This is a genomic window from Pararhizobium arenae (genome assembly GCF_001931685.1).
In the GTDB taxonomy this organism is placed as follows: domain Bacteria; phylum Pseudomonadota; class Alphaproteobacteria; order Rhizobiales; family Rhizobiaceae; genus Pararhizobium; species Pararhizobium arenae.
The window spans coordinates 620272-677277 of sequence record NZ_MOOY01000001.1 but is presented as its reverse complement, the minus strand read 5'-3'; the positions used below and the strand labels follow the sequence as shown (position 1 = coordinate 677277).

The 57006-nt window shown below is 59.1% G+C and carries 52 protein-coding genes, 1 tRNA gene and 1 pseudogene (2 of these 54 cut by a window edge); 19 read left to right on the top strand and 35 right to left on the bottom strand.

The window, feature by feature from the left end; all coding sequences use genetic code 11:
* From dbpB to BLX89_RS03290, 7 genes are all read right to left on the bottom strand, one after another.
* Positions 1–596, bottom strand: the 5' portion of a protein-coding gene (dbpB, locus tag BLX89_RS03320) for a DGQHR domain-containing protein DpdB (RefSeq protein ID WP_075289177.1). 526 nt of this gene lie to the left of the window's left edge; the window shows 596 of its 1122 coding nt (coding positions 1–596); it begins with the start codon at positions 594–596; the stop codon falls past the left edge of the window.
* Positions 593–1507 (bottom strand): DUF6884 domain-containing protein, encoded by a 915-nt coding sequence (locus BLX89_RS03315; protein ID WP_143523451.1) that lies wholly within the window; start codon positions 1505–1507, stop codon positions 593–595. Before BLX89_RS03315 ends, dbpB begins: the two co-directional genes overlap by 4 nt.
* Before the next feature lie 466 nt (positions 1508–1973).
* Complete coding sequence (locus BLX89_RS03310; RefSeq protein ID WP_075289175.1) at positions 1974–3350, bottom strand: hypothetical protein; 1377 nt, start codon at positions 3348–3350, stop codon at positions 1974–1976.
* Between the two features lie 75 nt (positions 3351–3425).
* Positions 3426–3818 (bottom strand): hypothetical protein, encoded by a 393-nt coding sequence (locus BLX89_RS03305; protein ID WP_143523449.1) that lies wholly within the window; start codon positions 3816–3818, stop codon positions 3426–3428.
* A 153-nt stretch (positions 3819–3971) separates the two neighbouring features.
* Positions 3972–4163 (bottom strand): hypothetical protein, encoded by a 192-nt coding sequence (locus BLX89_RS03300; protein ID WP_075289173.1) that lies wholly within the window; start codon positions 4161–4163, stop codon positions 3972–3974.
* Between the two features lie 374 nt (positions 4164–4537).
* The gene (locus BLX89_RS03295; RefSeq protein WP_075289172.1) at positions 4538–5764 is read right to left on the bottom strand and encodes a Shedu immune nuclease family protein; all 1227 of its coding nucleotides are present in this window, start codon (positions 5762–5764) and stop codon (positions 4538–4540) included.
* A gap of 96 nt (positions 5765–5860) precedes the next feature.
* Complete coding sequence (locus BLX89_RS03290) at positions 5861–6610, bottom strand: DUF4145 domain-containing protein (protein ID WP_075289171.1); 750 nt, start codon at positions 6608–6610, stop codon at positions 5861–5863.
* 200 nt (positions 6611–6810) lie between these two features.
* Here BLX89_RS03290 and BLX89_RS03285 point away from each other — a divergent pair, with 200 nt between their 5' ends.
* The 4 genes from BLX89_RS03285 (at position 6811) to BLX89_RS03270 (ending at position 9124) form a co-directional block, all read left to right on the top strand.
* The gene (locus BLX89_RS03285) at positions 6811–7749 is read left to right on the top strand and encodes a hypothetical protein (protein ID WP_075289170.1); all 939 of its coding nucleotides are present in this window, start codon (positions 6811–6813) and stop codon (positions 7747–7749) included.
* 381 nt (positions 7750–8130) lie between these two features.
* Entirely contained in the window at positions 8131–8403 is a 273-nt protein-coding gene (locus tag BLX89_RS03280) for a hypothetical protein (RefSeq protein WP_143523447.1), read from the top strand.
* A 99-nt stretch (positions 8404–8502) separates the two neighbouring features.
* Entirely contained in the window at positions 8503–8835 is a 333-nt protein-coding gene (locus BLX89_RS03275; RefSeq protein WP_083637307.1) for a hypothetical protein, read from the top strand.
* Between the two features lie 13 nt (positions 8836–8848).
* Positions 8849–9124: a hypothetical protein gene (locus BLX89_RS03270; RefSeq protein WP_075289168.1), complete on the top strand. Its 276-nt coding sequence runs from the start codon at positions 8849–8851 to the stop codon at positions 9122–9124.
* 81 nt (positions 9125–9205) lie between these two features.
* Here BLX89_RS03270 and BLX89_RS03265 read toward each other — a convergent pair whose 3' ends face one another.
* From BLX89_RS03265 to BLX89_RS03250, 4 genes are all read right to left on the bottom strand, one after another.
* On the bottom strand, positions 9206–10252 hold the full coding sequence (locus tag BLX89_RS03265) for a calcium-binding protein (protein WP_075289167.1): 1047 nt from the start codon (positions 10250–10252) through the stop codon (positions 9206–9208).
* A gap of 125 nt (positions 10253–10377) precedes the next feature.
* Positions 10378–10908 (bottom strand): hypothetical protein, encoded by a 531-nt coding sequence (locus BLX89_RS03260; RefSeq protein WP_143523446.1) that lies wholly within the window; start codon positions 10906–10908, stop codon positions 10378–10380.
* A 900-nt stretch (positions 10909–11808) separates the two neighbouring features.
* Positions 11809–12525, bottom strand: coding sequence for a hypothetical protein (locus BLX89_RS03255; RefSeq protein WP_075289165.1), 717 nt, complete (start codon positions 12523–12525; stop codon positions 11809–11811).
* A 48-nt stretch (positions 12526–12573) separates the two neighbouring features.
* Complete coding sequence (locus BLX89_RS03250; protein WP_075289164.1) at positions 12574–13845, bottom strand: hypothetical protein; 1272 nt, start codon at positions 13843–13845, stop codon at positions 12574–12576.
* 146 nt (positions 13846–13991) lie between these two features.
* Between BLX89_RS03250 and BLX89_RS03245 the strand changes: the two genes are divergently transcribed.
* Genes BLX89_RS03245 through BLX89_RS03230 form a run of 4 tightly spaced genes read left to right on the top strand, consistent with a single transcriptional unit; the run spans position 13992 to position 16262 of the window.
* A complete protein-coding gene (locus BLX89_RS03245; protein WP_075289163.1) occupies positions 13992–15371 on the top strand; it encodes a cell wall hydrolase in 1380 nt (459 codons plus the stop codon).
* A gap of 3 nt (positions 15372–15374) precedes the next feature.
* Positions 15375–15818 carry a hypothetical protein gene (locus BLX89_RS03240; protein ID WP_198935113.1) on the top strand — a complete coding sequence of 148 codons (444 nt, stop codon included), beginning with the start codon at positions 15375–15377 and terminating at the stop codon, positions 15816–15818.
* A gap of 4 nt (positions 15819–15822) precedes the next feature.
* Positions 15823–16014 carry a hypothetical protein gene (locus tag BLX89_RS03235; RefSeq protein ID WP_075289162.1) on the top strand — a complete coding sequence of 64 codons (192 nt, stop codon included), beginning with the start codon at positions 15823–15825 and terminating at the stop codon, positions 16012–16014.
* Positions 16011–16262: a hypothetical protein gene (locus BLX89_RS03230; RefSeq protein WP_075289161.1), complete on the top strand. Its 252-nt coding sequence runs from the start codon at positions 16011–16013 to the stop codon at positions 16260–16262. The genes BLX89_RS03235 and BLX89_RS03230 overlap by 4 nt, the downstream gene beginning before the upstream one ends.
* A 788-nt stretch (positions 16263–17050) precedes the next feature.
* On the opposite strand, the gene BLX89_RS03220 is transcribed toward BLX89_RS03230, so the two are convergent.
* From BLX89_RS03220 to BLX89_RS03210, 3 genes are all read right to left on the bottom strand, one after another.
* Positions 17051–17124 (bottom strand) — tRNA-Cys (locus tag BLX89_RS03220).
* 355 nt (positions 17125–17479) lie between these two features.
* On the bottom strand, positions 17480–18190 hold the full coding sequence (gene lexA / locus BLX89_RS03215) for a transcriptional repressor LexA (protein ID WP_075289159.1): 711 nt from the start codon (positions 18188–18190) through the stop codon (positions 17480–17482).
* A gap of 171 nt (positions 18191–18361) precedes the next feature.
* Positions 18362–18580, bottom strand: coding sequence for a hypothetical protein (locus BLX89_RS03210; protein ID WP_075289158.1), 219 nt, complete (start codon positions 18578–18580; stop codon positions 18362–18364).
* 198 nt (positions 18581–18778) lie between these two features.
* Between BLX89_RS03210 and BLX89_RS25305 the strand changes: the two genes are divergently transcribed.
* A complete protein-coding gene (locus BLX89_RS25305) occupies positions 18779–18913 on the top strand; it encodes a hypothetical protein (protein WP_280950553.1) in 135 nt (44 codons plus the stop codon).
* A gap of 83 nt (positions 18914–18996) precedes the next feature.
* Here the strand turns inward: BLX89_RS25305 and BLX89_RS03205 are convergent, their stop codons facing one another.
* From BLX89_RS03205 to BLX89_RS03190, 4 genes are all read right to left on the bottom strand, one after another.
* Positions 18997–20508 carry a DEAD/DEAH box helicase gene (locus BLX89_RS03205; RefSeq protein WP_075289157.1) on the bottom strand — a complete coding sequence of 504 codons (1512 nt, stop codon included), beginning with the start codon at positions 20506–20508 and terminating at the stop codon, positions 18997–18999.
* A 234-nt stretch (positions 20509–20742) separates the two neighbouring features.
* Complete coding sequence (locus tag BLX89_RS03200) at positions 20743–22083, bottom strand: M23 family metallopeptidase (RefSeq protein WP_075289156.1); 1341 nt, start codon at positions 22081–22083, stop codon at positions 20743–20745.
* A 118-nt stretch (positions 22084–22201) separates the two neighbouring features.
* Complete coding sequence (locus BLX89_RS03195; protein ID WP_075289155.1) at positions 22202–23029, bottom strand: ferritin-like domain-containing protein; 828 nt, start codon at positions 23027–23029, stop codon at positions 22202–22204.
* Positions 23026–23511 (bottom strand): peroxiredoxin, encoded by a 486-nt coding sequence (locus tag BLX89_RS03190; RefSeq protein WP_075289154.1) that lies wholly within the window; start codon positions 23509–23511, stop codon positions 23026–23028. Before BLX89_RS03190 ends, BLX89_RS03195 begins: the two co-directional genes overlap by 4 nt.
* A 323-nt stretch (positions 23512–23834) precedes the next feature.
* Between BLX89_RS03190 and BLX89_RS03185 the strand changes: the two genes are divergently transcribed.
* Complete coding sequence (locus BLX89_RS03185) at positions 23835–27227, top strand: YhdP family protein (RefSeq protein WP_075289153.1); 3393 nt, start codon at positions 23835–23837, stop codon at positions 27225–27227.
* Positions 27228–27281: 54 nt separating this feature from the next.
* Here the strand turns inward: BLX89_RS03185 and tyrS are convergent, their stop codons facing one another.
* Entirely contained in the window at positions 27282–28535 is a 1254-nt protein-coding gene (gene tyrS, locus BLX89_RS03180) for a tyrosine--tRNA ligase (protein WP_075289152.1), read from the bottom strand.
* 152 nt (positions 28536–28687) lie between these two features.
* On the opposite strand from tyrS, the gene BLX89_RS03175 reads away from it, so the two are divergent.
* Together BLX89_RS03175 and BLX89_RS03170 are read left to right on the top strand one after the other, a co-directional pair.
* Positions 28688–29827, top strand: coding sequence for an anhydro-N-acetylmuramic acid kinase (locus BLX89_RS03175; RefSeq protein ID WP_075289151.1), 1140 nt, complete (start codon positions 28688–28690; stop codon positions 29825–29827).
* 129 nt (positions 29828–29956) lie between these two features.
* On the top strand, positions 29957–31147 hold the full coding sequence (locus BLX89_RS03170; RefSeq protein ID WP_075289150.1) for a GGDEF domain-containing protein: 1191 nt from the start codon (positions 29957–29959) through the stop codon (positions 31145–31147).
* Positions 31148–31365: 218 nt separating this feature from the next.
* Here the strand turns inward: BLX89_RS03170 and BLX89_RS24580 are convergent, their stop codons facing one another.
* Entirely contained in the window at positions 31366–31521 is a 156-nt protein-coding gene (locus BLX89_RS24580) for a hypothetical protein (RefSeq protein ID WP_158025932.1), read from the bottom strand.
* A 169-nt stretch (positions 31522–31690) separates the two neighbouring features.
* Here BLX89_RS24580 and dnaE point away from each other — a divergent pair, with 169 nt between their 5' ends.
* Entirely contained in the window at positions 31691–35194 is a 3504-nt protein-coding gene (gene dnaE, locus BLX89_RS03165) for a DNA polymerase III subunit alpha (RefSeq protein WP_075289149.1), read from the top strand.
* A gap of 17 nt (positions 35195–35211) precedes the next feature.
* On the opposite strand, the gene BLX89_RS03160 is transcribed toward dnaE, so the two are convergent.
* The 4 genes from BLX89_RS03160 to BLX89_RS03145 all read right to left on the bottom strand — a co-directional run bounded on the left by BLX89_RS03160 (position 35212) and on the right by BLX89_RS03145 (position 38908).
* Positions 35212–36477, bottom strand: coding sequence for a L,D-transpeptidase family protein (locus BLX89_RS03160; protein ID WP_143523444.1), 1266 nt, complete (start codon positions 36475–36477; stop codon positions 35212–35214).
* A 122-nt stretch (positions 36478–36599) separates the two neighbouring features.
* Positions 36600–37892 (bottom strand): DNA polymerase IV, encoded by a 1293-nt coding sequence (locus BLX89_RS03155; RefSeq protein WP_075289148.1) that lies wholly within the window; start codon positions 37890–37892, stop codon positions 36600–36602.
* An 88-nt stretch (positions 37893–37980) separates the two neighbouring features.
* Complete coding sequence (locus BLX89_RS03150; RefSeq protein WP_075289147.1) at positions 37981–38640, bottom strand: hypothetical protein; 660 nt, start codon at positions 38638–38640, stop codon at positions 37981–37983.
* A 4-nt stretch (positions 38641–38644) separates the two neighbouring features.
* Positions 38645–38908, bottom strand: a complete 264-nt coding sequence (locus tag BLX89_RS03145) for a DUF3572 domain-containing protein (protein WP_075289265.1) — start codon at positions 38906–38908, stop codon at positions 38645–38647.
* Between the two features lie 161 nt (positions 38909–39069).
* Between BLX89_RS03145 and BLX89_RS03140 the strand changes: the two genes are divergently transcribed.
* Both BLX89_RS03140 and BLX89_RS03135 read left to right on the top strand, forming a co-directional pair.
* The gene (locus BLX89_RS03140; RefSeq protein ID WP_056326449.1) at positions 39070–39441 is read left to right on the top strand and encodes a response regulator; all 372 of its coding nucleotides are present in this window, start codon (positions 39070–39072) and stop codon (positions 39439–39441) included.
* A gap of 75 nt (positions 39442–39516) precedes the next feature.
* On the top strand, positions 39517–40884 hold the full coding sequence (locus tag BLX89_RS03135) for a PleD family two-component system response regulator (protein WP_075289146.1): 1368 nt from the start codon (positions 39517–39519) through the stop codon (positions 40882–40884).
* A gap of 728 nt (positions 40885–41612) precedes the next feature.
* On the opposite strand, the gene rpmG is transcribed toward BLX89_RS03135, so the two are convergent.
* From rpmG to topA, 6 genes are all read right to left on the bottom strand, one after another.
* Positions 41613–41780, bottom strand: a complete 168-nt coding sequence (gene rpmG / locus BLX89_RS03130) for a 50S ribosomal protein L33 (protein ID WP_075289145.1) — start codon at positions 41778–41780, stop codon at positions 41613–41615.
* 93 nt (positions 41781–41873) lie between these two features.
* On the bottom strand, positions 41874–43058 hold the full coding sequence (locus BLX89_RS03125) for an MFS transporter (protein WP_075289144.1): 1185 nt from the start codon (positions 43056–43058) through the stop codon (positions 41874–41876).
* Positions 43059–43071: 13 nt separating this feature from the next.
* The gene (locus BLX89_RS03120) at positions 43072–43770 is read right to left on the bottom strand and encodes an NUDIX hydrolase (RefSeq protein WP_075289264.1); all 699 of its coding nucleotides are present in this window, start codon (positions 43768–43770) and stop codon (positions 43072–43074) included.
* Between the two features lie 5 nt (positions 43771–43775).
* On the bottom strand, positions 43776–44240 hold the full coding sequence (locus BLX89_RS03115) for a DUF983 domain-containing protein (RefSeq protein ID WP_075289143.1): 465 nt from the start codon (positions 44238–44240) through the stop codon (positions 43776–43778).
* Between the two features lie 38 nt (positions 44241–44278).
* Positions 44279–46654: a ribonuclease R gene (rnr, locus tag BLX89_RS03110; protein WP_075289142.1), complete on the bottom strand. Its 2376-nt coding sequence runs from the start codon at positions 46652–46654 to the stop codon at positions 44279–44281.
* Positions 46655–46656: 2 nt separating this feature from the next.
* Complete coding sequence (gene topA, locus BLX89_RS03105; RefSeq protein WP_075289141.1) at positions 46657–49341, bottom strand: type I DNA topoisomerase; 2685 nt, start codon at positions 49339–49341, stop codon at positions 46657–46659.
* A 299-nt stretch (positions 49342–49640) separates the two neighbouring features.
* Here topA and BLX89_RS03100 point away from each other — a divergent pair, with 299 nt between their 5' ends.
* The gene (locus tag BLX89_RS03100) at positions 49641–49898 is read left to right on the top strand and encodes a hypothetical protein (protein ID WP_075289140.1); all 258 of its coding nucleotides are present in this window, start codon (positions 49641–49643) and stop codon (positions 49896–49898) included.
* Here BLX89_RS03100 and dprA read toward each other — a convergent pair.
* From dprA to BLX89_RS03080, 4 genes and pseudogenes are all read right to left on the bottom strand, one after another.
* Positions 49833–50984: pseudogene (gene dprA, locus BLX89_RS03095) on the bottom strand (DNA-processing protein DprA). The gene BLX89_RS03100 and the pseudogene dprA overlap by 66 nt on opposite strands.
* 7 nt (positions 50985–50991) lie before the next feature.
* Positions 50992–51609 carry a glycerol-3-phosphate 1-O-acyltransferase PlsY gene (gene plsY / locus BLX89_RS03090; RefSeq protein ID WP_425348590.1) on the bottom strand — a complete coding sequence of 206 codons (618 nt, stop codon included), beginning with the start codon at positions 51607–51609 and terminating at the stop codon, positions 50992–50994.
* A 19-nt stretch (positions 51610–51628) separates the two neighbouring features.
* Entirely contained in the window at positions 51629–52918 is a 1290-nt protein-coding gene (locus tag BLX89_RS03085; RefSeq protein WP_075289138.1) for a dihydroorotase, read from the bottom strand.
* On the bottom strand, positions 52915–53874 hold the full coding sequence (locus tag BLX89_RS03080) for an aspartate carbamoyltransferase catalytic subunit (protein ID WP_075289137.1): 960 nt from the start codon (positions 53872–53874) through the stop codon (positions 52915–52917). The genes BLX89_RS03085 and BLX89_RS03080 overlap by 4 nt, the downstream gene beginning before the upstream one ends.
* Positions 53875–54074: 200 nt before the next feature.
* Here BLX89_RS03080 and BLX89_RS03075 point away from each other — a divergent pair, with 200 nt between their 5' ends.
* Complete coding sequence (locus tag BLX89_RS03075) at positions 54075–55724, top strand: acyl-CoA dehydrogenase family protein (RefSeq protein ID WP_075289136.1); 1650 nt, start codon at positions 54075–54077, stop codon at positions 55722–55724.
* Here the strand turns inward: BLX89_RS03075 and BLX89_RS03070 are convergent.
* Positions 55706–56641, bottom strand: a complete 936-nt coding sequence (locus BLX89_RS03070; RefSeq protein ID WP_075289263.1) for an AEC family transporter — start codon at positions 56639–56641, stop codon at positions 55706–55708. The genes BLX89_RS03075 and BLX89_RS03070 overlap by 19 nt on opposite strands.
* Positions 56642–56814: 173 nt before the next feature.
* Between BLX89_RS03070 and BLX89_RS24085 the strand changes: the two genes are divergently transcribed.
* Positions 56815–56997 (top strand): hypothetical protein, encoded by a 183-nt coding sequence (locus BLX89_RS24085; RefSeq protein ID WP_143523442.1) that lies wholly within the window; start codon positions 56815–56817, stop codon positions 56995–56997.
* On the top strand, positions 56994–57006 hold the start of the coding sequence (locus tag BLX89_RS03065) for a DUF6105 family protein (protein WP_075289135.1). It continues 335 nt past the right edge of the window; 13 of the gene's 348 nt are visible here — the first part of the coding sequence; the start codon lies at positions 56994–56996; its stop codon lies off the right edge, out of view. The genes BLX89_RS24085 and BLX89_RS03065 overlap by 4 nt, the downstream gene beginning before the upstream one ends.

Below are 57006 nucleotides of genomic sequence, written 5' to 3'. Positions count from 1 at the left end.
CACAACTCGCTCGGGAGACGATTGGCCGCCAGATCCTTTGGCAGCAGCGAACCCACCTCCGGGAGGAGTTCGTTGATCAGCCTGACGTCGAGGGCTTTGACCTTGTTGACCAGAATAAATTGTTCGCGATGCACCCGCACGTCCTGAGAGACGAAGCCGATGACCGGAACCGGGAAGCGGCTATCCTTGGCTTTCGCGAGCGCCAATGAGCGCTGCTGACCATCGACGATCCAAGCGGCACGCTCACCGGCCTTCCTGATCGGGATGTTCAGCGTTCCCGATTGGCCGACCTCGGTCAGTCCTTTCGGCTTCGGTCCTCGAGACACGTCAAACGTGACGTCGGAAGAAAGGGCGAGCGTGATGGCATTGGGAAAAAGAACTGGGCCGCTGTCGAGAAACTCCGCGATAGCGTTAACATGGCTGCGGATCTCCTTGCGCTGAAAACCCTTTAGGTCCTTCTCGTCACGATGAATCCGACTGATATCGGCAATCCGCGTGAGGTCCGAGCCGTGGAGAAAGAAGGCGTAAACGTCGACGCCGTCGCCTTGCTGGGTTTTGACCGCACGTATTATGAGATTGTTCTCGTCAATGCTCATAGGGCTTGTTCTTTCCGGATCTCGGCCGCCAGCTTTGCGAAGCGCTTTTGCTCGCAAGCGACGTTCAATTCGTCCCGCAATATCCGTAGGAGTTTGGTGGAACGACCGCCGGCACGCGACCAATGATCACGAACGATCGATTTAAGATCCGCGTCGGACATTCGAGCGCCAGACTTGGTGGTCGGACGTGTCCATGTCGACATCGAGGCCTCAGTCAGGGTGCGATGAATGTCGATTGATGCGACCGGAGCCTTGACCAGTATTTCTTCCGCGAAATGGCGGGCGGCACGGGAAGCAAAATCTGATCTTGTCCCCGGCAAGGAGCTGTCGGGGCCATCTAAGCGATCGTCATAGGGGAGCCGAAAGTCTTCAAGGCGCGGATCCAGGTCCGGCACATCACGACCTCCGACAATCCTCAACTTGCTGCAGAGTCCATCCGATAGAAGCGCCAGTGTCGGTGCGATCATGCGCAAATAAGGGGAGGGGAGTCCGACAACAACCACCGGGTCAGCCTGCTCGATCACGTGAAGCAGCGCTTCGGCGCCGCCTAGCGCCGCCCACCAGTCGGCTTCAGAGTATTCGCCATCGAGCTTGTTCATGACGCAGTCGGCGGTCCCCTTCGAGACCGTGAGGTTATAGGAAGGCACGTTGACATCGCCCGGAACGAGGCCAAGACCCGCCGACACGATATAAAGATCAGCCTGGATATTTTGGGCCGCTTTGACCGCCTCAGAGAAGGATCGGCCGCAATAAAGATCCTTTGCTGGGCGGGTAACCTTCACTTGACTGAGGCGATCGGCCCAAGTCTCGACCACGTCCGAAAGCTTACCGTCAGGCAGGTCTCTCGCACAGAGCAACGGGCTGTGGGAAACCCGCTTTCTCTGAGTGCAGGCGGTGAGAATTACGGTCATAATGGTTGTCTCTGTGGTCGTTACCCGGTTACTGGAGCAACCAAATTTTGAGTCCCAAATAACTGCACCGCAGCATTCTGGTCAATACGGAAACTGCAGGACATGACGCGGAGTCCCCAAATTACTGTAGCCGCTCGGTCAGGGCGTGCGCAGTTGTTTGCCTCTTGCCGGTTGCTTTCTCTGATGAAATTCGGGAGTGCGAATGGTGTTTGACCCGGTCAGGAAGGCGATCACGGCCGAGTGCATATCGCTCCTTCTGGACGATAGGGCCTCGGCCGCAACACGGCTGTCTTTGCCTATGTAAGAGCGCTTCGATATAGGGTCGGCAGATCGCGATCTCTGACGGCATGCTTGTCCATTCACGGAAACTGGTGAAGGCGCTGACCCCGGGCGAATTGAAGCAGGCCATCAAGCACTTGGTCGTATGACGTGCGGATGCAATCGGTTCGGCAGGCCACGCTCAGACCTAGCCGCCCTGCTCATCTTTTCGGTCCATAGCGAAACTCATCGTCTCACTGATCTTGCCAAGGGTTCCGTCTTTGCGAAAGCGCCTACCAGAGACGACAAACGTGACGCGCTTCTCGGTGAAGTAGAGCGAAACCGACTCTGCTGAAATGCGCACGAACGCGCCGTTCTGTTGTGAGGCAACAATGTCGCCAGGCCTGACGCCGAGAACGGCTTGCGCCAACTGCGATCGCTCGGTCTCGAGTTGCTGCTCCCAGCGCTCCAGATCAGTTTCGATATGGGCAAATGCTTCGCGGGCGGCCTGAAAGGGTCGATCGGCTCCAAACCAGATCCGATCAGCCATGGCCAGCATGTCGTTTGGAACCGACCTATCCAAGGCATAAGCTGCATTGGTGATCATCTCGTAGATCCGTTCGGCCTCATCGAGCGCCTGCAGACGCGACTGATACGGCTTGACCCTCGCTTCGGAAATGGCCGGAGCCAGAACCTTTTCCTCTTCTTCATCGAGCAAATCGATCGGCATAACGTCACGCAATTTGAACTTGTTCGTTGAGTGTCGTTCCGGCGGGTTCTCCTCACGCCACGATCGCCGATACCATTCTATCCAGGCAGTGTCTGACGAAATGCATAGGTAGCTATTCAGAATGAAATCTGATTCCGGCTGATAGAGATGGGTGCTCGACCAGGCATGGTCTGCGACCGACAGCGGTTGGACCACGTGGCTAAGATTTTGATCCCGTGTGATCCGCGCAAGCGTTGCTATTCGAGTTTGAAGTTCTGCCGTCCACCTGACGAATACAATCGGACCTGCAGCCGAGAACGAATGACGCTTGCCTTCTGTCTCGAAAGCCAGCAATTGCGGACGGGCAAGTGGCATCAATCGCTCGACGAGTTTTCCGATGCTCGCCTTGACCGACGTCCCCCATTTGACGGCAACCCGACCACTCTCTGCCCATTTCTGTGCTTGCCCCTGAATCAAAAGCAGCGCTTGGGCGGCGACGTCCTGATCGAGGCTCGAGATATGTTTCAGGCGCGACGTATCGATCTGGTGCTCGATGCCGCGATTGCGAAGTTCGTCGAGTGCCTCATTCAGGAATTTCGATTGAAGTTCAGTGAAATGTCCGGCGGTGCGGGCTTGTAATGCGCTTTTCCGTTTGGCTTCCAACTCTTCTCGAAATGCTTTCAAGGCGGGACGTCGCGGCGCATGGCCCGCCACCACGCGCGCCCAATAACCGCGAGGAGGCTTTGGAACCTGCAATTTCTCGCAAAGCTTACCGACTGCGACGTCGGAGATGCCGAGTTCGATGGCAATCTCGCTGGTCGGGCGCTCCCATACCAATGCGAAGAGTTCTTCTCTCGACATGTCGCGCTTGGCCATTCGAAGGTTCTACCAATCAAACTTTCGGGCGGCACCGGGCGCCTTCTTTGGGGCCGCGAACTCGTATGATTCGCACTACGGGCATAGTCCATCCAATACTAGCATCGCCTCATCCAGGGTCTTGATGCCGAGTCTGGCGATCGGCCTGGTTACAAACTGCGTGTATCCAGACAGGTTGCTGTTCGCGCCGTCACCTTTCGTGTCGGTCCAGCCTCGCCCTTTCGGATCCTTATCTACTCGCTCGATCGTTGGTGGCAGGTCGCGTGGCATGCCTAGGCGGGTAAGCCACAGATTGACACGATCAGAATGGTCGAACTCTATGCCAATAACTCGGCGGCCACGCTTGCTTTCCCATACCTCAAGATGCGCTCTCCGGCTTGTGTCGCGGGCGCTTGGCACTTCAACGAAGTCGCGGCGCAGGCGCGCACGCAAAGCGCCCTTAAGGTTCTCGATCTCGGTATATGACATATCCATCCTTTCTTTAGGGTGATTGCGATAGTGGTAGGTAGGGTAATCCCGGCGGCGCGCGCCCCCGTAGGTCAACCGAGGAATTATCGCCCAGAATATGATCCTGGAGGTATGCATGCCAATGCACCAAAAGCGTGCAACGCTAACGGCTGCTCATTCTGACTGCATCTCAGCAACATCCTCGGCATCAAGGAGCCGATCATACGGCTCCATGAGTTCGCGAAAATCCTCCGGCTTAATTACGAAGTACTGGTTGCCGTTCGGCCAGGCGACCCACTGACCTTTGTTCAGCATAGCCATCAAGGCGTCATACATCCCCAGCTTTGCTTCTATGACTTTGTTCATGCCTACTCCTGAGTTCAATGCCAAGTAGTCCAGCGGAGCATCCCCGCCCGGTCATAAGCCGAAGCGCGGGGGGGAGCGGAACTGCCGACGCCAGGCCGACTTAACACTGAAAATTTTTTGCAGTCGGGCCCGAACTCGCACTGGCAGCTTTTGCATAAGTGGAAATCATTTCCGCTGCCGCCCGAAGCAGACGAAGGGGGTTCATAAAGTGGAACGGCTTTTTGCGCCTTCAAAATGGTCATCGAGCCACCGGTCGCTGTTGCTACAAAGCGGACATGACGCAGTGGCAACGCGGGTCACAGTTGCGCCAGAAGCGGTCATCTTGGGATGCTCTAAATTGGGGAGGAATCGGATCAAGGTGCTTTCCGCTGGTACTAAGCCCCCAGAGCTGCGATCGTATGGTTCAGTCGACGCAGCAGGTCATCGTACGTGATGATATCCATCATGTTAGCGTACTTGCGCTTGATGATCTCGAAGTCGAGCAACTGGCCTTGGGTCATGCCTGCTCCCCCGACCTCATCGCGCCCGACGATGATGATCGACTTTGGGTTAGAGATTCTGATTTTCAGACCAGGCGGTAGCTCCGAAGCGTACCGGTTGGTTAAGGTCTCTTCTCCTTTGACACCCCATTTGGACAGGTGGAAAAGGTATTTCTCCGCCTGCATTATGCTGCCGCTGAGCTCCGACGTGGGAACATTATTCCCGCGGTAGGTGCTCTTTCTGAGAATCTTGTCATCGAACGGTTTCTTGATTTCGATTACGTCAAGATTGCCGTTCGCGTCCACCATGGCGATGTCGATGTAGCGGTCCGTTTTCCTCGCAGGATCGGTGTAGTAGTCGTGAATCGTCACATTTTGTAAAACCTTTATGTACTTAGGGAAAAGCAGGAGTAGGAACGAGAGCATGAGCTTCTGCCAGTCGTCCTCTGACCAATTCTTTTTCGTCATAAGTGCGTCCGTTATGAGGTCGCGGATGAGGACGTACTTTTCGACCTCGAGTTTCTTCAGCACATCTAGGTCGAGTGCGACCGCCCCGCCGATCAACGACTTTCTGTTGAGATAGCTCTCATAGCGACCTCGCGCGTCCTTCATCCCGTCCAGGTAGTGCGCAAGGATCATGTGTACGCGAGCACCGGCGTAGTGATTGAGCTCAACGGTGTTGGGAAATTTCTTGAGCAGCTCTTCGAAGACACTCCTGGGGATGGCATCCCGCCGCGTTCCTCCAATCACGATAGGATTAGTGTGATTGAGAAGGTCAGCTAACTTGCCGAAAATGGAAATGTTCCGCTCAGCCGCGAACACCTGTCGCCGGAGCGGGATGTTCTGACAAATCAGCAAGTCGTTCTTGATCCCGAGCACCCTGCCTGCGATCTTAAAGTAACTACCCTGAAGAGTCCCGAACGTGAATCGGTACTCGTAATGGGACAGGTCCTGCCCGGGCGCTGGTGGGTTCAGCAGGTCTGCTGGCGTGAAAGAAAACACGCTTGAAAGCCGGACCTGCTTGGACTTCTGAAGCTCGTCCCGTATCCATTCCCCGTTGGTTCCGAAGTCCGGCGAGTATTCCAGCACGATTCCACTGGTTGTTTTCGTGAATTTTTGCATCTTCCCCCGCGCTGCTTTAGTCCGCTTCCGGACGAGAGCGGCCTTGCCACCCTCTTTCGAGGGGGTGTAAAAGGCTCAGTGGTGTTTCACGACGCCCTACCAAGTATTTTTGCCCTTGTTCTGGATAAGCTTCTGGGCCTTTGCCGCCAGCATCGCCTTTTTCTCGTCAATCAGCTCGGCCAGCGCATCTTCCAGCAGCTCGAAACAATCCAGCAGCGCTTGAGTATCAGCCTGCCCCTCATGGCTGCCGTAGTTGCCCACATGACGAAGGGCATCAAGAGCGTCCTTGTGCCCCGGTTTCATCGTGTCGAATTCGTCAATTCGTTCCGACAGGTCGAGGGTATGAATCTTTGTCTTCTTCCCTTTCCCCTTCAACGGCACCTTGAAATGGTCCATCAGCCGTTCCACGAAAATGCGCAGGCGGTTCGCAGCAGCGGCCTTATCCACCCAATAGAGTTCAAAAGCCTTCTTCAATTGTTTCGCACACTCGTGCGGTAGTTTTCCCGAGACAGGGATAATATGGGGCGCTGGACGTATGAACCCGCAAACAAGGATGCTTTCCCAAGACTGAGTGCGATGTTCGTAGTCTTCTAACATCCATGCTTGCCGATCACCCCCGACCACTACAATTTCGCCGCAGGTCGAAACCTCGCACTTCATCAGCGCCACAAACCGTTCAACAGTCCAGTCAGGCTCGGAATCCGGTTTATTCTGCTCATCCTTGGAATATTCGGTTTCTTCACACCGAGGAAAATTGTGCATCGTCAGCAGTGAGCCTTTTTGGCAGTGCGGACACGTCCACTTAGGCAGAGTTTTAAAACCTACTTCCCACAAATCGCGATTCATTAGCCGTCCCTCAGGCAAAACTAAAGAAGACGGTTATCGCGATTCTGGGTTGCTAACCAAATGTCCTGCAACGCTCACCCACGCCGACGCTGACCTCGTGTCTTACGTGATGGCATGTTATCTCGGCGCTGCACAGTCGAGCTTGACCTTTAGCGAATGAAATTAGAGCTTGCGAGCGCAAACCTGTAGGAAAACGCGTCATGCCCGAATGGGACAAATACAGAATCTCGATACCTGGCGACGGCCTAAACGCAGTCCAAGGCACGCAGTTCGAACGGGTTTCCCACATTGCACATCTCAAGGAAGCCCGCCGCATTCTCGAAGACGGCTTTCTGCGAGCAGGATTGGTCAACGGCGGCAGCCGCCTGGACGCCACCCGCACCTGCGTCAACTTCTTTTCGGCAAATACTTGGGCTTATGGTTCGATTTACGGAAGTGTCGCCTGGCATTACGACTGGAAGACACTCATCCAAGGAAGGCGCATCTATTGGGTCGAAGAGAAAACCAATTACCGCTACCCAATCTACCGCTTCCTGATTTCCGAGTTGCAGCCAGACGCGCTTCCCGATCTCACTCCTTACGACCCCTCGACTGATCTGGGACCTTTACGGGAGAAAAGCGGCGAGTGGTATTTCAATAATAGCGATAAAGTCTCAGAGTTTCTGATCGACGGCGATCTGGATCTAAATGACTGCATCGAGTTTGATTTCGTCCAGCACCATTCGAAACATTGTCGCAACGGGCAATGTGACGAAAAGGGTAAGCGGTCGGTCCGTGCTATGGCAGAGGCGATGGCATTCGTGTTTGGTAGTGACACCCACACACTAGACCAAATCCTGCAACGCTCTGCCCGGTGGCGGAAAGACAAGCGTCTGTCGGATTGCGTGCCTGATGGTCTAGCGGAATTGTATACCCGGTTCGCCGGGCTGAAGGAGGATCACTTCACCGGGAACATCCAAGACGGCGAATTCAGCGCAGCGTTAGTACGGGGAGCGATGGCTCTATATGGTTCCGGGCAACCGGAACGCGCCAAGAAGTTGGTGAGCGCGCTGAAGAGCGGCGAGATCCTAGAGACTGCGATGAAGCGCATCGTAGAGGAACACTTCGGCATCGACGACTATGAGATTTACGAGCGTTGATCACTTTATTCGCGGATGGATCCATCTTCCCCAAGTCGTAGTCCTGCCGCATCTTTCAACAACGAATGAATGTGAGATTAGGGCCAGAAGCCGCCATGTCGGCAGGAACTCTGATGTCCGCTTTTGGTGTTTGGTGTCCTGGCAGCGGAAGGTCGGCCATCGGCCCCAACTTGGTCATTTATTCCCTTACATGGCGATGTCCGCTCTTGGCGGTTCATAGCCGAAGGCAGAATGGGAATTGTTTTCGCCAATGCGCTGCTTACCTAGCAGAATTTACAAGTCTCCATGGGCTCAGGCCCCCGCAACCAGCTTCATGAACCGAAAAGGCTCCCTATGACCCGACACCGCGTTCTTATGCTCATTCCCCTGACGTGCATCGCAATGATTGCCGCCGTTGTGTTCGGCGCGCTCCCGGCCTCTGCCTATCACGGCTCGGAGGTGCCGCTCGTCGTCACGACCGCCGCCGACGATCAGCTGCTGGCCGTGCACGACTTCTACAAGGTCGCCGATCTGGTGGCCGATGTTCGCGTCACGCCTGCTGAAAACGAACCTACCCCCGCCGAGGTGCGGCAACCCCGCATCCTGGAACCGGAATACGCCCTTGCGCGGCGCACCGATGCCCAGAACCTCGTCGAGCTCCGGCGACGTTGCTGAAAGCGTAGACAATGAGGATGTCGGAGGTTGCCACGCCTCCGGCTTGTCTCTTCATGTGTCCTCGATCGAGGGCAGATGCAGCGACAAGGAGCCCCCAAGATGTCGACGAAGAAAGACCACGGCTACAAGAACCCGTACCTCGATCAGACGATCGACAGGGGCACGCCGGTACCGACGACCCTGCGCATTTCCGAAACCCGCCAACTCGCGCTTGCCTTCTTCGGAGTGCTTTTCGCGATCGCGTTCATCGTTGGCATTCTGGTCTTGGGCGGCGATGTCGCCCGGTCTTTCGCGCTGGCGGCAGCACTGCTTGGCACGCTGTCGCAGTTCACGGCGCAAGACCCGAATGCGCAGCGCGCCTCGATCGTGATTTCCTATGGCGGGTTCCTTGCATCGGTCGCTGCGATCACCGCTTTCACGCTTGGACACTGAAGGAGAGTTCACAATGGCAGGGCAGGAGCAGGAATTCGGCACCAAGTTCAATCAGAAGGTCACGGTTGGCCGCATGGTGCATTACGTCATGAAAAACGGCGAAATCCGCCCGGCCGTCATCACCAAGGTCTGGCGCGACATCCTCGAAGACGATCCGAACAGCGGCATGTCCAATCTCCGGATCATGACCGACGTCGGCGACGAGGAGCGCGAGAAGGAATGGCGCGGCTCGGTGAACTACGCCGAGACCGGCGAGCCCAACACTTGGCACTGGCCGCCGAAGGTTTGACAATTCATATCTATCGCTCTCATCTTGGCGAGGCAAAGATGAGAGCTCTATCAGTTCGATCTTGTTAAAGATCCAGGTTGACTACGCAGACAGCAAGAAGCTCGTCTCTGTAATCGACAGATTGGCATCAAGAATTGCTACCAGTTGGGCTCCACCTGACCCATTGCCATCAAAATCGTAGTACAGCTCACCGGTGTCCGTTTCATAGATAATACGGTCTGACGCGTCATGAGCTACTCCCGAAGTGCTCTTATAGAACTGGCCCGAACTAAGAGTACTTGTTCCAGTTATGGCCGTGAACGCTGCTTTCGAAAGCGAGATATTGTCATCAGCGGCCGTAAAGTCTTCAATGATATCGTAGTGGCTTCCTCCGACTAGCGTGAACTTAAAGATGTCGTCCCCCGAACCACCATTTAAGGAATCCCAACCGCTTCCACCGTTCAAAGCGTCGTTGCCGCTGCCGCCGACAAGATCGTCATCGCCGGAGCCGCCGGAAAGCGAATCGTTGCCAGCACTTCCGTTGATGTAATCGTTGCCGCTATCCCCGGCGAGGACATCGTTGCCATACTCGCCGTAGAGCTTGTCGTTACCTTTGCCTCCATAGAGCTTGTCATGCGAGATCTTGTTGTCGAAACCATCTCCGTATAGGATGTCGTTTCCGTCGTCCCCACGCACAATGTCATCGCCCAGGTTCCCGCGGATCGTGTCATTCCCTGAACCACCGAATATTTCTTCGCTAAAAACACCCGCAATCACCGTATCGTCACCGCCGTACATATGAATTTCAACTGGGTATTCAAACAACAGTCCATTGGCATAAACGTCTTCTCTTGACGCCAAGTGCTCCTCAGCTGTTCTTCCGTTTGCGATGAAATTAATATAAGTATTCGCTGCGTCGTCTCCCGTAATCACAAGATGTGGCACCTTGTCTTCATCGTAAAAGAACGTTTGTGTCATTCCCCCGCCAAGCAGCTTGACCGTTGTCGCCGAGTAATCAACCGGCGCCAATTGAGTGACCGTAATGAGCTCACCCAGGTCATTCAGGATCGTAAATCGAAGACCGTTCCCAACAGCTTCTACTGATTGAAGTTGGCCGCCTATATTGGTTACATTTCCAAATAAACTCATATATTATTCTCCCGAATCCAGCCCACAAAATCAACCAGAAGTCGCGTCGTCGGTCAAGCTGCAGCCGAGATTTATGCGGATGTGTCGGGACACGCGGACACCGTCATATTGCGGGACTACCTTTGTCAGCGTGTCGCCGTCGGGTACCACGCCGATTCAGGTGGATGGCGTTTCCGGACGATCGTTTCGCATTTCGTCGCAAGGGCCATGTTAGGAGAGGGGTCATCGTCCTGTGAGAGCTCAACGAACTTAGCTTCTGCAGCCTCGAAAGTCGCAATCATCTCGTCGGAGATTTCTTCACGCCGCCTTATCCGGCTGGCCAGCTGCACAAGTGTGGCATAGTTGGTGGCGTGGCCTGCAAACAGCTTGCTTAGCCGCTCGACCTGCTTGTTCAGCTGGAAGATGGGTTTTGAAAGGGCAAGAACGGCCGAAACCGTGCTCAATACGCCCCAAACGAAAGCGCCATATGCAGTGTCCCAAATAGTAAGTGCGGAAACGCCGCTACCAGTGGTGCCAACGGCGATCGCGGTATCGAGCCAAATGGAGAGGCGTTGGTAGTAAGCCAGCATCCTGCCATAGTACTCGCGGTTCAGATCGCTCCTGCTGGTTAAGGTGTAGATTTCAACCAGCAAGCTTCGCATTTTTTCGATTTCCACCTAAAAACCTCTTTGGCAAACCCGGCATCATCAACGTTATTTTATTTACGTTCGGCGCCAAACGATCCGTTAGTTTGGAGGATTACGAATGCACGGAGGCGCGCAATGAAGGAAAGGCTGCTGCTCTGAGATGCTGTTGACTCCTTCCCTCGGAATGCCGCCTAGTCCGGTGCCAGGCACGACGATCAGGGGTCCGCCCAGTATTTGCCCAGGACTGGTGATGTCTGAGTTCGGATCGTTGGGGAACACTGCCATCGCCGTGTTTTCAGCGATATACTTTGAAGTATCGGTGCAAGTAGTAATCCCATTCGGCCCATTGCATATCAGACCCAGTTGAGGATGCTTGTCGATAATTACGATCTGGATGGGCAGCTGTAGCGTCTGAGAAAAGGAGGGGCTCGCGTTTAGTATCGCGATAGAAGCTAGGAAATAATGAGGTCGTAAATCTTGCAATGCATCCCACATGGATCCGCTCCTTATTTGAGCTGTGCGGTGGTGCTGAACAGAATTTATGGGTGAGAGGTATCAAACTTTCAGTCAAAGGGGTTTCGGACACATGGAGGAGCGCAGAAGCCAAATGGCGTCTGCTCCGCTATGCCATTGGATTTACCTTCTGGAGCATCGTCGAAGCCATGGGTTGTAGGCTCCTCAGGTCGAATTATCCCAGACGAATCCTCACCCTCAATGTCCGGTAGAGGTATAGCAGGGGGCTCGTCGGTCACCTGATCCTGCGAAAGGCAAGGGGCGGCCGGCACCAGCGTTAGACACAAAACAAAATAGAAAAGGCCTAGGCGTTGCAATCCATTCCGCATTGTAAGCTCCGTGGTCGGCCTATACGGGTTGCACAACTACAAACACACTATCACGGCGTACACGTTTTGCGAGATCAAATATCCTCGATTATAGCCCGAAACGTGCGCTCATCTCTTCCGCAATAGCTTTTGTTTTATCTACGGAACCGGAACAAAAGGCGAGCGCATTGATACCGTATTTGTCGATTACAAAGGAAACCCAGACCTCGATAGTCTCGGTAACACCGGCTGTAGGGACAATGCGTTGGGTTTTTGGGTCAACTTGAGCACCCGCAAGGACTACGCCCGGTCCAAATTTCACCCCAGGACCGTAGCTGACGCGGGCACCATGCTGATTTTGCACCGTCGCCTGTCGGACTTCTTCGACAGTCTTCTGCGGGGCGAGGTCGATGTGCTTCCCGTGCGCGGCCAGTTCGTTCAAGGTGCTCAGCCACGCGTTGTCTGCACATTGGAATGGCTGTTTGGCCAGAAGCCACTGATAAACGAGTTCATGGTGAGCGCGCACGGACTTCCATCGCCACCGTCCCAGGACGGAGTCAAAGTCGTTTTGTGCGCTGGTCACTGGGAAATAAACTAGAGCACGTTCCTTGTCGTCGTCGCTCAACGTGGGGGCGACGTGCGTATCCCAGTACTTGCGGGCGAGGCGGTCCAGTACACTCCTTAATCTCTCCAGCACCTCATGTGTCAGCTGTTCGGCTCTGTCTGATACCTTACGTGTAGAGAGGCAGTTGTCGTATTCTTCGCGTAACTCCTTGAGCAATTCGTCCGCTCTTTTAAGCGATACCGCGATTTTTGGGTCTACCATCTTATTCCCTCCCAACTGTTCCAGCGCCCGACGCCAATCTTCGGAACTTTACTTGCCCATTGCTTTGTCAACAAGTTCTGTAAAGTTCGGTGGGTCCACGCTATCGCCAGATTGGCCCGGTGTCGGACGGAACAAGGCATTGAGGATCAGAGCGCGGTCCTCTTTCACCGCTGCCTGCTCGGCGATCAGGTGGAAGTAAGTGTCCATCATCGTGTGGCGCTGGTTGGCGTCGTCGAGAAGCATCAGAGATCGTTGGTTGAAGCGTACAACAAGACGGATAAGCCACAGGTATAGGACGATCGGCAGCGTAATTAAGAAGAGCCGGCCTACTGCTATTATCGCTAGCAATGTAGCTGGTGGCCCGGACGGCGTCTGACCAGGGCCCGGCGCGGTTACGGCCGGGGTCACTATTAAAGTTTGTTCGACGCGGACAATGAAGCCAAGGATCTTATCGTGTTCGAAAATTCCCCACACAGGACCGCCGACAAGCAGCAGGAGCAGAAGAGCACTGGACAATCGAAATGACCAACTACTGCTATTGGCACGCTTATCCCATAGCTTTTTAGTTGAGATTGTCCCTAAATCTTCACGCATCGAGGCTATTTGCGCGGTGGCTTCCTGAACCCGCTCATGAAGGTTCGATATCTGGTCTTTGGCGCTGTCAAGAAAGGCAGAGGAGTGAGAGATCGTTTGCTGCGCGGAATTTTCCAGGCGGCTTATCAGCGACTGCGTATCTGTATAGGTCTTCTGCATCGCTGTCACAGTCGAGGATGCCTGCTGAAACTGCTCCCGCGCTGTGTTCAGAAGAGCGGATGCTGTCTCATCGAAATGCTTTTTGGTCCTCTCGAACTCCTCGTCTTGCGCTCGAGCCGGTCCATCTGCGTAAGCTTTCCAAGCAGCGTAACTCGCCAACTCGGCTTCGACCAACAGATCGTTCAGCTCTATGGGAATTGTGTTTTCCTTACCCTGAGCAATACGTGTTTCGAACAAATAACCGCCAAGAATTGCAGCGATCGGCTTCGGACGGTTGGATATAGTGTTGAGCCAGCGCTCAAAACGTAATTTTCCCGCTTCGCTGACCGGGCCGATGGCTATTTCAACTGTTTTTGAGTGATTATTTGCCAACGCTCGCATATTGCGGGTAGCAGCGACGACCAGCTTCGCCAGCTCGCTGTCAAGTGGCAGCTCAGAAGTAAGCGCTTCGATTGTGTTCGCCACTTCAATATGTTGAGCGGCAGAATAGAGCTCGTCTTCTTTTGTGGAAGGTGCGGATCTCTTAGCAAATATCCCACTTACTGCTTGAAAAGTATCGAAATCCATTGCTGCCCGAGGCCCTATAAACAACCTCTAGTTAAAAGCAGGACGAGAAGAACAGCAAGCGCTCCCTCTTTCCAAATTTCACTTATAGACCTATAAATTCGCATCGACCGCGCATGACGTGCGGCTTCTTCTTCAGGAGCCGCCACATGCCCCCAATCGTCGTCGGTCTCGGCAGCAATTCTGAAAGCTTCGAGTGGAAAGACCCGCTAGGCCTGTTGGGCGGCGGAGGGCTTGCGCCGAAGATCGAGACGATGCCAGTTGCTGCCACTCCGCAGCAGCCGCAGCCTGCACGCGTGATTGGCAAGAACTCGTCGTTCGATGCTAAAGACTGGAACGACATCGTCGATACCGTCATCGCCGAAGCGGCCGGCGACGGTCCTGAGGGTATGCTGGCCGTTGCATCGACGATCAAGAACCGCGCCAAGATCCGCGGGATTTCGCCGGCTGAAGTCGTGCGCCAGCCATCGCAGTTCGAGGGTTACGAAAATCCACGCGAGGGTTCGCGGAGAGCGCAGCGTGACCCTGCTATCCGGAGCGAGGCCGATAAGATCCTGCAGGGCGTGTTCGACGGCACGCTGCAAGACCCGACCGACGGCGCTGATCATTTCCACGCGGACTATGTGAGCCCCGCCTGGGCCAAGACTATGCCGGCAACGAAGAAAATTGGCGGCCACACGTTCTATCGATCGACTGGGCAGGCGACGGGCAGTGAGCCGCAGGCACGCGGGATATTGGTGGATGACGAGTACGTCGCACAAGATCCGCTCGGCCTTGCTGCGAATGATGATCCTTTCCGAGCGGTCGATAAGGACGCCGCTGCCCGTCCTGCCGAAGAAAACGAAGACGTCAGCACGGCAACTGCGTTCCTGGAAACCAAGCTGCGCGGTCATGGCCCGGAGCACATCACGGGCATGGTGCCCGAAATGCAAACCGGGCTTACCGCGCTGATGCAATCAGCGCCTCCCGAAATCGCCGATGGCTTGGAAATCTTCTCGGGCACACGCACGGTCGAGCGACAGAAGGAACTGTTTGATGCCGCGGTGAAGAAGTACGGCTCTGTCGCAGAGGCCCGTAAGTGGGTCGCGCCGCCGCCTGGTGAGCATGGCTCCAAGGGGTCGCAGCACAACCATGGCCGCGCCGCCGACCTCGCGTGGAACGGTCAGCGCCTCGACAAGGCGCCGGCTCACGTCCGCCAGTGGGTGCACGAGAATGCTGGCAAATTTGGCATGACATTCCCACTCGGAAACGAGCCGTGGCACATCGAGCCGGTCGGCGCTCGCGCGGAGGTAGGTGCGGCTCAGACCGAGGCGGTGGACCAGATTATCCGGGACGTGGCAGGACTGAGCGAGGTGATGTGGACCAAGCGCATCGACTTGCCCAACGGTGCCGCTGCGTGGGGCAGCCATACGCTCGGCATCCAGCAAAAGGGTAAATGGGATTTCACGCGACTGGCGTTCGAACCGCACATCGTCGGTGCCGAAATGTGCGGCAAGAAGCTTCGCAACGAAGTCTCTAAGAAGCTCTGAGCCATGCCGATGTTGATGCCGACCGTCATGGCTGCGTTCCGCTTTCTGGGCCTGCAAGGCATCATCGCCTTGGGCGTCTTCATTTTCTATGAGGGCGTCCCTCTCGTGAAATCCATCCCTCATGTCGAATATGTGCCCGTCATATCCGACCTGGCGTTTGGTCGCGTCGATCGCGCGTATCAGGACGGAAAACTGTCCGAGCGATTGGCGTGGCAGGAGAAACAGCGCCGCGCCGAAATCAAGCTTGCAGCTGATCGCCGCGCCGCACAGGAGACTATTGATCGGATCGAGGCCGACTATTGGGCCAAGCAGACCGACCAAGCCATCCAACTCGCCGATCTGGAAAAGGCGTTGCAAGCCGAAAGGGCACAGAATGCGGACATCAGTGCTTGCCATAGTGGCGTGTCTAAGCGGGTGCGCGACCAGCTCGCTCCAATCGGTCGATAAAACAATGGAGCTCGCGAAAATCCCCGCGTCGTTGAAGCAGGCCTGTGCCAAGGCGCAGGAACTGCCCGACCGTGCGCTCTACTCCGACGAGATGGCCCGGCTATGGGCCAAGGACCGAGCCGAGCTCGGCGACTGCGGCCGGCGCCATGGCGCGCTGGTCGAAGCTGTGGGCGCGATTGAAGGGCAAGGTCGATGAGCTTCTGGGAATGGCTTGCGAGCAAGAATGGTGAACTCGCCCTGGCTGGCATAGCCGGATCGGCGGTCAGTGTGGCAATGGAATGGACCGGCGTCCTGCCGGCGCTGAGAAAGCTTTTCGTCGGCGCGGTCACGGCCTATTATCTGGGACCGATCGGCGTGCCGATGTTCCGCTGGGCGCTGGGGCAGATCGATGTTGGGGAACAAGCCGCTTCGGTCGGGGGTTTTATCATGGGGGTAGGCGGGTGATCATCGTCGAGATCATCCTCAAGGCATTTCGTATCCGCAGGAACGAGCTGAAGGATAACGCGCCATGACCAAGTCCAAGGCGAAAGTGCTTCATCAAGCGGCTAAGCCTCAGATCCCCACCACCGTCGTGGCGTCACTTCTGGTGGCGGGATACATCCTGTTTCAGTTCCTGGGCCAGCTTTGACTATGCAGATGCTGAATCCTGTTTGAACGGATAGTGCTCCCAGCACCACCACCGGGCTTCGACATTCTTGCTCGACGCGAAACCAGCGATCCCCCATTTTCCGCATCCTGCCACACAGCACTTTGGCGCATAGTGCATGCCGGCGGTTGCTACGGCGCCGCCGTTTTCATCCGACATCTTTGCTTCCCCGTCGTCAATCGGCCCGCATCAAGGTATGATAATACTCCTCTACCATGCGCGAAGCTTCTCGCGCTGTCGGCGAGTATCCCTGATGTGGCATTGGCCGCCTCACCTTGACCCGCGGGCCCTGGCCTGACCATTGCCATTGAGCACGCTTTGGGCCGGCATTTTCAAGCCGGATCCGACCGATATGCACGTCGCCATCAAGGCCAAGGAAATCTTGCAACGGCTCGCCGTTAAGCCCGGTCTCTCCGGGCCAAGTAGGACGCCAACGATATAGCGGTTGATATTCTGCCATGGTCCACCCGCGGAACAGAACGCCAACGGGCGTTCATAATGAACCGGTCAAAACGTTCATAACAGCGCGGCAGTCTCCCGCCTGAGAACCGCAGCTAATCATTTGTTTTTGTGATGAAAGAAAGTTTGGAGGCCTCGCCCGGAATTGAACCGGGGTACAAGGATTTGCAGTCCTCTGCGTCACCACTCCGCCACGAGGCCTCACTGGCCCGGTCAAACCCGGGCCGTTGCGAGCGTTTAGAATCATCCTAGACAATTCGCAAGGGGGTAGGGGGGTGAAACTGGTTTTTTTCCCAATCCATGGCTGCGTCCCACCGGCAGATGTTCTGGTTAAGGACCTGAAAACCCTTAAGCGAAGCGAAAATCGCCTCAGCCCTGCCGAGACTTGAGGCCGCCAATGGCGGCTGCCGCGGGCCACTCAAGCCCCATCGACATTCAGACTATGCGGTCTCGAACAGCACTTAACCGTGATTCCGATGCTCGCACGGGAGCACGCCGCGAGCCTGTGCGAAAAAGAACCATTTCCGCAACGGGCTGGACTGAACGGCGATTGATCCTAGTGATAACGGCGAATAAGTCCCACGAGTTTGCCCTGAATCTTGACGCGGTCGGGGCCGAAAATACGGGTCTCGTAAGCCGGGTTGGCTGCCTCAAGGGCGATGGACGCGCCTTTGCGGCGGAAGCGCTTCAGCGTTGCCTCCTCGTCATCGACGAGGGCCACCACGATCTCGCCGGGGCTGGCACTGGTCGTGTTGCGGATGATGACCGTGTCTCCATCCAGAATACCGGCCTCGATCATCGAATCACCGCGAACCTCAAGAGCATAGTGTTCGCCAGAGCCGATCATTTCCATGGGCACGGAAATGTCGTGCGTGTTGTTTTGGATCGCGGAAATGGGAACACCGGCGGCGATCCGCCCCATCACGGGCACGCTGACGGAGTTGCCGTCGAGCAGCGGCTGCGGCGCCTTGGGGGCGGGTGGCGGCGTGTCGCGACTTCCCTGGATGACACTCGGTGAAAAGCCGCGCTTCGGCTGCAAACTGGGGGAATAGGCCTCCGGAAGCTTGATGACCTCCAGCGCTCGTGCCCGGTTCGGAAGCCGGCGAATGAAGCCGCGCTCTTCCAGCGCCGTTATCAATCGGTGGATGCCGGATTTCGACGCCAGATCGAGCGCGTCCTTCATCTCGTCGAACGACGGTGGGACGCCGGACTCCTTCATCCGCTCGTGGATGAAAAGCAGCAGTTCCTGTTGCTTGCGGGTCAGCATAACGGTTCACTCCGGAATCGCGGAAACAAATCAAGAACAGACACTATCTGTTCCAGTTGTGTTCCGCAAGTCCTAAAACGAAGTGAGGCCCGGCTATGCAGTTGAAATAGCGCCGCCGCTCCTGCCTGTAGCTCAACAGGATGACGTTTGCAGCGATCAGCGACGTCTCGCCTAATGGTAGTAATAACAGGTACAATCCGCCTTGCTGTCGTCGCTGTCATTCCAGACGCGCACGGCCAGCCGGCGCGCAGCACCGGCGTCATCAAGGCGAACGCCCAGAAGCGCCGTTGCGGCGAGCTTCGGGTTGAGCGCATTGACTTCGATAATCGAGCCGACCTGATGCACGCCTTCGTGCGGTGTCCAGCTAAAGAACTGCAGGCTGTAATGCATCGCTATCCTCCATAACATCGCATTCGCTGGGTTCAAGCGACGAGCATACCATGATTTTGAGAGGCGGTCACCGGCTTCCCAGCCGTCGATCTCGATTGTTCAATACTGGATGCAGTGTTCACTGTTCATGGGCTTATAAAGGTGAACAATCAGGCGCATATTCCTCTCAACGCTGTTGCCCATCTAGAGGAAACCACGATGAGAGAGCCGCTTTTTCGATTTGGAGATTTTGCGATCTGGTCCGCCATTCTTGGTACGGTGATCGCATACCAGCTCTGGAGCCACACGGCTCAGGGGCCGTTGACCACCGCTCTTGTGGTGGTCGGTGGCTGAGCGTCCTGCCACGCCCCGTAAAAACAAACCGCCCGCGCTTTCGCACGGACGGTTCCATTATTTTAACCGGCAGGATGTCGCGATCAGGCCTTGCCGGCGATCAGCATGAAAGCCGGAATGTCATCGCCGAAGCCGACCGGCGTCGGGCCGTCATCGTGATCGCGGCGGTAGCGGTTGCGGCGATCGCGGTTGTCATCGTTGGCAGCATGCGGTGCAGATGCATGCCGATTTGCATTGCGAGACGCATTCTGCTGCGGCTTGGTATCTGCCTTACGTTCTGTCTTCACGGGTTCCGCCTTTGCTGTAACCGCTGCTTCGTTTGCGAGCGCAATATCGTCTGATTTGGTGTCCGATTTGTGACTGGAGGCGTCGTTGCGCCTGCCGCGCTTGCCGTCGCGACCGCGTTCCGAGCGACCGCGTTCGGATTTGCCGCTGTCGTGGCTCTCCATCGGGGCCGGCAGGCTGGACAGATCGCCGTTCAGCCATTCGATCTTCTGGTCGATGAGTTTCTCGATGGCGTCGGTGAACTTCGTATCGCGCTTGCTGACCAGCGTGAACGCAGCACCCGAACGGCCGGCGCGGCCGGTGCGGCCGATGCGGTGAACATAATCTTCCGCGTGGATCGGCACGTCGAAATTGAAGACGTGGCTGACGTCCGGGATGTCGAGGCCGCGGGCGGCAACATCGGATGCGACGAGCAGCTGGATATTGCCGTCCTTGAAATTGGCAAGCATCGTCGTGCGCGAACGCTGATCCATATCACCATGAAGCGCGCCGACGGAGAAACCATGACGCTCCAGCGAGCGGAACAGATCGGCGACATCCACCTTGCGGTTGCAGAAGATGATCGCGTTCTTCAGTTCTTCCTGTGCCTTGATGAGATCGCGCAACACAGCGCGCTTCTCGTAATCTTTCGAATGCGTTGCGACAAAGCGCTGGCTGACGGTCTTTGCCGTCGAGGACGGCGGCGCCACTTCGATGCGTTCCGGGTTCTGCAGGAAGCGGTCGGCCAGCTTCTGGATTTCCGGCGGCATCGTGGCCGAGAAGAACAGGGTCTGACGCGTGAAGGGGATAAGCTTGGCAATGCGTTCGATGTCGGGGATGAAGCCCATGTCGAGCATGCGGTCCGCTTCGTCGATCACAAGGATTTCGACGCCGGTCATCAACAGCTTGCCGCGTTCGCAGTGATCGAGCAGTCGGCCGGGAGTGCAGATCAGCACATCCGCGCCACGCTCGAGCTTGCGATCCTGTTCATCGAACGAAACGCCGCCGATCAGGAGGGCGATGTTGAGCTTGTGGTTCTTGCCGTATTTTTCAAAGTTTTCGGCAACCTGGGCGGCCAGCTCGCGGGTCGGCTCGAGAATCAGCGTACGTGGCATGCGAGCCCGCGCGCGGCCTTTTTCGAGGAGCGTCAGCATCGGCAGCACGAAGGAAGCTGTCTTGCCCGTACCCGTCTGTGCAATACCGAGAATGTCGCGACGTTTGAGGGCCGGCGGGATGGCTCCTGCCTGGATCGGCGTCGGGATGGTATAGCCCGCATCCGTGACTGCGGAGAGTACCTTTTGGCTCAGGCCAAGATCAGAAAACGTGGTCAATTGGAAATCTGTTTCCGTTCCGGTTCGGGAGAACACTGGTGAAATCGCGCTCGCTCTTGGGGCGCGTTGTGGGGGCTCTTAGGCTGAATACGGAACAAAGTCAAGAAAACCGGGCATTTGATTGATTGCCCGGTCAATAAAAAGAAGTAATTTCGTCATGCTTTTTAAGGTTTGGCGCGGCAACTGCGGCATTGCGCATCGTGTCTCGTGATGCGCGGCAGGCGCTGCAAGGTGTCAGTTCACCAGTTTTTCCAGTTTCAGACCGGCCATCAGGAAGCGCATGGGATCGACGGCCTCGCCGTTCAAGCGGACTTCGTAATGAAGGTGAGGGCCGGTCGAGCGGCCGGTGTTGCCTGTCTTTGCAATGGCCTCGCCAGCCTTCACATGGTCGCCGACATTCACGAGAATGCTGGACAGATGCGCGTAGCGTGTCGTGACGCCATTGCCGTGATCGATTTCAACCATGTTGCCGTAGCCTCCGTTTCGGCCGGCGGAGATGACGGTTCCAGGAGCCGTTGCGGAGATGCGCGTGCCGATCGCGGCACGAAAATCGATGCCGGCGTGCAGAGCGAGCCGGCCGAGAAAGGGATCCAGACGATTGCCGAACCGGCTCGTGATGTCGCTCGCCGGGGAGGGGTTGTCGAAGGGCAATTTCTTTACCTGGCTACGCATCTCTTCAAGCCTGCCGAGCGCACCGTCCAGGGCGACCAGGGATGCGTCAAAATCCGCGGCGGTTTCCGGGGCGACGTAGGGGCCGCCGATGTCCAACTGCGGCTCGTCCGGAAGGCTTGCGGCGGTTTCAGGCGACGGCGCTGGGTCGGTCATGCGAATGCCGGTGCGCGAGAGGATGGCGGCGATCTCGTCGGCGGCTTGGTCGGTCTGTTCGGTCAGGTTTTCCACCCGCATGCGTTGCGCGCGTTCGATATCCTTGAGCGAAAGGGTAACGCGGGAAAAAAGCCGGTCGGCGCGATCGGAGGTCGATTCGCGTGCGGCGGTCGGCGCATAGGCAAGCGCGGCCGGGACGGGAACGGTGGTGGACGGCTGATCGTCCTTGGCGATGCCCATCAGCCGTTCGATCGCGGCAAGGCCGCGTGAACCGGCGGCGTCAGCGCGCTTTTCGTAGGCGTTGATAGCAGGTGCTGTCCCCTGATCCTCGGAAGCGGAAACGCCGGCGTCTTCGGCGCGGTCGAGCAGCGAACCGAGCTTGCCGTGACGCGAGGTAAGGGCAAGCTGCTGTTCTAGCAGCTTTTCGACCTTTTCCTCCACGATCTGCTGATCGAGCAGCTGACGGCTGGTGACGCGGTCGACCTGCGCCCGCAGTGCGGCGATCCGGTCTTCATATTCGTGCTGCATGCGCGCCTGACGCGCCATCGTGCCGCCGATGAGGTCGTCGCGCAGCACGAGATAGGAGGTGGCGGCCAAATAGCCGATGCTCAAGGCGGAGATGAGGCTGACCGAAAGAGCGGCCATCCAGGGCTGGAACGTGACGTGGCGGACCTTGTCGCCCTTTGCAAGGATCAGGATGTGTTTTTCGGCTTTCCTGCCGAAAACGCGATTTTCTGCCCGCCCTGACACCTGATCGCCCTCGCCGCATGACTGCGTTTCTGATGGGAGCGATTAGAGCTTGTTAAGGTTAATAAAGCCTTTAAATCCACTCATTCCGTGCGACGGAAGCGGCTTGGCTCGGCGGATTTCAGATATTCGTCGAGGCGGTCATCGAACGGTAGAAGGACGGTGTCAGTCCGGCCTCGGCCCGTGCGACGTCGTTGAAGGGTGCCTTCAGCGGACCGCGGAAATTTGCCCGCACCAGCGCCTGAAAGGCTGCGGCAGGATCCTTCTTCTGGCGCGCGCAGAGGAAACGGAACCATTTCGCGCCGACCGCAACATGGCCTTTCTCGTCCTCATAGATGACGTCCAGCACAGCGGCTGTCTTAAGGTCGCCGGCTTCACGCATCTTGGCCTGAAGTGCCGGCGTCACGTCGAGGCCACGGGCTTCGAGGATGAGCGGTACAACGGCGAGGCGCGCCGTCAGGTCGTTTCTGGTGTCGTGAGCGGCCTGCCACAAGCCGTCATGGGCCGGCATGTCTCCGTAGTCTGCCCCCAGTTCGCGCAGCCGTTGCCGGACGAGCCGGAAATGTTTTGCCTCCTCGAAGGCTACCCGCATCCAGCCGTCGAAAAAGGAGTTCGGCACTTTTTCCGACGCAAACCGCGCCACGATATCCAGCGCCAGATCCACGGCGTTGAGTTCTATATGGGCGATGGAGTGGAGAAGGGCGATGCGTCCCCGCGTCGAGTTGAGGGATCGCCGCACCATTTTGGTCGGAGCGATGAGTTCCGGGCGCTCCGGTCGTCCCGGACGATCCGGGACCGCCAGATCGAGTGGCGAGCGAAGCGACAGCGTGCGACTTTCCCAGCGCCGCGCAGTTTCCTGCGCAAGCGCCGTTTTTTCATCGAGATCCGCAGCGGCGATCGCCTTGGCTGCGCCGTCGCGCAGGCTGTGGATGCGGGGAAGGTCGCTCATGAGCGATGAGCGTCCACCTCGGTTTTCGTTTGCTCGAAAACCTCATCGACATGGCCGGGAACCTTGACCTTCTCCCAGATCCTGCGGACCGTTCCATCGGGGCCGATCAGAAGCGTGGTGCGCTCGACCCCCATGTATTTGCGTCCGTAAAGCGATTTTTCCACCCAGACGCCGTAGGCTTCGCAAACGGCTTTTTCCTCGTCGGATACAAGCGGCGTGACCAATTCGTATTTCCGAACGAATTTGTCGTGCTTCTTCACCGGGTCAGGCGACAGCCCCAGGACATCGACGCCCAGCGCCGCGAAATCTTTCATCCTGAGACTGAAATCCACCGCCTCGGCGGTGCAGGCGCTGGTGTCATCTTTTGGATAGAAGAAGAGAACCAGCCACCGTCCGGCATAATCGGATAGCGCCACGGTTGCTCCGCCGTCTCGCGGAAGCTTGAAATCCGGAGCCTTGTCACCCATTGCTACTTTTGCCATGAAACGACCTCGCTTTTGTCCATTTTCCATAATAGGCAGCCGCTCCGGATTTAGCGGCGCGTATCCGGCACGTAAAGCCCTCGTGCGGTCCGGGAACGGTCTTGTGACCGCTGTGATGGCATAGCAAGGCAAAGTCGTTGATTGAGGCGCTCGTCGGGCCGCTTCGGCTTGACGTGCAGCAGGCGTCCGTCCGATATGCGGGGCGTGCCTTCAAGAGCCTGTTCGATATTGATCTACCGTGCTCCTCGGCGTTCGGGCAGACGGGCGAGGAAAACGAGACTTATGACTGGACAGAGATTGCTTGACGGGGGCACCCTGCGCCGATGAGCGACATCCGCGGCGAAAAAGTCAGGTTCGGCAAGGGCGATATAGTCCCCCTTCACAAACTGCCTTCGGCGCAGGCGCACGACCCGTGCATTGTCCACGCTCCGTCGCGTCGCAGCGGTCTTCACATGACTGCTGGTGTTTTCCTCGGTTTCTGCACGTTCGCGCTTGCGCTTGTGATGCTGATTCTGCTCGCGGTCGAAGGCGGGCTGATCGACCGGCCTTTGAACGCGCGCGCAACAGCTGCCTTGAATTCGGCCCTCGGGAATGCCTATCGCGCCGAGGTCGCTGGCACGGTTCTGCGGATGACCGGCAACGGCGCCCTGACGCTCAAGGCGCGCGATGTGACGCTTGTCGAGAAAGTGTCCGGCAAGCGGCTGATTACCACCAACTCTGTCTACATCGAGCTCGATACGCTCGCATTGCTGACAGGCAGGGTCGCGGTTCAGCGGATTGAGGCGGAAGGGGCAATGCTTGATTCGGCCCTCTTGCCCCAGGGCAAGCCGATCGACCTCACCAGCATCCGGATCAACAACGCGGGTAAGGGGCTTGAGGCCGCCTTTGACCAGGTCAATTCGATCTCGCAACTCATTGCGCGCAGCAACACGCAAAATGTTCGCGTTGCCGATATGCGGTTGTCCTTCGTCGGGCCGCGCAAGAGAACCGTTCCGGTGATCATCGAAACGCTCGATTTTTCGCGGGCTGCCGATGGTTCGATGCGGATCCAAGGCGCCTTCGATATCGATGGAGCCAAGGCGAGGCTTGAACTCGCCGCGACCGGGCGGTCGGGAAGCATCGACCGACTGGATGGAACCGCGTCCGGTTTTCCATTGCAGGCTCTGCTGCATCGCGCGGCGACCGATACCGAAGCGGCCTTTGGCATCGACAGCAATGCGAGCCTGACGATCAAGGCGGTGCGCGGCGCGAATGATGCCGCGCCAAGCCTGGAACTCAATGCGCTGACGGAGGCCGGCATTTTCGAAGCGGGCGGCCTTTCCTCGTCGCTGAAACCGTCAGACATCAACCTTGCCTATGACTTCAAGCGCGGTTCGGTCGAGATATTGCCATCGACCATTCGCGTCGGCCGTTCGGTGTTTCCTTTCTCCGGAGCGATCATCGATCTGGATCAGGTCAATGCGGACCCGCGCAAGGGCTTTGCGATCGATCTTCTCGTTCAGGGGGCAAGCTCCTCCCCGGAGGACGTCAGCGAACCCCCGCTGATTTTCGACGCGAAGGCGCGCGGTGTCTTCCTGTCCGAGGTTCACGACCTTGTTTTCGACGAATTGAAAGTCGCCAGTGCGCAGGGATCCGTTGCCGGCTCCCTGGCCATGAAATTCGGCGAAACGTCACCGCAACTGAGTTTCGTCGCCGTTACCGATAAAATACAGTCGTCCGCCGTCAAGCAGCTTTGGCCCTGGTGGATTGCGAAGACGGCCCGCAAATGGGTTGTCGCCAATATTTTCGGCGGCACGGCGACAAACGGCAAGATCGAGGTGTTCCTGCCCGAGGGGCGCATCGCCCGAAATGTCGGCCCGCTCAATCTCAATGCGAAGGAACTGGCGATCTCCTTCGACCTTGCCGACGCGCGCATGAATGTCGCCGGCAATATCCCGCCGCTGAGGGACGCCGCGGCGTCTTTCGCGCTCAAGGGAGAGAATATGCAGATCGACATCAAGGGCGGTACTGCATATTTCGGTACGGGCCGTTCCGTCACGCTCAACGGGGGTGATTTCGTCATTCCCAAGACCTACGAAAAGCCCCTCATGGCGGAGATGCGGCTCGATCTTTCCGGGTCGGCCGACGCGCTGGCGGAGCTTTCGAGCTATCGACCGATGCAGGCGCTGCAACGCACGCCTTTCAAGGCAGAGGACCTGTCCGGCCCGGTAACGGCGACGGTGGGCGCGCGCTTCGGCCTCCTCCAGTCCCAGAGCCCGCCGCCGCCGCAGTGGCAGGCCGAAATCACGCTGGAGGGTGTCGATCTCAAGACGCCGGTGGCCGGGCACGAAATCACGGCGCTCGATGGCACGCTGCGGATCGACCAAAGTAAGGCCGAACTGCAATCCGATGCTGAGATCGACGGAAACCCGATGGAACTCGATGTGGTGGAACCGATCGGAGCCGGCAGCACGATAAAGCGCCAGCGCCTGATTTCCGGCAAGCTCGACGACAAAACCATCAAGAAACTCGCACCGGGCCTGTCCGCTATCATCGGCGGCGTCGTGGGCGTCGAGATCGACATCAACGACAAGGGCGTCCAGACCGTATCTGCCGACCTGGGCGACGCTTCGCTGAACCTGCCATGGATCGGCTGGTCGAAGGGGCGGGGAATCGGCGCCGATCTGGATTTTTCCGCCAAAACGGTCGATGGTGTCACGAGTATCGAAAACCTGGTGCTCAAGGGCGACGGCTTCGGCGTGATCGGTGCGATCGATGTCGACAAGGGCGGCTTGCGAAAGGGTGAATTCGGGTCGGTTCGGCTGGCCGCCGACGATGACTACCGTGTCTCGATCCGGCGTACCGAGCCCGGGTATGACGTGAACGTGACGGGACGCGCAGCTGATTTCCGGCCCATTCTTGCGAGCGTGAAATCCTCCACGGGCGGCAAGAGCAGTGGCGGAAATAAGGTGTCCATTGCCGCGAAACTGGATGTCGTCAGCGGCTTTCATTCCGAGACGCTCTCAAACCTTGATCTTCGCTATGCGGCGCGCGGGCGTCAGATCGATGCCTTGAACCTCTCGGCCGTGACGAAGACCGGGCAGGCCGTCGTGGCGCGGCTGGTGGCAAGCGGCCCGGACAATACGCTCGAACTGACGAGTGGCGACGCCGGCGCCCTCGCGCGCTTTGCCGATCTCTACGGCAACATGCGGGGCGGGCTCCTGAACGTGAAGCTTCGCGACAGGGGTGGTGATTCGTGGCGCGGCAGCATCGATATCCGCAAATTTTCGTTGATCAACGAAGCCCGGTTGCAATCGATCGTCTCAACCCCGACCGGTTCGGACGGCAGAAGTCTCAACCAGGCGGTCAAGCGCGATATCGATGTCCGCTCCGCCCGGTTCGAGCGCGGCTATGCCAATCTGGCGATCGATCAGGGGGTGATCGCGCTGGATGGCGGCATTGTCCGGGGTGTCGATATCGGAGCCACGTTCCAGGGGGTCCTGCGCGATCGCAACGGGCTGATGGCGATGACGGGCACATTCATGCCGGCCTACGGGTTGAACCGCCTGTTCGGGGAGTTGCCGCTCATCGGCACGCTTCTGGGCAATGGTCGTGATCGCGGACTGCTGGGTATTACATTCAAGCTGACCGGGCCGTTCGACAAGCCGAACCTTGCGATCAATCCCCTGTCCATCATCGCGCCTGGCGTCTTCCGCAACATTTTCGAATTCCAATAGAAAAGCCGGCGCTAGCGCCAGCTTTTCAGGGCATAACTGCTTACGTTGAAGGGCTCAAGCCGGGCGCACCAGGGCGTGCTTCTTCTTGCCGACGGAAAGCTTGATCACGCCATCGGCGGTTAAGTCGCCGGCACCGATGAGGAGCCGGTCGTCGGAAACGGCGTTGTCGTTGATCCGGACAGCGCCGCCCTGAACATGACGCCGCGCCTCGCCGTTCGATGCGGCGAAACCGGCACGCACGATCAAAGACAGAAGGCCGATGCCTTCGCCGAGTTCGGCTGTAGAAACGTCGATCGTCGGCAGGTTTTCGGCGATCGCGCCTTCCTCGAATGTCTTGCGGGCCGTCTCCGCGGCCTGTTCGGCCGCATCGCGTCCATGCAGCATCGCCGTGATTTCCGTGGCGAGGATTTTCTTTACCTCGTTGATTTCCGAGCCGCCGAGTGCCGAAAGCCGGGCGATCTCGTCCATTGGCAGCGTCGTGTAAAGCTTCAGGAAACGCGAGACATCGGCGTCTTCCGTGTTGCGCCAATACTGCCAGAAATCATAGGCCGACAGCATGCTCGGATTGAGCCAGACGGCGCCGTTCACGGATTTGCCCATCTTTGCCCCGGACGCGGTCGTCAGAAGCGGCGACGTCAGCGCGTAGAGCTGCGGCGTGCCCATGCGGTGGCCGAGGTCGATGCCGTTGATGATGTTGCCCCACTGGTCCGAGCCGCCCATCTGCAGGCGGCAGCCGGTGCGCTGGTAAAGTTCGACGAAGTCGTAGGCCTGGAGGATCATGTAGTTGAATTCCAGGAAGGACAGCGACTGCTCGCGGTCGAGGCGCGTCTTGACGCTGTCGAAGGCGAGCATGCGGTTGACCGAGAAATGGCGGCCGACATCGCGCAGGAACTCGAGATAGTTTATGCCGAGCAGCCAGTCGGCATTGTTGATCATCAGCGCGTCCTTCGGACCGTCGCCGTAGGTCAGGTAGTTCGAAAACACGGTCTTGATGCTGTCGATGTTGGACTGGATCGTTTCCGGCGTCATCAGCTGGCGCGCCTCGTCCTTGAAGGAAGGATCGCCCACCATGCCGGTGCCGCCGCCCATCAGCGAGATCGGCCGGTGGCCGGTCGCCTGCAGCCAGTGCAGCATCATGATCTGGATCAGACCGCCGGCGTGGAGGCTCGGCGCGGTCGGATCGAAGCCGATATAGGCCGTCACGGTTTCCTTGGCGAAGAGGGCATCAAGACCGGCGTCATCGGACGTCTGGTGAATGAAACCGCGCTCTTTCAGCGTGCGCAGGAAATCGGACTTGTACTCGGACATGAGATCGTCTCTCTCGGTGGCGTGTTGGGGGAGAGCGGAGAATGCGCTCTTGTTGGATCACGGCGGCGCGTTTACCACTCTTTTCGCAAAGATGCACCTGTTTGCAGCCGTCAAACTGCCGAACCGGCGAAGGCGAAGGAAGTCGACGAAGAATGACCGCGTTACGAACAGCAATCGGCCTCATGAGCGGCACCAGCCTGGACGGGATAGACGTCGCGCTCCTGCGCACGGACGGCGAGAGCGTGGTCGAGCGCGGGCCTTCCATAGGGTTGGCCTATGACGGGCATTTTCGTGAGAGGCTGAAACAGGCGCTCGTTGAAGCCCGCAACATCGCGGCGCGAACGGACCGGCCTGGCGACCTCTTCGCGGTCGAGCGAAACCTGACCCTTCGCCACGCCGTCGCGGTCAGCGATTTTCTCCATCGCCAAGGGCTTGAGGCCGATGCCATCGACGTCATCGGTTTCCATGGGCAGACGGTGCTGCATCGACCGGATCAGGCGCTGACCGTTCAGCTCGGTGACGGTCAACTGCTGGCGGACCTGACCGGCATTCCCGTCGTCTACGATATGAGGGCCAACGACATGCTCCACGGGGGGCAGGGCGCGCCGCTCATCCCCGTCTATCACGCGGCGCTCGCACGAAGTCTGGGAGATGGGCCGGCCACGGTCTTCGTCAATATAGGCGGCATCTCGAACCTGACCTTTATCGGCGCCGATGCAGAGCTCGTCGCCTTTGACAGCGGCCCCGGCAACACGCTGATCGATCAGTGGGTCGAGCGCCATACCGGGAGCGCCTTCGATGCGGGCGGCGAGATCGCCAGCCGCGGCAAGGTGCTGTCTCCCCTGGCTGATCGCTATCTCGGTCACTCGTTTTTCTCGGCCAATCGACGTCGCTCCCTGGATCGAAACGATTTTGTGGCCCCGGCGTCGTCCGAAGCCAACCTTGAGGATGGTGCCCGCACGCTCGCCTTCGTGACCGCCGCGGCAATCCTCAAATCCGCGTCGCACCTGCCGGAAAGGCCGAAGAGATATGTCATCTCCGGTGGCGGACGGCACAATGGCACCATCATGGCCGATCTTGCGGACCTTGCCGGAAGAGACGGCGCGCAGGTCGTGTCTGCGGAGGATATCGGGTTCGATGGCGATGCGATGGAAGCCGAGGCATGGGCCTATCTTGCCGTTCGGTCCGAGCGCGGACTGCCGTTGACGTTTCCGGGCACGACATCGGTCGCCGTTCCGGTGACGGGCGGCGTGCTGGTCAAGCCGGGGCGTCATGCAGAGACTCTGACCTGAAACCTATCGCGATAAAAGGCAGTTAACGCTTCCTTTGCCCTGAACCGCTAATCTGTCCGGCATTGTGCCCGCAGAGGCGGGCTTGCGCACAAAGGAAAGGCGCTGACAGCGCTGGCGACGGACGAATTTATGAGCGGCGCGTTATTTCTTCTGATCGTCAATTTCCTGATCGCGCAGCTCTTCTGCGTGTTCTTCCTGGCGATCTCGGGACGCAGCCGCGTACCCGCCGCCGGACGCTGGTTTGCTGTCGCATTCGCGACAGCTTCCCTTGCCGCCATTTTCGAGCTTCTCATCCGTTTTGCGGATTTCGACAGGCTCTGGTCCTTCGGTGCATTCGCCTCGTTGCTTTTCGGTGTCTACCTCATTCGTGTCGGGATAGGCTGTCTTTACGCGATGCCGGTCAGTTCTGGGGCCGGACTGCTGCTGTTTGGCGTTTCCTTTGCCGTCAATCTTATGATCTACGACCTGCCGCGCAACAGCTGGGGCCATTCGCTCGGCTATCAGCTCCCGTTCTTCGCGGTGGAAATGATGTCGGCGCTTGCGGTCTACCGCTCGGGTCGCAAGGGTGCCGGCGACAGGCTGCTGATGGCATTGCTGGTGCTGACCGGGCTTCATTTCGCCAGCAAGTCCTACTTCGCTGTCATGACCGCCGGGCCGGATGCCCAGGCTTATCTTTCCAGCGTCTATGCGCTGGTTTCCCAGAGTCTCGGGGCAATTCTGGTCGTCTCGACGGGGCTGACCCTGCTTGCGGTCATCGTCACGGAAATCATGGACGATGCGAAAAGCCGTTCCGAAATCGATCCCCTGTCGGGGCTGCTCAATCGCCGCGGCTTCTTCGAGCGGGTCAACCGTGTCCTAGCACGGCCGATTGCAGCGTTTCCGCACAGCGTGATTCTGGTGGATCTCGATCACTTTAAGGCGGTCAACGATACCTATGGGCACTTCTCCGCCGATCAGGTGATCGTCACGCTTGCCCAGACCTTGATGGAACATGCGCCCTCCGACGCGATCTGCGCGCGGCTGGGTGGCGAAGAGTTCGCGGTCTTTCTTCCGTCATCGGGCGATGCCACGGGCTACCTCTTCGCGCAGGCGGTTCGCGGCAACTTTTCTTCGCATACCTTCTCGGGACTGCCTGAAGATGTTCGCCTGACGGCGAGTTTCGGTGTCTGCGCCATGCGCAATGCACGCGAACCGATCGACATGATTCTTCAGTTGGCCGACAAGGCGCTCTATGAAGCGAAGAAAAGCGGCCGCAACCGCGTCGTCAGGGCAAACCGGACGGAATTGGAAATGCCGCCCGCGCTCGCGCGCCAAGCCTGAATCGCCGACTGAAATTGAAAAGGTCGACAGCGCTTCTGCGTTGTCGACCTTTTCAAATGCGCCGCGTCCAGCGCTCGATTTAAGGCAAGAGCCGCTAGTTCATCCGTAGTCAGCCTTACTGTCAGATAATCTGGCATGTCGTGGTTAACGATTTATGAACGACCTACGCCGTCGCGGTCTGTTCCTCCTGCGGCTTCGTTTTCCTGCGCGGTAAGATATCATTCACCATCGGCGACGGCGGCACGTCTTATCGGCTGTAAGCGCTTGACGAGTGAACAAATATAGAACAAAATAAAAACATAACGGAAAAGGAGAAACGAAATGACCGATTTTCTTCGCGATCTCGCTGCCTTCACCTCGATGATGATGTTCATTGCCAGCTTTTCCATTCTCGTCATGGGAATGTAATCCACTGCCCGTCTTCGGGGCTGGCTGTGGAAAAGCAGGCTTATCCCCGAAAGTTTCGATCACCGATGATGAAAAGTGGACATCAGCCGCCCGAAGGGGGATATCGTTTGCCCCTGACTGGAATCGGGGCGAACGATGGCGGATGTAGAAAAAATCGATCAGCAGGTTGCAGCTGGCGAGGGGGGTGATCCTCTCTTCGTGCATCTTCGGGTCCATTCCGCCTATTCGTTGCTCGAAGGCGCGCTACCGCTCAAGAAGATCATCAGCAAGGCCGTGGCCGATGGTCAGCCGGCGATCGGAATAGCCGATACGAACAATCTCTTTGCCGCACTCGAGTTTTCCCTGAAATCCACGGATGAGGGGCTCCAGCCGCTGATCGGCTGCCAGCTCTCCATTGACATGGAGGACGAAGCCGAGGGCGAAAAACGGGGGCACGCCCAACATCTGGCGAAGCTGCCGTCGATCGTGCTGATCGCGGCGACGGATCGCGGCTATGTCAATCTCGTCGATCTCGTCAGCCGCGCCTATCTCGATGGCGAAGGCGGGCAGGCGGTTCGGATATCGCTGTCCTGGTTGCGCGACAGTGGTGCGGAAGGATTGATTGCCCTGACGGGTGCCTCCAGTGGGCCGATCGACATGGCGGTCCGATCCGGTCACTTCGGGCTCGCCGAAGCGCGCCTGAAGGCTCTTGCCGCGATTTTCGGCGATCGGCTGTATGTCGAGCTTCAGCGCCACGGACGGTACGATCGACGCCATGAAGGCCGGATCATCGATCTGGCCTATAAACTCGATTTGCCGCTGGTTGCCACCAACGAGCCGTTTTTCCCGACGCCGGAAGAATACGACGCCCATGACGCCCTGATGGCTGTGGCCCACAACGCCATGGTCTCCGATGACAGCCGCTTTCGCCTGACGCCGGATCACTATCTGAAGAGCCGCAAGGATATGGCGGCGCTGTTCAGGGATCTGCCGGAGGCGCTGGAAAATTCGGTCGAGATCGCCCGCCGCTGTTCGTTTGTGCTGAAGACCCGCGGGCCGATCCTACCACGCTTCACCGGCGCATCCGACGATCCGCTGGAGGCCGAACGCGCCGAGGCGCAGGAGTTGCGACGTCAGGCCCAGGAGGGTCTTGAGGCGCGCATGAAGACGCTCGGGCTTTCTGCCGGCTATAGCGAAAACGATTATCGCGAACGCCTCGACTTCGAGCTGGGCGTCATCGAGCGGATGAAGTTCCCCGGTTACTTCCTGATCGTTGCCGACTTCATCAAATGGGCCAAGCAGCACGACATTCCGGTCGGCCCCGGCCGCGGTTCGGGTGCGGGCTCTCTGGTTGCTTACGCCCTGACGATTACCGATGTCGATCCGTTGCGTTTCTCGTTGCTGTTCGAGCGCTTCCTCAATCCGGAACGTGTCTCGATGCCGGACTTCGACATCGACTTCTGCCAGGACAGGCGCGAAGAGGTGATCCGCTACGTTCAGGGCAAGTATGGTCGCGAGCAGGTGGCGCAGATCATTACCTTCGGCTCGCTGCAGGCGCGTGCCGCCTTGCGCGACGTCGGGCGCGTGCTCGAGATGCCCTATGGCCAGGTCGACAAGATCTGCAAGCTCGTGCCGAACAACCCCGCCAACCCGACGCCGCTGTCGAAGGCGATCGAAGAAGAGCCGCGCTTCCAGGAAGAGGTCGAGAAGGAACCGGTCATCGGCCGGCTGCTCGACATCGCCCAGAAGATCGAAGGCCTTTACCGTCACGCCTCGACGCACGCCGCCGGCATTGTCATCGGCGACCGGCCGTTGTCGCAGCTGGTACCGATGTATCGTGATCCGCGCTCCGATATGCCCGTCACCCAGTTCAACATGAAATGGGTGGAGCAGGCCGGACTAGTGAAGTTCGACTTCCTCGGCCTTAAAACCCTGACTGTCCTGAAGACCGCCGTTGACTTCATCGCCAAGCGCAACATCTCCGTTTCGCTCGAATCGCTGCCGCTGGATGATGCCCGCACCTACGAAATGCTCTCGAACGGCGAGACCGTGGGCGTGTTTCAGGTGGAAAGTGCCGGCATGCGCAAGGCGCTCATTGGCATGCGCCCGGACTGCATCGAGGACATCATTGCGCTTGTCGCGCTCTACCGTCCGGGACCGATGGAGAATATCCCGGTCTACAACGCCCGCAAACACGGCGAGGAGGAGATCGAGTCGATCCATCCGATGATCGATTACCTGCTCAAGGAAACGCAGGGCGTTATCGTCTATCAGGAACAGGTAATGCAGATCGCCCAGGTTCTCTCCGGCTATTCGCTCGGAGAGGCCGATCTTCTGCGCCGCGCGATGGGCAAGAAGATCAAGGAGGAGATGGACAAGCAGCGCGCCCGCTTTGTCGACGGTGCGGTGAAGAACGGCGTCTCGAAACCGCAGGCCGACATGATCTTCGACCTGCTGGCGAAATTCGCCAACTACGGCTTCAACAAGAGCCATGCCGCCGCCTATGCCATCGTCTCCTACCAGACTGCCTATCTGAAGGCGCACTATCCTGTCGAGTTCCTTGCCGCGTCGATGACGCTCGATATGTCGAACACCGACAAGGTCAACGACTTTCGCCAGGACGCGGCCCGGCTCGGCATCAAAATCATTCCGCCATCCGTGCAGACGTCCTTCCGACGGTTCGAGACGGGTGACAATTGCATTTTCTACTCGCTTGCCGCGATCAAGGGCGTCGGGGAAGCGGCCGTCGATCACATTGTCCAGATGCGTGGAGACAAGGCTTTCGAAAGCCTTGAGGACTTCTGCCTGCGCATCGATCCCAAACTGCTCAACCGGCGCGTCTTCGAAAGCCTGATCTGCGCCGGCGCGTTCGATTGTTTCGGCCACGATCGCGCGGAACTGGTGGGCGGACTGGACCGCATTCTCGGGCTTGCGCAGCGTGCACAGGAAAACAAGGTCAGCGGCCAGAGCGATATGTTCGGGGCGGGTGCCGCAACCGGACCGGAGAAGCTTGGCCTGCCGGCCTACGCGCCCTGGCTGGCCTCGGAGAAGCTGCACCGGGAGTTCCAGGTGCTCGGTTTTTATCTCTCGGCTCATCCGCTCGACACCTATGGCGAGCTGCTTACGAAGATGCGTGTTCAGACCTTCGGGGATTTTTCCGGCTCGGTGAAGAAGGGCGCGACTGCCGGGCGTCTTGCCGGAACCGTTACCTCCAAGCAGGAGCGCAAGACCCGCACCGGCAACAAGATGGGCATCATCGCCTTCTCGGATTCGTCCGGCCAGTTCGAGGCCGTTCTTTTCTCCGAGGCGCTGAACCAGTATCGCGATCTTCTTGAGCCAGGCAAATCGCTCGTCATGACCGTGCAGGCGGAAGAACGACCGGAAGGCATCGGCCTGCGGATCCAGACGCTGCAGTCTCTGGAGGAGCGATCCCTGCAGATGCAGAAGGCCTTGCGCGTCTACGTGCGCGACAGCGGCCCGCTTCGTTCGGTGGCAAGCCATCTGAACACAAAGGGGGATGGCCTCGTGTCCTTCATCGTCATCAAGGACAACGGCCAGCGGGAAATCGAGGTCGAACTCAACGAACGCTACCGCATCTCCGCCGAAATCGCTGCTGCCATGCGCAGCACGCCGGGCGTTCTGGATGTCGAGCTAGTGTAGGTTTCAGGACGGCGACCTCAACCCTTCGAGGCGGCGTGGGTGATTGTGATGAAGTCGGTGCCTTTGCCGGTTTCCGGTCCCAGGCCGTTGTCGCTGACGGTCAGCGACGAGCCATCGACGAGCATCAATTCGATGCGCTCGCGGGTTTCCGGATCCAGGCTGAGGCGTGCGAGCGTCAAGGCCGCGGCGTTGTAAACCAGCGGATCGGCGTCCTCGGTAATGCCGAGGCGCGTTTTCATCGCCTTGGGCAATGTGTTGTCGAGCGTGGTCGCATACCATTCGCCGCCTTTTTCGGTTGCCTTGTCGTCTTTGTCATCAACGGCGAGAAACTGCATGAAATGCGTGCCGAGCGCCCTCTGCGGATCGGCGATCGTGATCGGCGCTTCGAAAACCGGCAGGAAATCGCGCCGGATCATGATCTGCCCGTTGGCGGGGGTGCCTTTACCGGTTTTTCGGTAAAGCAAGGCCACCAGGTCCGCCGTGATCCTTGGATCGACCTTCAAGCCTTCGCTTTCCTGAAACGCCCGGATCGCGTCGAGGGTCTGCGACCCGGCAAAGCCGTCCGCTATGCCCGGGTTGAAGCCAAGTTCGCTGAGGAGGCGCTGCACATCCATCGTCGTCTCGCGCTGGCCGCGCCAGGTGATCAGCATCCGGATCGGCGATCCCTCCGGCATCTCCATCCGTTGCGGGTTGGGCTGTTCCTGCATAGCCACTTCGACGGAAGCCGACTGTGACGGGAGGTGCGACACGGTCGGGCGAAGCTCCACATCGGAGAGAAGCGGGGGCGAGGGCGGGCGTGGGCGAAAGAGAAAGGCATGTTCGATCGAAGCCGGCGTGACCTGCTGTTCGGAAATCAGCACATGCATGCCCATGGACGTCATGCCGAACAGGCTCTTTGCGAAATCGTTCGGCATGCGCACGCAGCCGTGCGACGCCGGATAGGCGGGAACATGACCGGAGGCATGCAGCGCGATGCCGGACCATGTAAGGCGCTGCATGAAGGGCATCGGCGCGTTCGAGTAGATGTTCGAGCGGTGGTGACGCGCCTTCTGCAGAATGGAGAAGATGCCGGTCGGGGTCGCATGACCCTTCTTTCCCGTCGAGACGTGGGACGTGGCGATCACCGTGTCGCCATCATAGACGACGAGGGACTGCTGCTGCTTAGAGACGATGACCTGAAGCGGTCGGTCTTCGGCAGCGAGCAGGGAGGCGCTGCCCAGAGCCGTGGCGGCAATGAGGGTCAGGTAAAAAAGTCTGGACCGAAATGCGATACGCTGAACCATGACGACATCCGGAGTTCGTTATCCGGGCTTTGTCGCGACACATGCGGCGGCTCCCGGAGGAGAAGCTACCGTAGCGGAAGGGATTTAAGGAAGTTTTGCCAACGGTTTGGATCGCGCCGGCGTCAATGTTCGCGGCGGCCCTTTCCGAAGGTATAGCCGGTTTCGACGCTGGATTTGCCGAACTTGTCGCGCAGCTGGTTCATGGCGGCTTCGGCTGCGGCGCGTCGGCCTGCATTGCGATCGACGAGGTCGGGCGGGTCGGCCAGCGACGGATCGCCGAGATCGTTGACGCCGATGCCGATGAGCCGGAATTTCGTGCCGTCCGTTTCCCGGTCCAGAAGTTGCATGCTGGTGTGAAAAATGCGGTCGGCGAGTTGGGTCGGGCTGTCCAGCCGTCGGTTGCGCGTGCGCAGCTTGAAATCGGCTGTCTTCAACTTCAACACGACCGTCTGCCCGGCGATCTGCGATTTCCGCAGTCGTGCACTCACTTTCTCGCTGAGGCGGCGAAGGTGCACGACAAGATCGTCATAATCGCAAAGATCGTCGTTGAACGTGGTTTCGGAAGAAACGCTTTTTGCTTCGCCGTTGGTTTCGACCTGCCGCTCGTCCCGCCCGCGCGACAGGCGGAACAGGCGTTGTCCCATCGTGCCGTAGCGCCGCATCAGGTCGCCTTCCTCCATGGTCTGAAGTTGGCCGACGGTGCGGATGCCGTCACGCTCCAGGGTCGCGGCAAATGCCTTGCCGACGCCCCAGATCAGCGTCACCGGTTTTTCCCGCAGGAAATCGAGCGCTTCCGCCTCACCGATGACAGAGAATCCGCGCGGCTTCTGCAGATCCGAAGCGACCTTGGCGAGAAACTTGCAATAGGACAGGCCCACGGACACGCTGATTCCGATCTCGGCCTCCACGCGGCGCGCAAAACGCGCGAGGGTGAGGGCGGCGGAGGCGTGATGCAGCCGTTCCGTGCCTTTCAGTTCCAGAAAGGCTTCATCAATGGAAAGCGGCTGCACCAGAGGCGTCAGCTCCTGCATCATCGACCGGACCTGCCGTCCGACGGCAACGTATTTCTCCATATTCGGCTTGATGACAATTGCGTCCGGGCAGGCTTCGAGGGCCTTGAACATCGGCATGGCAGACCGAACGCCATGCACGCGGGCAATATAACAGGCCGTCGATACGACCCCTCGTTTGCCGCCGCCGATGATGACAGGCTTGTCGACCAGATCGGGATTATCGCGCTTCTCGACCGACGCATAGAAGGCATCGCAATCGATATGGGCGAGCGTCAGCCGGTGAAGCTCGGGGTGGCGCAGGAGGCGCGGACTGCCGCAGGCCCTGCAGCGGCGCACTTCCGTTGACTGGTCGGTCAGACAGTCACGGCAAAAGCCGAAATCGGATAGGGGATCGTCTGCCATGGCGCGGAACAAAGGTTGAACGGCTGCACCCTAACGCAAAATGAAGGCGATCGAAACGTCTTTGATCGCCGATCCCGTGCCTTCTGTGTCATGGCCATTTTTCTGACTTGCCAAACAGGTGCGCGCTGACAAGCGCCGCGACATCGTCCCAGTTTGCCGCTCGATAGATGCCCGGACCGGGCGCCGGCGCCATGGCGCGAAAATCGTCATTGACCATCAGGTTGATCAAGAGGCATTCGGGCACATGCTCACGTACGGAGAGCAGATTGCGGGCGATGTCGTCTATGAAGGCGCAGGGCACAGGCATGCTCTCACGCAGTGCCTTGATGACGGCCCCCTTGGGGCCTTCGGTCGCGAGCAACGGATAAATCAGATCGTGGCGATCAAGCAGGACGCGGCGGACGGCAGCGTGCCTCGCGGGCATCGCCGTCAGGAAAACGAGATCCGCGTCGCGGGAGAGTGCGGCAAGCGTGCTCACCGCATTTGGAGCGGGAACCTGCCAGGCCTCTTGTGCGGTGAAGAAACGATCCAACAGCGATTTGACGTCCTGCTCGGTTGCCGCTTCCCCGGTGGCATTCGAGATGATGTTTCCCGTCAGGGCGAAGGAGCGGGGGATGAGATTGTAACCCTCCGACACCAGGAAACGGCCGAGCGGCGTCACGAACTCAAGAACGACCTCGTCGATATCGCAGATGATCAGCGGGCGCCCCGTCAGCTTTATGTGGGCGAAATCGGGAAGGTTTGTCACGGGCTCAATAGTCAACGGGGCCGGAAAGGCTCATATGCGCGGAAACGACGTCTTCAGGCTTTGTGTCCGTTGCCTGGCAGAAGGCAAGCAAAGTCGGCTCGTGCTGCATCAGAAAATCGACGACGCCGGCGAGAAATCCGGGGTATCTTGCAGCGCTGCGCAGAGATGACGGGTCCGTCCCGCTCAGGGCCATGAAGCGGTCGAGCAGGTCCGGCTCGCTGGCAAGCCAGCCCAGAATCGTGATCGCGACGTCATCGGCAGATTTCACGTTATGCATCCTTCTACGCCTCTGGCGATTTTCCTGCGAATATTACCTGTTTTTCAACCAAATAGCCTTAGAGTTGCGATCTGGCCAAGGTGAAACTGGCGCAGCGGCACCTTATATGCAAGTCAAGGTGACGCAAGCCGGAATGCGGATAAGGGATGCCAATGCCCAAGCAGGTTATGATAGTCGAAGACAACGAGCTGAACATGAAGCTCTTTCGAGACCTTATCGAAGCAACCGGATACACCACGATCCAGACCCGCAACGGCATGGAGGCGCTGGAGCTTGCGCGCAAGCATCGTCCAGACCTGATCCTGATGGACATTCAACTGCCGGAGGTCTCCGGACTTGAAGTGACCAAGTGGTTGAAAGAAGACGACGAATTGCATGTCATTCCGGTGATTGCCGTGACCGCTTTCGCCATGAAGGGTGACGAGGAGCGCATCCGCCAGGGTGGATGCGAGGCCTATGTTTCCAAGCCCATCTCCGTTCCCAAATTCATCGACACCATAAAGACGTATCTGGGCGATGCATGATGCGTCAGCTGATATCCGCCAGGCGATCTGCAGGGGCGATATCGGCAAGCCGAAACGATCTGACAGGACCTTGATATGACCGCCCGCATTCTTGTCGTTGACGATATACCCGCAAATGTGAAGCTGCTCGAAGCGCGGCTGGTGGCGGAGTATTTCGATGTACTGACGGCGAAGGATGGCTACGAGGCGCTCGCGATCTGCGAAAGCCAGCCCGTCGATCTGGTGCTGCTGGATATCATGATGCCCGGTATCGATGGTTTCGAAGTGTGCGAGCGCCTGAAGGCAAGCGGCCGCACGTCTCATATCCCGGTCGTCATGGTGACGGCGCTCGACCAGCCGTCCGACCGTGTTCGCGGGCTTAAAGCCGGTGCCGACGATTTTCTGACCAAGCCGGTCAATGACCTGCAGCTGATGTCGCGTGTGAAGAGCCTCGTGCGCCTGAAGAACGTCAGCGATGAGCTGCGCCTGCGCGCCGAGACGGCGCACAGCGTCGGGCTTCAGGACCTCAATCGCACCGATCGCCCCGATGAACCGGGCAGCGTCCTGCTTGTCGACGGGCGCGCGGGCTCGCAGGATCGCCTGATCCGCGCCTTGAAGCCAATCGCCGAAGTCGTTGCAATGTCCGATCCGCAAGCCGCGCTTTTCGAGGCGGCGGAGCGCAGTTTCGACCTCGTGATCGTCAACAGCAACTTCGATGATTACGATCCGTTGCGGCTTTGCTCGCAGCTGCGCTCGCTGGAGCGCACGCGCTACATCCCGGTGCTTCTCATCGCAGAGCAGGGGCACGAGGACATGGTCGTGCGTGCGCTGGATCTTGGCGTGACCGACTACCTGATCCGCCCTGTCGATTCGAACGAACTCGTCGCCCGCAGCCTGACGCAGATCCGCCGGAAACATTACAACGACCGGCTTCGCTCGAGCGTGCGCCAGACCATCGAACTTGCCGTAACCGATGGGCTGACTGGCCTTCACAATCGCCGTTATCTCGACAACCACCTCAAGATTCTTGTGGAGCGCGCTATTGCGCGCGGGCGGCCGCTTTCCGTCTGCATCACCGACATCGACCGCTTCAAGAGTGTCAACGATACCTATGGCCATGACGCCGGCGACGACGTCTTGCGCGAATTTGCCCGTAGGGTGCGGGCGACCGTGCGCGGCGCCGATCTCGCATGCCGTTACGGTGGCGAGGAATTCGTCGTCGTCATGCCGGATACGCCCGCCGATGTCGCGACGCTCATTGCAGAACGCCTGCGGGGCATTGTCGAAGGCCAGCCATTCGCCTTGGCCGAAGCGTCGACCCTGCTGAATATCACCGCGTCATTGGGAATAGCGACCTTGAACCTTGCCGGGGATACGCCGGAATCATTGTTGAAGAGGGCGGATACGGCTCTTTACCAGGCGAAGGCGAACGGACGGAATCAGGTGGTCGCTGCGGCCGCCTGACCTTGCGCCGCGCGTGACGCGCAGGTGTCGGTTTGGGTTTTTCCACAGAATTTGCCGATAACGCTGTCTTCTCAGTGCGGTCATAACCGGCGTATTCCGGTTTCGCATCTTGAGAGCCGTAAAATCTTTGCCGGATACAGAAATTAAAAAATAATATAATTCTAATAATAATGATAATTCATGTATTTGCGGAAAAAATTGACGTGCAAATTCATACGCCGGTTGCGCAGGTCCAAGTATATGAAATTATTATAAACATCTGATGTTCGGTGCGATGAATTAAGCCGGTGATGCGATTTGTACTCCTACAGGTTGCGTGAATTAACCAGTTTTGCCGTTATTTGAAATTTCTGATTAAGAATTCATTGATTTTTTATTCGTTTCAGGCAATTCTCATATTCAAGAGAGATTTACTCTCAACGCTTACCCCATGATGCTCAGGTCCGCCGCATCTCCTGGGTCGTGGGGTTTGTCGGCTGATATCTGGCAATTGCGGTTCCTCGTGCCGCCGCCGGAATCAGCCGACACCCATTAAAAACGCCGCCCTCGATTGGGGTGGCGTTTTTTTATGTCTTCATTCTCGACTCCAAGGCTTTGCCGGGGGAGACAGTCTCCAAATCCATAGCGTTCACGGCAAAGGAAAAGGCGCCAGACCTTTTCGGTCGGCGCCTTCGGATCGTAGCAACAATCAGCTTGGCGTTTCTGCCAGCCGACCTGGTTCCAAGATCTTACTTGATCTTGGTTTCCTTGAATTCAACGTGCTTGCGGACGACCGGATCGTACTTGGTCTTGGTCATCTTGTCGGTCATCGTGCGGCTGTTCTTGGTGGTGACGTAGAACGTACCGGTGTCGGCCGTCGACAGCAGCTTGATCTTGATTTTTGCAGCTTTCGCCATGGTCTTCCTGCCTTTTATAAAAAACAAAAGCCGGGAAGGTCCGTTAAAGGGCCCGGCAAACTTGGCGCGAAACTACAAATCGCGCCCGAAAAGTCAAGTCCGTTTTGGTTTTAAAACGATCCTGACGATGGAGAGTATCACATAAAGCCCGAAGAAGCCGGCGATCGCCCAGGCAAAGCCATGGTTTCCGGTGACATCCATAGCAGCACCGATGACCTGGGGACCGGCGACTGTTCCCACCGCGTAAGAGAAGATGAAGGCGGCATTGGCCGCCGCAAGGTCCGCACCGTGCAGGCGCGAGCCCAAATGGCTGAGGCCGACGGTATAAAGGCCCGAAACGCAGCCGCCCCAGAAGAGCAGCACCACGGCCATGAGGATCCAACTCTCGCTCAGGATTGGCAGACAGAGCGCCCCGACAAGACCGATGAACGTCAGCAGTGCCAGAAGGTTCCGTCGGTCCCTGATGCGGTCCGAGAGCATTCCCAGCGGGATCTGGAAAATAAAGTTGCCGATGCCCATCACGGTGAGAAGCAGCGCGGCCTGTGATTCCGTAAAGCCAACCCGCGTACCGTAAATCGGAAACAGCGAGAGACCCCCCGATTCGACCGCGCCGAAGATGAAGACCGCGGCGGTCGCCGTCGGCACCAGGAAAAGGTAGCGCAGGAAGTGCCGCTCCGGCTTCTCGTCCAGAACGGGGCTTTCGCCCCGCGCCAGATAGATGGGGATTGCCGCGAGCAGAATAACACCCGCACCGACGGCAAAGGGCAGGATGCCCTCGCTCCCCAGGATCGAAAACAGCAAGGGGCCCGTCGCGAATCCGAGAGAGAGGACCGTTCCGTAAATTCCGAGCACCAGGCCGCGGCGTGAAGGTGGCGCCGTCGCGTTGATCCAGAATTCGGAGAGCACGAAGAGCACGGTGATGGCGCCGTGGAAGACGACACGCAGGGGAAACCAGAGCCAGAAATTCGTGATGTAGTAGAAACCGAGCGCGCTGACGGCCGAAAAAGCGACGGCCCAAAGCATCGTGGGGGCCACGCCGAATCGATGGGCAAGCTTCGTCGTCAGCGGCGCTGCGGCCATGGAGGCAAGGCCGGCCATCGCCGAATTCAGACCGATCAGCGTCGGGGAAATGCCGCGCTTTTCCATGATGATGCTGAGGAGCGGCAGACCGAGCCCGATCGCGATACCGACAGCGGTGATCGCTGCGACGGCTGCGAACAGCGAAGGCCAGTGGATTTCCTCAACCGGCGCTGACGTGCCGGACGGCGGCTGTGACATGCAGGCGGTATCCTTAAAACAGCTCGCGAACGAAGCGTCCGCGCCGGGTATGGAAAAATGGCACCGGTCGATCGAATGGAAGCGATATATCCGCCTCCAGCGCGGACCTGAGCTCCTCCAGGATGATCGCGGTGATGTCCGGCACGCTGACAGCCGAGATATCGTTCAAGTCGATCCAGCGCAAATCCTCAAGCTCCTGGCTGTCGCGGACCGAGGCGGGATCGATCTCCGCTTCATCCGCAAAAAGCGCGAAGAAATGCGTATCGAAACGGCGCGGAAGTCCGGGCGGTGTGATGGCCCGGGCGATATAGCGCAAGTTTGTGAGATCGGGAAGAAAGGCGAGGGGTGCGCGGCCGGTTTCTGCCGGCTTACCCACCGCGAGGTGCGCCTCCTCGTGGAGTTCTCGCAGCGCTGCTATCGCGATCGCGCGCAGACGGGCGGTGGAATGTTTTGCCCTGGTCGCAATCTGCAGCCGCGACAGGACAGCGGGATGCATGTCGCCCATCGATGGCAGGCGGTGGTCGCCCGGATCACGCCGTCCACCGGGAAAGACGTGCAGGTCCGGCATGAAAACGTGCGCCTTGCTGCGGCGTCCCATCAGCACCCTCATGGTGTCCCGGGAACGATCGAGAAGCACGAGCGACGCCGCGTCCCGGGGCCTAAGCGCGCGGGTGGGGAGGGCGGAGGAAGGCACGGCGTTCACAATCGGCATTTGCGTCACGAAGACGGTCCCTGCGTCGGGATATCATCTTCCGGGCGATCCTCGTGACCGCCGAAACCGTGCATGCGCAAGGCCCATTGCAACCCGACGACGCCGCCCTTGACGGGTTGCATCAGCAACAGCGAACCGATGATGGTGATCGGAACCCAGATTGCCAGATGCGCCCAGTTCGACATGGGCAGCAACATTTCCGTGGCCATGAAGCCGCCGAGTACGAGGTGCCCCATGATCGTCACGACGATGTAGGGCGGAAAGTCGTCGGCACGGTGATGATCGAGGCGTTCACCGCAGGCCGCGCAGTTTTCGACGGTTCTCAGAAATCTGCCGAACAGCCGGCCGCTGCCACAGGCGGGGCAGGTGTTCAGCATACCGCGCTGGATCGAGCGTCCGACGGGGCGTTCTGCTGCCTCGTGGTTCTGTTCGAAACGAACCGTTTCCGTGGGGGTGCCCGTTGCCTGCATCACTCAATCCTTGTTTTGCGCGCAACCTGTGTGCCCGTCTAATGCCGACCGCGTGATGGTCGCGTGCCGGGTTGCTTGCGTGCGCCCGAGCGATCGCGCCGTCCGGATTTGTGGAACGACCGTATAGCCGTCGGCATCTTGCGCCCTTCGCTGATCATTTCGAAGCGGAGAGCGCCGGCAAGCGGCACGGCCTCCACCAGTTTTACCCGGACGTCATCGCCGAGGCGGTAACCGAGCCCGGTCTTTTCACCGGACAGCGCCTGATGCGCCTCGTCATAGATGAAATAGTCCCGGCCAAGCGTAGATATAGGCACGAAACCATCAGCGCCATAGGAGGGCAGAGTGACAAAAAGTCCCGCCTTGGTGACGCCGGAGACACGGCCGTCAAACTCTTCGTTGACCCGGCCGCTCAGGTGATGGGCGATCAATCGATCGACGGTATCCCGTTCCGCCGCCATGGCCCGGCGCTCAAAGGTGGAGATTTCGGCGGCGATGTCGTCCAGGGCGCCTTCCTCAGCCGGGGTGATGCCACCTTCGCCGAGCTTCAAGGAGGAAACCAGTGCGCGATGCACGATCAGGTCGGCGTAACGGCGGATCGGCGAGGTGAAGTGCGCGTACTTCATCAGGTTGAGGCCGAAATGCCCGATGTTTTCCGGACTGTAGACCGCCTGACTCTGTGAGCGCAGGACCATCTCGTTGACCATCGTTTCGAAAGGCTTGCCTTCAGCCTTCGAAAGGATGCCGTTGAAATGGTTCGAGCGGATGTTGCCGCCCTTGACCAGCGAGAGGTCGAGCGTCGCAAGAAATTCGCGCAGGGCCTCCTGCTTGGCAAGCGACGGAGCATCGTGGACGCGGTAGACCAGGGGCTGCTTCTTGAGCTCGAGCGTTTCGGCGGCAGCCACGTTCGCCTGGATCATCATTTCCTCGATCAGCTTGTGCGCATCGAGGCGATCGGGCACGAAGACACGATCGACCGTGCCGTCCGGCTTCAGGATGATCTTGCGTTCCGGCATGTTGAGCTCAAGCGGCTGACGCCGTTCTCGACCGCGGGTGAGAACCGCATAGGCATGCCACAACGGCTTCAGGATCGGCTCCAGAAGTGGCCCGGTCTTGTCGTCGGGATTGCCGTCGATCGCGGCCTGGGCCTGCTGGTAGGACAGCTTGGCAGCGCTGCGCATCATGATGCGGTGAAACGTATGGCCTGCCTTGCGACCTTCCTTGGAAAACCGCATGCGCACGGCGAGCGCCGGACGATCCACATTTTCCTTGAGAGAGCAAAGCTCGTTGGAAATCCGCTCGGGCAGCATCGGCACGACGCGATCCGGGAAATAGACGGAGTTGCCGCGCTTCAGCGCCTCGTTGTCCAGCGCCGATTTCGGCCGCACGTACCAGGAAACATCGGCGATCGCGACGGTGACGATGACGCCGTCCGGATTGTCCGGAGAGGTATCCGGTTCAGCGTAGACTGCGTCGTCGTGGTCCTTGGCGTCGGCAGGATCGATGGTGATCAGTGGCAGGCTTCGCCAATCCTCGCGGTGGACCATATCGGCCGGACCCGCGGCTTCCGCCTCGCGGATCACGCTGTCGGGGAAAATGTAGGGAATGCCATGGGCATGGATGGCGATCATGGAAATCGCCTTTTCGCTGGCAACCGAGCCGATGACGGATTTTACCCGCGCTCGCGGCAGGCCGAAGCGGCCGGTGCGCACGACATCGACATCCACCAGGTCGCCTTCCTGGGCCTCGCCCAGCCCATCGGTTTCGACCTGAAGTTCCTCGCCCCGTTTGTCAATCGGCATGATGCGGGCCGTGCCGTCCGGCAGCAGGCGGATGACGCCGAGCGAGGCGTTGTTGTTGCGCCGGCGATCGAGAACCTTGACGATGCGGCCCGTATAGGCCGGGCCGCCACGATCCTTGGCCGGGAAAATCTTGGCAAGCACCCGGTCGCCGATACCGCCCACCGGCGTCTTGCCCTTGGCCTTGGCGACGCTGGACTGGCGGATCAGCACGGCAGGCGCGACTCCCGCATCTTCCGGCCATTCTGCCGGACGACCGATCAGTTCGCCGTCCTTGTCGCGGGTGGTGATGTCGAGCACGGTGACCGGCGGCAAGGCGCCCGGGCGAACCAGAGAATTGCGCTTCTTTTCGACCAGCCCGTCCTGTTCAAGCTCACGCAACAACGCCTTGAGTTCGACGCGGTGTTCGCCCTTCAGTCCGAATGCCTTCGCGATTTCGCGTTTCGAGGCCCGATCCGGGTGGTCCGAGATGAAGCGCATCAAGACGTCGCGCGGCGGAACCGCGCCGTGAATGATGGTCTCCGTTGCCCCCGGAGCGGCGGCAAGCTTGGCGGCGCTGCCGAGCCGAACCGTCGGTTTGGCCGGTCGTTCGCTTCGGTCGCGGGGAGGTCGTGTCACGTTCAGCCTTTCTTGGCCTTGGGCGCGGACTTGGCCGTCGTGGTTTTCTTGGCGGTGGTTTTCTTGGCAGCGGCCTTCGGCTTTTCGGTCTTTGCCGCAGCGGCTTTTGGCTTGGCGGCGGCTTTCGCCTTTGGAGCAGCCTTTGCCTTGGCGGGCTTGGTGCCGCTCTTGGCGGCACGTTCTGCGAGCAGCGGGATGGCTTCTTCCAGTGTTACCGATAGTGGGTCCTTACCCTTGGGTAGCGTCGCATTGACCTTGCCCCAGTTGACATACGGACCATAACGCCCGTCGCGAACGGTGATGGCGCCGCCTTCGGGATGATCGCCGAGCTCTTTCAATGCAGCCTGGGCCGCACCGCGACCGCCGCCGGCCTTGGACTGCTTGTCGGCGAGCACGGCGACGGCGCGATTGAGACCGATCGAGAACACATCCTCGATGCTTTCCAGATTGGCATATTTGCCGTCACAGAGCACGAACGGACCATAGCGGCCGAGACCGGACGAGATCATCTTGCCGCTTTCCGGGTGCGCGCCGATATCGCGCGGCAAAGAGAGCAGGGCGATTGCCTTTTCGTGATCGATCGTGGCCGGCGTCCACCCCTTGGGAAGACTGGAGCGCTTGGCATCCTTGCCGTCGCCGCGCTGAACGTAAGGTCCGAAACGACCGCTGCGCAGGGTGATTTCCTCGCCGGTATGCGGGTCCTTGCCGAGCGCCTGCGGCTCGTTGACGGCTGCGGCCTCGTCGCCGTTGCTGTCGGAGGACAGCTGACGGGTGAAGTTGCACTCAGGATAATTCGAGCAGCCGACGAAGGCGCCGTATTTGCCGAGTTTCAGCGAGAGCTTGCCGGTGCCGCAGACTTGGCAGATGCGCGGGTCGCTGCCATCCTCACGCTTCGGGAAGACCAGCGGCGCCAGTTCTTCGTTCAGCGCATCGAGAACATTGGTAACGCGCAGTTCCTTGGTGTCTTCGATCTGAGCGAAGAAGTCCTTCCAGAAGTCGCGAAGAACGTCCTTCCAGTTGAGTTCGCCGGCGGAAATCTGGTCGAGTTTTTCCTCAAGCGAAGCCGTGAAATCATATTCGACATAACGCGAGAAGAAGCTTTCGAGGAAGGCCGTCACAAGACGCCCCTTGGCTTCCGGGATCATCTTGCGCTTGTCGATCGTCACATATTCGCGGTCGCGCAGCGTCGCGATCGTCGCAGCATAGGTCGAAGGGCGGCCGATGCCGAGCTCTTCCATCTTCTTGATCAGGCTGGCTTCGGAGTAGCGCGGCGGCGGCTCGGTAAAGTGCTGGCTGGCGTTGATCTTTTCCTTGGCCAGCTTTTCGCGGGCGTTGATTTCCGGCAGGCGGCCTTCGTCGTCGCCGTCATCGCTCTGCTCGCCGTCTTCCTTCTGATCGGTATAGGCGGCAATGAAGCCGTCGAAGCGGATGACGGAGCCGACCGCCCGGAGGCCGGCCTTCTCGCCACCATTGTCGGCAAGGATTTCGACCGTCGTGCGCTCGATTTCCGCCGACGCCATCTGGCTTGCGATACCGCGCTTCCAGATCAGGTCATAGAGACGCAACTGGTCGGCGTCGAGGAAGCGCTTCACCTGGTCGGGCGTGCGGTTGAAATCGGTCGGACGGATGGCTTCGTGCGCTTCCTGCGCGTTCTTTGCCTTGGTCGAGTAGAACCGGGCCTTGTCCGGCACGTAACGCGCACCGAACTGCTCACCGATGGCCACGCGGGCGGCATCGATGGCTTCCGGCGCCATCTGCACGCCATCCGTACGCATATAGGTGATCAGACCGACGGTCTCGCCGCCGATGTCCATGCCCTCGTAAAGCTTCTGCGCCACCTGCATTGTGCGGGACGCCGAAAAACCGAGCTTCGATGACGCAGCCTGTTGCAGCGTCGATGTCGTGAAGGGCGGGGACGGGTTGCGCTTGACCGGCTTTGCCTCGACCGTGTCGACGACATAGCTTGCGCCTTCCAGCAACGTCTTCAGCCGGTTTGCTTCCTCGCCGTTGCCGACAGAGCGGGCCTGCAGGCGCTTGCCGTCCGCCGACACCAATCTGGCTTCGAATTCGTCGCCGCGGGGCGTCTTGAGAAGCGCCGAGATATTCCAGTACTCTTCGGAGATGAACCGCTCGATTTCGGCCTCGCGGTCGCAGACGAGGCGCAGGGCCACGGACTGCACGCGGCCAGCCGAGCGCGCGCCCGGCAGTTTGCGCCACAGAACCGGCGAGAGGTTGAAGCCGACGAGATAATCAAGGGCGCGGCGGGCGAGATAGGCATCCACCAGCGGAACATCGATATCGCGCGGATTGGCCATCGCGTCGAGAACGGCCTTCTTGGTGATGGCGTTGAAGACCACACGCTTGACCGGCTTGTCGCCGATGAGTTTCTTCTTCCGCAGAAGATCCAGCACATGCCACGAAATCGCTTCACCTTCGCGATCCGGGTCGGTTGCGAGGAAGAGGGCGTCCGACGCCTTCAGCGCTGCACCGATGTCGTTTACCCGTTTGGCGGAGGCGCTGTCGACTTCCCAAAGCATCGCGAAATCTTCGTCCGGCAAGACGGAGCCATCCTTGGCGGGAAGGTCGCGTACGTGGCCGAAGGATGCCAGCACCTTGTATCCGGACCCCAGATACTTGTTGATGGTCTTGGCCTTGGAGGGCGACTCGACGACGACGACGTTGGTCATATTCTTACAGCAACCATTTGTATGCGCGCCGCAACGGAAGATGCGCGCTTGGAAAGAAAGCAGCCCCGACATGGACAGGGATTCGTCCGGGGTCAAGTGCCCGGGAGAAAATTAGCGACACACAACGCGATGCAACCTATGAGATATTACGTGAATATTGCAATTATAGATATTTGCAGTATCGTTCTTGAAGTGTACTGGTTCATGAGGAACTTGGCTAGAATCGCGGTGTGGGGGGTGGTTCCTAACGCCGGAGCAATCTGCTGGTCATCGACAAGCGGGGAAGGAATACGCGAGCCATGCCGACTGTGTTCAAACATGAAAAGGGCCACAACCCAAACGATGAAGCAGCCGATATCATTGCCTATATACGTCATATGCTGGGAGAGTTGCGAACCATAGCCGCCGGACAGAGCGAGGACATGCTCGTCTACCTGATTGAAATGGCGGCGGTGGAGGCAAGCGACGTCGTTTTGAGGCGTAAAGGCCCCTTATACGGCGAGATCGATGGAAACGAGCCCGCCCGGGTGGCGGTGAAGACGCCCCGCAAGATCTAGCTCGAGCAGCACGAGATAAACCGTCGCGGGCGGCACTTCGGTGTGACGGATGATATCGTCTATAGCGACCGGGGTCGGCCCAAGGGAATCGACGATGAATGCGCGATCGTTGTCGCTGGGGGGCGCGATGTGTGAGCCGGTTGCGAGGCTGTCAGGTTCCTTCACTTCCGCAGCTTTGAAAAGATCGATCTGGCTGACGGGCGCGAGGGCCTCCAGAATGTCGCCCGCATCCATGGTCAGGATCGCACCGTCCTTAATGAGGTGATTGGTACCGTAGCATCGCGGATCGAGGGGCGATCACGGAACTGCGAAAACCTGCCGCCCGAAATCAGCCGCAAACCTTGCCGTGATCAGGGAACCGGAGCGTTGCGCCGCCTCGACGACCAAAAGGCCGAGACCTATTCCGGCGATCAGACGGTTTCTACGGGGAAAATCACGCGCGCGGGGTTCCCAGCCAAATGGCATTTCCGTGACCGCAAGGCCATTGTTTTGCGTGATCTCATCGAGAAGCCGTTCGTTTTCGGGCGGATATGGGCGGTCAAGCCCGCCGGCCATCGAGGCGATCGTTCCCGTTTCCAGACTGGCGCGGTGGGCTGCGGTATCGATGCCCCTCGCAAGCCCGGAGATGATGGCATATCCGGCGTTTCCGACCTGTCGCGCCATCATGCCCGCAAACTTCGCGCCGCTGACCGAGGCATTGCGGGAGCCTACGATGCCAAGAGCCGGCATCGAGCCGGTCTGAATGCGGCCCTTTACGGCAAGCAGGGGCGGAGTGCCGTCGATATGACGCAGTGCAAACGGATAGTCTGGCTCGCCCATGCCGACGAAACATGCGCCGAGGCGATGGGCAATCTGAAATTCGCGCTCCGCTTCGGCAGCCGTTGCCACGCGGATGGCGCGCGACGACCCGCCACGGCGCGACAGTTCCGGCAGAATTTCAATCGCGGTTTCGGCCGAGCCGAAATGATTGATGAGGTCGCGGAAGGTTGCCGGGCCGACATTGTCGCTGCGGATCAGCCGCAGCCAGGCGAGCTTTTGTCTTTCCGTCAGCGCAATTCCTGTTCGTGTCGCGCCGACGTCTGACATTGAGCCCCTATCCCTTGTCCCCGATGCGGCTTTCCGTTCCCGCCAGAAGTCGCTGGATGTTTGCCTTGTGCTTGATCCAGGTAATGACTGTCATGACGGCGAAAAGGATTGCCGGTTTGATGTCTCCCATCGCGAAGGATACAACCGGAACCACAATGGTTGCAACCAGGGCGGAAAGCGATGAATACCGGCTCAACTTCGCGACCGACAGCCACACCACACCGAACACGAGAACCATTAGCGGCGCGATACCGAGCAGAACGCCGATGTAGGTCGCGATGCCCTTGCCGCCCTTGAAGCCCAGCCACACAGGGAAGAGGTGGCCAATGAACGCTGCGAAACCGGCAATGAGGGCCGCATCGGGGCCCCACAGATAGTTTGCCACGACGGCGGCAGCGGTTCCCTTCAGGGCATCAAGCAGCAGTGTCGCGGCGGCGAGCTTCTTGTTGCCGGTTCTGAGAACGTTGGTGGCGCCGATATTTCCGGAGCCGATCTTGCGCACGTCGCCAAGGCCGGCCATGCGCGTCAGGATCAGTCCGAAGGGGATAGAGCCGAGCAGGTAACCCAGAACCGCACTTGCAGCCGTCAGGGCCGGGCTCAATTGCCAAAAATCGTTTTCCACCAATTCCTCCCGCCGTCACGCCTTACAAGGCATGCACCAGTTTCCCGGCAACATAGGTTTGAACGACCCGGCCGGTAAAGCGGGCATTTTCGAATGGCGTGTTCTTCGAGCGCGAAACGATGGCATCCTTGGAAACAATCCACGGCTCTTCGAGATCGATCACCGCAATATCGGCCTTGGCGCCGGGCTTCAGCGTGCCGGCATCGAGACCGAAGATGGTGGCCGGACGGGTGGACAAGGCATCGATCAGGCGTATCAACGGCACCGAACCATCGTGATAAAGGCGCAGCGCGGCCGCAAGAAGGGTTTCCAAACCAATGGCACCATCGGCAGCATCCGCAAATGGCAAGCGCTTGGTATCGACATCCTGGGGATCGTGGGAGGAAACGATGATATCGATCGTGCCGTTGGCCAGCGCCTCGACCATCTTCACGCGGTCGTCTTCGCCACGCAGCGGCGGGGAGAGCTTGAAGAAGGTGCGGTATTCGCCGATGTCGTTTTCGTTGAGCGTCAGGTTGTTGATCGAGACACCGCAGGTGACATTGGCGCCGCGCTTGCGGGCGATCTCGATCGCTTCTGCCGATTCCGGCACGGAAATCTGGGCGGCGTGATAAGCGCCCTTCGTCAGGCCGGCCACGCGCAGGTCGCGCTCGAGCGGGATGATCTCGGCTTCGCGGGGGATGCCGGAAAGCCCGAGCCAGCTGGCCAGCAGCCCTTCATTCATGACGCCGCCGGCGCCGAGATATTTGTCGCGGGTTTCGAGCGCGATGACCGAGCCGAATTCGCGGGCATAGGTCATGGCGCGGCGCAGGACGAGCGTGTCATGCAGGGGATGGCGGCCATTGGTGAAGCAGACGGCACCGGCTTCCCGGAGAAGGCCGAATTCGGTCATCTCCACACCCGCCAAACCTTTGGTGAGGGCGGCGGCGGGATAGACGTTGACGACTGCCTTGTCGCGCGCGGTCTTCTGCATGAACTCGACAAGCGCGATGTCGTCGATCACCGGATCGGTATCCGGCATGGCGATGAACGAGGTAACGCCACCGACAGCAGCGGCACGCGATGCCGATTCGATGGTTTCGCGGTGTTCCGCGCCGGGTTCGCCGACGAACACTCGGGCATCAACCAAGCCCGGCACAGCGAGCAGGCCCTTACAATCCTTCACGTCGATGCCGTCCGGAAGACCCTGATTGCTGGCATCCTTGCCGGCGGCAATGATTGCGCCGTCCTTGACGATGATGGTGCCGATTTCATCGAGATTGCGGGACGGATCAATGATCCGGATGTTGGTGAGAACGATGGACTGGCTCATGTGCGCGGCCCTCCATTTTCAGAAAGTTTGGGATTCTGAGAGAGAAGCAAAGTTTCCATGACGGCCATGCGCACCGCGACGCCCATTTCCACCTGTTGCTCGATCACGCTCTGCGGACCATCAGCAATTTCCGAGGCGATCTCCACGCCGCGGTTCATCGGGCCGGGGTGCATGACAAGCGCATCTTCCTTGGCCGCCTTCAGCTTTTCGGCATCGAGGCCGTAATAGCGGAAGTATTCGCGGACGGAGGGAACGAAGGCGCCGGCCATGCGCTCGCGCTGCAGCCGCAGCATCATGACGACGTCGGCGCCCTTCAGGCCCTCTTCCATCGAGTGATAGACTTCGGCCCCCATGTCGGCGATCCCCGAGGGAAGCAAGGTTGCCGGTGCAACCACGCGAACGCGCGCACCCATCTGGTTGAGTAGCAGGATGTTCGAGCGGGCAACACGGGAATGCAGCACGTCGCCGCAGATCGCTACGATGATGCGCGACAGCTTGCCCTTGGCGCGGCGGATCGTAAGCGCATCGAGCAGCGCCTGGGTCGGGTGCTCGTGCTGGCCGTCACCGGCATTGACGACGGAGCAGGATACCTTCTGCGCCAGAAGGGCGGCGGCACCGGCCGAGGAATGGCGAACCACCAGCACGTCCGGGTGCATGGCGTTCAGCGTCATCGCCGTATCGATCAGCGTCTCGCCCTTTTTCACCGATGAATTGCCCACCGACATATTCATCACGTCTGCGCCGAGGCGCTTTCCGGCGAGTTCGAAGGAGGATTGCGTCCGGGTCGAGGCTTCGAAGAAGAGGTTGATCTGGGTGAGGCCGCGCAGCGTCGAGGTCTTCTTTTCCCGCTGGCGGGAAATCTTGACGGCTTCGTCGGCACGATCGAGCAGGAGAGTAATATCCTGCTCACTCAGGCCTTTGATGCCCAGCAGGTGACGATGCGGAAAGAAATCCATGGGGATCCGCCTCATGATGTGGAGTTTGGGGGTCTATAAAGGCTGCGTCCTTGAGCGGCAAGGCAGCAAGTGGAGAATCGCCCGCCATTCCCCCGCTTTTGTCCGGGCCTTGTCGCAGGCCTCACAAATAGTTGCGGGAAGCAGGGATATCGCGATGCGATCCTGTTCCTAACCTCTGGAAGTTACGTTAGAACCGGCGCATGACTCTGAACCGGACCGAACAAAAACTTGCCGAACTGAACCAGCCGAAACTCTGGTCCGGTATCAATGCCTTCCGCTCCGATCCGCTGGCAGTGGATATCACCTCGAATATGCCCCGTCCGTTACGGGATGAGTTCGAAACGATCGGGCGTTACGTTACGTCACCCGAGGCGCAGGATCTGGCGCGCATGGCCAATGAAGGCGTGCCGAAGCTCAAGACCCATGGTCCGCGCGGCGAGCGTCTCGATGTTGTCGAATTCCATCCGGCCTGGCATGCGCTGATGCGCCGCTCGATGACCTCGGGCCTGCATGCGTCTGCCTGGGAAAACATTGCCGACGAGCAGGGGCGTTCCCACAAGGCGCGCGCCATGCGCTTTTACCTGACGGCGCAGCTCGAATGCGGGCATCTCTGCCCGCTGACGATGACCAGCGCTTCGGTCGCGGCGATCACCGCGTCGCCCGCTGTCCAGAAGGAATGGGCGCCGAAAATCCTGTCGCGGAAATATGATTCGTCCAACCGTGCATGGATGCAGAAGTCCTCCGTGACGATCGGCATGGGCATGACGGAGAAACAGGGCGGCACGGATGTCCGCGCCAACACCTCGACCGCGGAGCGGGTGGGCGAGGGGATCTATCGCCTCTCCGGCCACAAATGGTTCATGTCCGCGCCGATGAGCGATGCCTTCGTGATGCTGGCGCAGACGCGCGACGGTCTCGGATGTTTCCTCGTGCCGCGCCTGCTGGAAGACGGTTCGGCCAATGGCCTGCGCTTCCAGCGTCTCAAGGACAAGCTCGGAAACCGGTCGAATGCGTCTTCCGAGGTTGAGTTTTCCGAAACCTTTGGTTTTCTCCTCGGTACGGCGGATGGGGGGCTGCGCACCATTCTCGATATGGTGACGCTGACGCGGCTCGATTGCGCGTTGGCTTCCGCCGGCATGATGCGGGCGTCGCTGGCCGAAGCTATCCATCATTGCCGCGGCCGCAAGGTGTTCGACAAGACGCTTGTCTCGCAGCCGATGATGACGCGGGTGCTGGCCGATATGGCGCTCGATGTCGCAGCTGCCACTGCCCTGTCCTTCCGTCTTGCCGAAGCCTTCGACCGCGCACGCGACAGCGCCGAAGATGCGGCTTATGCCCGGATCATGACCCCGGTTGCGAAATACTGGGTCTGCAAGATCGCGCCCGCGCTGATCTATGAAGCGATGGAGTGCCTGGGTGGCAACGGTTACGTCGAAGAACGGCCGATTGCCCGCCATTACCGCGAAGCACCGGTCAATGCGATCTGGGAAGGCTCCGGCAATGTGATGGCGCTCGATGTGCTGCGGGTGCTGACGCGGGGCAAGGAGCTTTTCGATCTGCTGTTCCAGGTTATCGGCCGTGACCTTGGCCCGGCCGCGAAGAAGACCATCGATGTGCTGAAGGCGGCGATGTCGCTTTGCGAGCGCGACGAAGGTGCTGCTCGTATGCTCGTCGAACAACTGGCGCTCGCGGCGGCAGCAGCCGAGCTCTACCGGATGGGGGCAGGGCGTATCGCCGATGCCTTCCTTGAATCGCGTCTCGCGGCAGGCTGGCGTTCGACCTATGGCATGCTCGATTCGCGCTTCGATTCGTCCTACATCGTCGATCTGCTTTATCCGCCGGCGACGTAATCGGCGATCACCAGCACCAGCGGTATCGTGAAGAAGGATACGACCGTTTGTATGGTTGCGACCGCCGCGTAGAGTGGCGCATCGCCGCCCATCTGTTTCGCCAGAAGATAACCGTTCATAGCGGTCGGAACGGCGGCGCCGAGCGCGATGACGGATAGGCCCGGTCCGCGCATGCCCAGCAAATAGCTCGCGGAGACCATGAAGATCGGCATGACGATCAATTTCAGGAAGACGGCGAGCACGGCCACCGGTCTTGGTTTCAGGGCATCGGAGACCTTGAGGCCGGCCCCCACCATCACAAGCCCGAGGCTGAGCGAGGCATGGCCCAGCATGTCGATCGTTGTCATCACGGGTGCATAGACCCTGATTCCCAGCATATTGAGCAGGATGCCTGCAAAGGACGCCATGATCAGCGGATTGGTGATGATCCTGATTGTGAAGAAGCGCAGGCCGCGCGGCCCGCCGTTGAACCAAACGAGCACGCCGATATTGTAGAAGTTGATGGGAATGATGACCAGCGTCATCACCAGCGCCGTCAAGGTCAGGCCGATCGGGCCATAGAGTTTTTGCGCGATGGCGAGCGCCATGAAGCCGTTCAAGCGCGTCGCGGTTTGAAAGACCGAGGTGAAAGAGGCTGCCGAGACACCTCTTTCTCTTAGCAGCGGCCAGAGGGTCAGCAGGCAGGCGCACATCAGGCTGATGCTGCCGATCGTCGCGAGTGCGGTCGAATCGGTGCGCAGACCGGAGAAATCAGCCGTTGCCAGCGTGGAAAACAGCAGGGCCGGGAAGAGGACAAAATAGCCGAGCTGTTCGAGGCCTTCCCAGAGGTTGAGATCGATCCGCCGGAAACGCTTCAGGCAAACACCCAGAAATACGAGCAAAAAGACGGGCAGGATGCTTTCGAAGATAACGGTCATGGTATGTCCGGCAGAGGTGAGAGGCCAGCCATAGACGCCCACGCCCGACACGGCAACCACCGCTGCGCCCCGAAAATTAACCTTAACAAATGGTTTACGTTGCGCCCGACTGGTTAACGGGCAAAGGTGCTCCAGCTTGTAATGCTGACGACAACAGAAATGGAGCACGTTCCGTGCGGACTGGCTTGACGATCATCATGATGATGTTTTTTGCGGGCCTTGCGCTCGATCTGACAGTGCCGGCGGTTGTCCTCGGCGGTGCCATGCTGCTCGATGGGGCGGCACGGACACTGGCGCGGGGCTATCGACCGCAGTTCCCCGGCATGGAGAGCCCGGTCATGGAGAGAATGGCATGAAATGGCTTC

Bases quoted from the DNA above. Each gene is read 5' to 3' on its own strand.
- BLX89_RS03315 (WP_143523451.1), bottom strand. From the start codon at position 1,507: ATGACCGTAATTCTCACCGCCTGCACTCAGAGAAAGCGGGTTTCCCAC.
- BLX89_RS03310 (WP_075289175.1), bottom strand. From the start codon at position 3,350: ATGGCCAAGCGCGACATGTCGAGAGAAGAACTCTTCGCATTGGTATGG.
- BLX89_RS03305 (WP_143523449.1), bottom strand. From the start codon at position 3,818: ATGTCATATACCGAGATCGAGAACCTTAAGGGCGCTTTGCGTGCGCGC.
- BLX89_RS03300 (WP_075289173.1), bottom strand. From the start codon at position 4,163: ATGAACAAAGTCATAGAAGCAAAGCTGGGGATGTATGACGCCTTGATG.
- BLX89_RS03295 (WP_075289172.1), bottom strand. From the start codon at position 5,764: ATGCAAAAATTCACGAAAACAACCAGTGGAATCGTGCTGGAATACTCG.
- BLX89_RS03290 (WP_075289171.1), bottom strand. From the start codon at position 6,610: ATGAATCGCGATTTGTGGGAAGTAGGTTTTAAAACTCTGCCTAAGTGG.
- BLX89_RS03285 (WP_075289170.1), top strand. From the start codon at position 6,811: ATGCCCGAATGGGACAAATACAGAATCTCGATACCTGGCGACGGCCTA.
- BLX89_RS03280 (WP_143523447.1), top strand. From the start codon at position 8,131: ATGATTGCCGCCGTTGTGTTCGGCGCGCTCCCGGCCTCTGCCTATCAC.
- BLX89_RS03275 (WP_083637307.1), top strand. From the start codon at position 8,503: ATGTCGACGAAGAAAGACCACGGCTACAAGAACCCGTACCTCGATCAG.
- BLX89_RS03270 (WP_075289168.1), top strand. From the start codon at position 8,849: ATGGCAGGGCAGGAGCAGGAATTCGGCACCAAGTTCAATCAGAAGGTC.
- BLX89_RS03265 (WP_075289167.1), bottom strand. From the start codon at position 10,252: ATGAGTTTATTTGGAAATGTAACCAATATAGGCGGCCAACTTCAATCA.
- BLX89_RS03255 (WP_075289165.1), bottom strand. From the start codon at position 12,525: ATGGTAGACCCAAAAATCGCGGTATCGCTTAAAAGAGCGGACGAATTG.
- BLX89_RS03250 (WP_075289164.1), bottom strand. From the start codon at position 13,845: ATGGATTTCGATACTTTTCAAGCAGTAAGTGGGATATTTGCTAAGAGA.
- BLX89_RS03245 (WP_075289163.1), top strand. From the start codon at position 13,992: ATGCCCCCAATCGTCGTCGGTCTCGGCAGCAATTCTGAAAGCTTCGAG.
- BLX89_RS03240 (WP_198935113.1), top strand. From the start codon at position 15,375: ATGCCGATGTTGATGCCGACCGTCATGGCTGCGTTCCGCTTTCTGGGC.
- BLX89_RS03235 (WP_075289162.1), top strand. From the start codon at position 15,823: ATGGAGCTCGCGAAAATCCCCGCGTCGTTGAAGCAGGCCTGTGCCAAG.
- BLX89_RS03230 (WP_075289161.1), top strand. From the start codon at position 16,011: ATGAGCTTCTGGGAATGGCTTGCGAGCAAGAATGGTGAACTCGCCCTG.
- lexA (WP_075289159.1), bottom strand. From the start codon at position 18,190: ATGCTGACCCGCAAGCAACAGGAACTGCTGCTTTTCATCCACGAGCGG.
- BLX89_RS03210 (WP_075289158.1), bottom strand. From the start codon at position 18,580: ATGCATTACAGCCTGCAGTTCTTTAGCTGGACACCGCACGAAGGCGTG.
- BLX89_RS25305 (WP_280950553.1), top strand. From the start codon at position 18,779: ATGAGAGAGCCGCTTTTTCGATTTGGAGATTTTGCGATCTGGTCCGCC.
- BLX89_RS03195 (WP_075289155.1), bottom strand. From the start codon at position 23,029: ATGAGCGACCTTCCCCGCATCCACAGCCTGCGCGACGGCGCAGCCAAG.
- BLX89_RS03190 (WP_075289154.1), bottom strand. From the start codon at position 23,511: ATGGCAAAAGTAGCAATGGGTGACAAGGCTCCGGATTTCAAGCTTCCG.
- BLX89_RS03185 (WP_075289153.1), top strand. From the start codon at position 23,835: ATGAGCGACATCCGCGGCGAAAAAGTCAGGTTCGGCAAGGGCGATATA.
- tyrS (WP_075289152.1), bottom strand. From the start codon at position 28,535: ATGTCCGAGTACAAGTCCGATTTCCTGCGCACGCTGAAAGAGCGCGGT.
- BLX89_RS03175 (WP_075289151.1), top strand. From the start codon at position 28,688: ATGACCGCGTTACGAACAGCAATCGGCCTCATGAGCGGCACCAGCCTG.
- BLX89_RS03170 (WP_075289150.1), top strand. From the start codon at position 29,957: ATGAGCGGCGCGTTATTTCTTCTGATCGTCAATTTCCTGATCGCGCAG.
- BLX89_RS24580 (WP_158025932.1), bottom strand. From the start codon at position 31,521: ATGAACATCATCATCGAGGTGAAGGCAGCGAGATCGCGAAGAAAATCG.
- dnaE (WP_075289149.1), top strand. From the start codon at position 31,691: ATGGCGGATGTAGAAAAAATCGATCAGCAGGTTGCAGCTGGCGAGGGG.
- BLX89_RS03160 (WP_143523444.1), bottom strand. From the start codon at position 36,477: ATGGTTCAGCGTATCGCATTTCGGTCCAGACTTTTTTACCTGACCCTC.
- BLX89_RS03155 (WP_075289148.1), bottom strand. From the start codon at position 37,892: ATGGCAGACGATCCCCTATCCGATTTCGGCTTTTGCCGTGACTGTCTG.
- BLX89_RS03140 (WP_056326449.1), top strand. From the start codon at position 39,070: ATGCCCAAGCAGGTTATGATAGTCGAAGACAACGAGCTGAACATGAAG.
- BLX89_RS03135 (WP_075289146.1), top strand. From the start codon at position 39,517: ATGACCGCCCGCATTCTTGTCGTTGACGATATACCCGCAAATGTGAAG.
- rpmG (WP_075289145.1), bottom strand. From the start codon at position 41,780: ATGGCGAAAGCTGCAAAAATCAAGATCAAGCTGCTGTCGACGGCCGAC.
- BLX89_RS03125 (WP_075289144.1), bottom strand. From the start codon at position 43,058: ATGTCACAGCCGCCGTCCGGCACGTCAGCGCCGGTTGAGGAAATCCAC.
- BLX89_RS03120 (WP_075289264.1), bottom strand. From the start codon at position 43,770: ATGCCGATTGTGAACGCCGTGCCTTCCTCCGCCCTCCCCACCCGCGCG.
- BLX89_RS03115 (WP_075289143.1), bottom strand. From the start codon at position 44,240: ATGCAGGCAACGGGCACCCCCACGGAAACGGTTCGTTTCGAACAGAAC.
- topA (WP_075289141.1), bottom strand. From the start codon at position 49,341: ATGACCAACGTCGTCGTCGTCGAGTCGCCCTCCAAGGCCAAGACCATC.
- BLX89_RS03100 (WP_075289140.1), top strand. From the start codon at position 49,641: ATGCCGACTGTGTTCAAACATGAAAAGGGCCACAACCCAAACGATGAA.
- BLX89_RS03085 (WP_075289138.1), bottom strand. From the start codon at position 52,918: ATGAGCCAGTCCATCGTTCTCACCAACATCCGGATCATTGATCCGTCC.
- BLX89_RS03080 (WP_075289137.1), bottom strand. From the start codon at position 53,874: ATGGATTTCTTTCCGCATCGTCACCTGCTGGGCATCAAAGGCCTGAGT.
- BLX89_RS03075 (WP_075289136.1), top strand. From the start codon at position 54,075: ATGACTCTGAACCGGACCGAACAAAAACTTGCCGAACTGAACCAGCCG.
- BLX89_RS03070 (WP_075289263.1), bottom strand. From the start codon at position 56,641: ATGACCGTTATCTTCGAAAGCATCCTGCCCGTCTTTTTGCTCGTATTT.